Raw genomic sequence first — 54,470 nt, forward strand, 5'->3', positions numbered from 1 at the left:
TTAATAATATCTTCAACTAATGTTTTACTAATATTCCTAGATTCCATTTTTTCAAATGCATGAATTGATGATAAATCCCAATCAACATCTAAATCATCAACATCAACTACATTTCCAAATTTGCCCAAGTCAATTTTATCATCAAAATAAGCAACAGTAGTACATCTACACCTTGGATGCCAAAGTGGAATATTATCCCCCTCCACTGCCTCTGATATCTTCACAATATCACCGTCGTGAGGACTACAATGATGACAAGCCGTAGGCTCTGTCATTACTTCTAGATACTCATATCCACCTTCTTTATAAGCGTCTATTTGTGTTTGAATCCATACCCTGCCGCTTTCTGTATAGGCTAACCTTTCAGTAGCACTTGTGATATTTTTAATATCCTTACTAACTAAATCCCTTAGTTTTCTTGCAAACTCTCTAGGATTTTTACCTTGAATTACAACCGATTCAATATTTCTTTCAATTCGTCTTGATAATTCCCTCGTATCTCGCCAAACCCTATCAGAAAAATGGGCATTGTAATAATCTTGACTAACAATAAGGCTTGTCCTTCTTTCTATTCCTCTTTAGTCTATATAATATATACTTGACTAAGAAAAGAAGAAATCCTACCCTAAAGTACAAGACATAGACTTTTTTTAAAAAACCTTATAGTAAACAAAAATCTATCCAAAGCAAAAAGGTCATAGCAAGTCCTAAAACCAAAAGTTCATATAAAACTATTTCAATAAGCAAATCATTTAAGATAATGACATCTAACACAATTAGAATCAAGAATATTAAATATAAAAGAATACATCTGTATTACTCAATCAGGTGACTTAAAATACTAAACAGTTCAAAAAAAGATTTGAAAGAGTAATCAAAAAATACAAATCAATAAAAATAAAACTCCACTCTTTAAGACACACTAACGTATCTTTGTTATTTGAAGTAGGGATAGTATCAAAAATTTACAATATAAACTAGGTCACAGTACAGCGAGAATATCTATATTCATATAACCAAGGCATAAGAAGAAAAAAGCGCCGAAAAGTTTCAAAAATTCATGCTAACATAAGAACAAAAAATAAGATAGCTTGTAAATACTAAAAATAAGCTATCTTATAAATAATGGCACGCCAGAGAGGAATCGAACCCCCATCTTAAGCTTCGGACACTTTTGTTTTACCATTAAACTACTGACGCTTATTAATAGTAATATTTGAAAATTGTATCCTATTTAAAAACCTTAAATTCATGAGGGTATTTCCTAGCCCTGAATCAATATATATTGTCGTATTTTTATATCTCTTTACTCCCTTATCAAATTTGGGAAAAACTCCTTCTCCAGGAGCAAATAAGGCCCCTATAAAAGGAATTCTAACCTGACCACCATGGGTATGACCTGAAAATACAAAGTCCATACTATCATCTATATTATCTCTTACATTTTTTGAGTAATGGCTCAATATTATATTTAAACTATTATCTTCAGGTTCATATTTACTAAAATCATAATTGTAATAAGTAATACCATATACATATACTAAATTATCTTTAAGTTTTAAAATCTCCCCTTCATTTTTCAGATAATCAATATTTAACATCCCAATTTCACTGATAAACTCATCAAGCATAGGTCCTGCTTCTTCATGATTACCAGTAATATAATACGTTTTTATACCGAGGCTTGATATTTCCTTTAGAAAATCAACTGCCTTATCAAATTTTTCTTTTACTCCATAATCATTTATATCTCCTGTGAGAATAATAATATCTGGATTAAATTTTAATATCTTATTCTTGAAATAATCCATATTTTTTAATACATTGGAATGAAAGTCGCTTACCTGAGTGATTTTTAACTTCTTATCTACTTTATCACTTAATAAATTTACCTTAACTTCTTTAGCCCACCTACATTGATAATATATGTATAGGTAAAGACCAAGAGCTAATAGTAAAATCAAAAATAATATTAATATTAAGTTTCTCATTATATAGTTTCTAAGCTTTCTACAAATATTTTAGAACTCATATCTGATGGTAACATAAATCCAGTCCTAGGAGAAAAAGATATCTTAGTTATAGCTGGTCCATCAACAGATACTGACCTTTTGAATTGACTATTTGTAAGCCTCTTATAAAAGGATATTAACCACTTTTTAATAGTTTCTTTGCTATATTCTTCTTTAAAAGCTACACTTGCTTTTTTATAAATTTCTTTTGCACTAATATTATTTAAAAATTCATATGTGAAAAAGTCTATAAGTTCATAAGGTCCTATTATATCTTCTGTCTTTTGGCTTATGTTTCCATCATCATTGCTTTTAAGTTCTGGTGATATAGGGGTTTTTAGAATATCATCTAATACTTGCCTTAAATCTTCATTTTCTGTAACTTCTACAAGGTATGAAACTATATATCTTAGTTCAGTTTTTGTAAGTGATGAGTTTAGGGTATAAGATGACATATGATCGCCATTGTAGGTTGCAAAACCTTGAGAGATTTCTGACTTATCTCCTGTCCCAATTACCAATGCATTTTTCATATTACCTATATCAAAAAGAATTTGGGTTCTTTCTCGAGCTTGAGAATTTTCATATGCAATATCTTTAGTGATGCCATCATGTCCTATATCTTTTAAATGAAGATTTACAGAATCTTTTATAACTATTTCATTAAGTTTTATGCCCAAAGCTTCGGATAGTTTATAAGCGTTTGATTTTGTTCTCTTGCTTGTACCGAAAGCAGGCATGGTATAAAGATGAATATTTTCAAAAGGTAAATTCACCTTTTTAAAAGCATGGACTATAAATAAAAGTGTCATGGTTGAGTCAAGACCACCACTTAATCCTAAAATTACATTTTCACACCCTATAGCCTTCATTCTTTGTATAAGAGCTGATGAAACTATGTCAAATACATCTTCTACATACATTTTCTTATCACAATCTTTTGGAAGATATGGAAATTTATCATAATATTCTAAATCATTTACTAAATTATTAAAGTGATGCCCATCTAGAAATTCTTTTTTGTTAAGGTCAAATCCCTTTACTATATCCACACTTTCGTTTCTCTTATAGTTTTTGATTTTTCCATCATTTGCTATAATATTTAATCCTTCATATACAAAGTCTGTTGAGCTTTCTCCCAAACCTGAATTTGCTGATAAATAAAGTGTATTTTGGGATAAAAATTCTATTTTATTCTTAACATCATTAAAAGAGCCTGCATATCTAATATATGATGCTGGATTTAGGACTATATCAATTTTATCTTCACTTTTTGAAATAAGAGAATCAGCGATTTCCTTATACTCATTCTCCCCTATAGAAAGTGCTATATTCAGACCATCTATATTTATTGATTTTTGATTGAAAATTACAACAAAATCATCTTCTACGTTAATACAGTCTATTTTTTTAGTAGAAAAGACATTTTTTTCATAATCTTTTAACTTATCTTTAGTAAATGCTCCCAAGATATCTCCAGATTTAATAAGTAATACTGTATTAAAAAGATCATAGCCATCTTTTATTACAAGACCTATACTAAATATTAGGTCATAATCTTTAGAAAATCTCTTTAAGTCTATCAAAGCATCCTTGGATTTTTTTATAATTTCTTCATTTTTATACCCATCATAAAGGCTTGCTCCTATTAAGGATAACTCTGGGAAAAGTAGGATATTTACCCCTTCTTTTTCAGCCGCTATTATAGCTTTTTTTATTATTTCTTTATTATAGGATATATCTCCTATTTTTATTTCAAAGTTACTTGCTCTTAATTTTAAATAATCCATCAATAAAACCTCTCATAAAAAGTCTTTACTTTCTAATTATATCTTTTTAGAAAAAAACTGCCACAGTTTCCTGTGGCAATTTTGTTTTTATTTTTATTTCTTTTGTTCTTTAGCTTTTTGGATTTCTTCTCTTCTTTTCTTCATAGATTCAAATATACCATCAACTAATGCATCCATATCAGCTTCTTTATTAGATTTAAGTGATGAAACTATATTAACTTGTTCTGGAAGAACATCTATTAATTTCATTTCTTCATCTAAGAATTTTTCCATCTTATCAGCTGCTGTTGGTGCCCATGTACCGTTATCCATTAGTGATACTGCCCTATTTTGGATATTTAGTGCTGCCATATCATGGATAAAGTCTTTCATCTTTGGATAGATACCAAGGTTATATGTTACTGAAGCAAGTACTATATTTGAATATTTAAATGCATCAGCTATCAAATATGAAACATCTGTATTTGATACATCTCTTAAGGAAATATTTGTCATTCCTCTATCACATAATTTTGACGCTAGAGCTTGTGCAGCATATTCTGTATTTCCATACATAGATGCATAAGCTATTAGTACACCCTCTTCTTCAGGTTGATAGCTTGACCATTTATCATATTTATCAAGAATGTATCCAAAGTCTTTTCTCCATACTAAACCATGAAGTGGACAAATATATTTAATATCAAGTGTTGCAGCTTTTTTAAGTACTGCTTGAACAAAGGTACCATATTTACCAACTATGTTTGTATAGTATCTTCTACCTTCATCTAACCAATCTCTATCCCAATTAACTTCGTCTGCGAAAAGTCTTCCATCATTTGATTTAAAAGATCCGAAAGCATCTGCTGAAAATAGTACCTTATCTGTTAGGTCATATGTCATTAAAACTTCTGGCCAGTGAACCATTGGTGCTTCTACAAATGTATATTCATGCTTACCAAATGAGATTGAATCCCCTTCTTTAACTTCTATATATCTATCATCTATATGGTATCCAAATTGTCTCATAAATAATACAGCTTTTTCACTAGCAATTATTTTAACATTTGGATAATAGTGAAGAATTAATTCTATAGCAGAACAATGGTCTGGTTCCATATGTTGGATTATCATATAGTCAAGATCACGATCTCCTAAAACTCTAGATATATTTATGATATATTCTCTAGTAACAGCCCAATCTATTGAGTCAATTAATACTGTTTTTTCATCCATTAATAGGTATGAGTTATAAGATACACCATCTATAGGAAAAATATTTTCAAATAGAGCTAGTCTTCTATCGTCTCCACCTACATAATATAAGTCGTCTGTAACTTTTCTAACTGTATACATATATTCCTCCAACTACTTTCTATCTTCTGGTACATCCATTTTAATAAATTGATCTTTGGCTTCACCTGAAACTGGAGATACCCAATTATCTGGTAATTTATCAAATGGTGTTCCTGGTTCTATTCCATTTTCTGGATCTCCTTCTTCAGGATTATATTCGTATCCAGAACCTGTATCTACATAGATTGGGTTTGTAGGTGCCATTTTTCTTGGTTTAGATCTTTTCATTTTCTTCATTGGTGGTGCTGGTTTCTTTTCTTCACCATTGTCAAGTTCTTTAATTAATAGTGGAAGAATTTCCATAGCATCACCTACTATACCATAGTCACAGTTTAAGAAGATTGGTGCATTCTTAGAGTTATTTATTGCAACTATTGTTGAAGCATTTTTAATTCCTTTTAAGTGTTGTCCTGCCCCAGATACACCTACACCTATATATAAGTTTCCTTTAAATGTTTGACCACTCATACCTACATATCTATCAAGATCAACATATTTTAATGTTTCTGCGACTGGTCTAGATGATGAAATAGCTGCTCCTGCTTGATATGCTAAATCTTCTATAAGTTTCATATTCTTTTTATCACCTATACCACGTCCAGCTACTACTATTCTTTCAGCTTCTTGAACAGGTGTATAAGGATCAATGCCTACAGTGAAGTCATATCCGTCCTTTTTAAGTGCTGCCACAAGGTTTTTAACTGCTTCTTTAGGATCTCCTTCATAGATTTCACGTTTTCTAACTCCTGCGATGGGTCCGGACTTCTTGTTTGAACCTGCCGCTTTCATCTTAGGTGCTTTTCCTACTGTGTGAGCTCCGACTACAACTCTCATTATTTCATTTGTACCTTCATAAATTTGTGTAATCTTTGCGTCTCTGTAGAATCTTTCTACATCTATACCCTTGATAAATCCTGAACCACCGTATAATTGTAGAGCTTCTGATGTTATTTTCTCAGCTAAATCTGATGCAAATTGTTTTGCCATAGCTGCATCTGCTGAATATCTTTCGTGATTTTCTTTTAGTTCTGCTGCAGAATAAATCATAAGTCTTGCAGCCTTTAGATATGTTGCCATATCAGCAAGTTTAAAGGTATTTGCTTGAAGATGAGCTATTGGAATACCAAATTGTTCTCTTTCCTTAGCATATCCTAGAGCTGATTCATAAGCTCCTTGACCTATACCTAATGCTTGAGATGCTATACCAATCCTACCACCATCAAGGGTAGCCATAGCAATTTTAAATCCTTGTCCTTCTTTACCTAGTAAGTTTTCTTTAGGAACTTTAACATTCTCAAAATGAAGTTCTGCAGTTGTTGATGATCTTATACCCAACTTATCATAGTGGTCTGAGAAAGTAAATCCTTCGAAATCTTTTTCAACTATGAATGCAGATATACCATGAGTTCCGATACCAGGTGTTGTTACTGCAAATACAACATATGTATCAGCCTTAGGCGCATTTGTTATAAAGATTTTTTTACCATTTAATATATAATTATCGCCATCAAGTTCAGCTGTTGTTTCTGTACCACCAGCATCACTACCAGCATTTTCTTCTGTTAAACCAAATGCTCCAATCTTTTCCCCTTTAGCAAGTGGAATTAAATATTTTTTCTTTTGTTTTTCTGTACCAAAAGCAAAAATTGGCCATGTTCCTAAAGATGTATGTGCTGAACAAATTACACCAACACCTCCGTCTACTCTAGATAATTCTTCTACTGTTATAGCATAGCTTATAACATCAAGACCTTGACCACCATATTCTTTAGGATAAGGAATTCCTAAAAATCCTAATTTACCCATTTCTTTTACAATATCATCTGGGTATTCGTTATTTTGGTCTAAGTCAAAAGCAATTGGCTTTATTTTTTCTTCAGCAAATTCTCTTACTTTTTTACGTAAAGCTTCATGCTCTGCTGTTGTTTTAAAACGCATATATTCCTCCTAAAAAAATATAATATCCATTTTTCTTTACAGTATCATTCTATCTTGAAAATGTTTTTTTGTCAAATATATTTATTTTTTATATGTTTTAAGAATATTAATAAAAAATATTTGATATTTGTCAACTATCAAGTACCCCATTTAATATATATCCTAAATTTAGATTCTTAATCATTTTTATAAGATTCAAAATTTTTTCTCTACAATAGATATTAAAAATTTATTTTTCATATTATGAAAAAGTTTTTTTAATTTTTAAAAATATTTTAATTAGCTAATAAAGATTTTATTAATAATAGTTAAAAGATATTTATTTTTAACCTATTTAAGGTATAATATCTTTAGTAAAAATATTGGAGGTTATATGCAATTTACAAAAAAAGTTTATGAAAATATCTATTGGGTTGGAACCAATGATAGAGGACTTAAAAGATTTGAAAATATGTTCATTCTACCTAATGGTGTATCATACAATTCATATATTATAAAAGATGAAAAAAATGTTCTTATGGATGGAGTAGATTCTTCTGCCTTAAGAACTTTCTTAGAAAATGTTGACTATGTTCTTAACGGTGAAGATTTAGATTACATAATTGTTCAACATATGGAACCTGACCATTGTGGTTCTATTGACTTTATATTAAAAACTTATCCTAATTGTAAATTTGTAGGAAACGCTAAATCTATTAAATTTTTTAAACAGTTTTATCCAAACGATAAGTTTGTTGATGGTAGATTTATTGAGATAAAGGATGGGGATGAATTAAAAATAGGCAAAAGAAATCTCAAATTTATATTTGCACCTATGGTACATTGGCCAGAAGTATTTATGACTTATGAAACTACTGAAGGATTATTCTTCTCAGCTGATGCTTTTGGTTCTTTTAATGTCATAGAAGGACACATTCAAGCTAAATACTATATTAATAATGATTCTTGGCTTGATGAGAATAGAAGATATTATATTAATATTGTCGGCAAGCATGGAAAAATGGTTACAAACTTATTAAAAAAAGTATCAGGTTTCAAAATAAACGCTATTTTCCCACTTCATGGACCTGTTTATGAAGATAAGGATTCTATTTCATTTATCTTGGATAAATATGACAAATGGGCAAACTTTAAACCTGAAACTAAGGGTGTTAATATTATTTTTTCATCTATGTATGGAAATACAGAGCTTGCAAGCGACCTACTTGCATCTAAGCTTGATGAACTCGGAGTTGAAAATATCAGGTTAAGAGATGTATCAGATATTGATTTTTCTTATATAATTGCAGATAGTCACAAATATTCTAATCAGGTTTTTGTTGCTATGAATTATAACGCTGAGCTTTATCACAAAATGGACGCTTTTTTAAGAGAACTTGTAGGTACAGGTTATAAAAACAGACATATTTCATTTATCCACAACTATTCTTGGGGTGGAAAATCATTAGATATAGCTAAGTCCATTCTTGAAAGTGGTAAACATAAATATATAGGAGAAGATTTTATTATAAATTCCTCCATGACTGAAAACCAAGAAAGAGACATTGAAAATTTAGCTAAAGCTATAAAAGAAGACCTAGACAATCAAGAAATTTAATAAGAATTAAAAATGGGATCATTGCACAACAATGAATTTAAAAATTTGCATGAAATCACAAGTAACTTTCTAGGCAATTGAGAACAAGAATACTTGCTAACAATTGCCATAGATAGACTTGTAATAAATTTGCAAAAATTAATTCATTTTGCAACATTCCCATTTTTATTATCAATCTTTTGGTTTATCTTCTTCTGGAATATTTTTATTGTCATATGGTGACTTATAGATTGACTCTTTAGCAAATTGTTTAACAGCCTTTGATGTCTTAAGTTCTGATATCAAGGTACCAGGACCTCCTACACATCCACCTACACACGCCATTCCTTCAAGAAGAAGCCCATCTTTTTTTCCTAATTTTGCCATTTGTGCAAGCTTTACACAATCAGCTAATCCTTCTGCTTTTTCTACTTTCACATCTAGATCTGGGTTAATTTCAGCAATTCTTTTTTTAACAGCTTCTGCTACCCCACCACTTACAGCATAGTTTCTTCCTGTTTCTGATGCATCTTGCCACTGTTCATCAATCTCTATTTCAGCTGGATCTATATCTTTTGCTAGAAACATTCCCATAAGTTCTTCATAGGTTATTACATAGTCTATAGTTTCTGCAACTTCTGGTCTTCTTGCTTCGAGTTTTTTAGATATACAAGGTCCTATAAAAGCAACTTTTGCTTCAGGATCCATTTTCTTTATATGTTTTCCTGAATAAATCATTGGTGTTGAAGACTCTGAAATTTTATCATTTATTTCAGGGAATTTCTTCTTTACCATTAGTTTCCATGAATAACAACAACTTGTTCCCATAAATGGTATTTTATCTGGGACACTTTCTACATATTCATGAGCTTCATTTAATGTTGTAAGGTCAGCACCAAGCCCAACTTCTATAACATCTTTAAATCCAAGTTGTCTAATAGCTTCTTTTATTTGAATAGTAGATGCCATAGGTCCAAATTGTCTAACAAAGGATGGAGCAACTATAGCATAAACATGCTTATTAGTTAAAAGTGACTTAGCCAACTGATAGATCTCTGTTTTATCAGATATAGCACCAAATGGACAAGCAGTTATACACCTACCACACGCTACACACTTATCTTCATCTATTTCAGCCCTACCAAGACTATCACTTTTTATTGCCTTAACCCCACATGACTCAGCACATGGTCTTTTTGTATGAGCTATAGCATTATACGGACAAGCTTGAACACATTTACCACATTTTATACACTTATCTTGGTCTATAATAGAACCATCTGATGTATATGTAATAGCATTTTTTGGGCATACATTTACACATGGATGGGCAATACAAGCCTTACAAGTATTGGTTACCTCTACCTTGTTTTCAGCACATGATTCACAGGCTATCTTTATAACAGAAACTAGTGGTGGTTCATACTTTCTTATATCATAATCTTCATCATCTAGTCCATCTGTAATAGCTCCTGTCTTATCAGCAGTTCTTGCATCAAGACCTACTCCCATCCTTAGTCTTTCACCCATAACAGCTCTTTCCCTAAAGATATTTTCCCTATATGATGCCTCTTCGCCCGGAAGAATATCAAAAACTTCTGTAGCTATATCATATAATGACCTATTTTCAAAGGCAATTTTAGCTATATGCTCAAACGCCATTCTTCTAATATTTAAAATATTTATGTATGTTTCTTTCATCTAATTAATCCAATCTTTCTTACAAATATTAATTAAAATTTGCTTCAAAAGCAGTATCGAGTATGTATTCCATTATTACTTCAGTTTTAGCATTAGTAAATACCTTATCATCTACTAATACAACAGGTGCGTTTTTCTTGTTCTTTTTGCATTCCTCATAACAGGGAATCATGGATATTTCTATTTTTGTATCACTTATTTCTAAATTATCCTTTTCAATTCTTTTATTAAATTCTTCAACAAACTCCGAAAGTCTATTAAAAATTATGTCAGAGCCTAACATAGTACATCTTGCTCCTGCACAAACTTGTATCTTCATAAATTCTCCTTAAACTTAATAATTACTTGACATAATTATATCAAATATATTGAAATAATAAAATCAATTATTAGGAATGGAAATAACAAATCTAGTTCCATATCCATACTTACTCTCTACTTTTATATTATAGTTTAGATAATTACATATGTGTTTTACAATAGATAATCCTAGACCTGTAGACTTTAGTGTTCTTGTTCTTTGCTTATCCGCCACATAAAACCTTTCAAATATTCTTTTAGTATCTTCCTTTTTAATACCTATACCCGTATCTTCTATAATTAAATTAGTATTTCTTTTATCAACTTGATATTTTAAAAATATTTTTCCATTAACCTTATTATACTTGATGGCATTCTCATATATATTTGTTATTAGATCTGTAAAAAGCGATTCATGTGTTCTTATACATATATCATTTATTTCATTTATTACTTCTATATTCTTCTTATCACTAATTCTTTTAAATTTGATAACAACTTTATCAGCAATATCCTTTACATTGATAATTGTTCTGTCCTCTTCTAAATTTTCTTCATCGAGCTTAGATAATTTTAAAATATCATCAATTATATTTAACAACCTATTTCCTTCTTCATTAATTATTTTTCCAAACTTTTTAACATCATCATTTTTGGCAAGGCCTGTTGCTATAAGTTCTGCATATCCATTTATAGAAGTTAATGGTGATTTTAGTTCATGTGTTACATTTGCAGTGAACTCTCTTCTCATAACTTCTGCTTTCTTATTTTTTGAATCATCAATAATTAAAATAATGTATGAATCTATATCTTCATAAACTATAGGATCTATAAATAGCTTTACAGAAATCTCATCAAGGTCTAGGTCTATATCCTTACCTTTTTTTAAAAGCTTAGTTTGTCTTAAAGTAAGCTTGTAATCATCATTATCTATTAAATTATCTATTTTTACATCATCACCCACACCTAAAAGGTTTTTAGCTTGGTCATTTATGATAATTATCTTCCCATTCTTATCAAAATATATAAAACCTTCCTCCATATTAGATGTGATTTTTTCTATATTCATGATTTTTGATAAGAGTGATTCATTTTGAGCTTCTAAGTTTTCTATTTTATTCTTTTCCTTAAGTAAAAACTCTTTAGGATTATTTGAAAATTCATCAAATGTTTCGCTATTTTTAAATAAATCTTTAAATTGAAATAACAAATCCCTATATATTGACTTGCTTAGAATTTTATTTATAAATAAAATAAAAACTATAGCTAATAAATATATGTGAGTTCTTCTAATCAAATAATTTATAAATGATTGACTTTTAAAACCTATAGCCAGTATTTTGTTATTAATTTTCATAGCATAAAGGTTTGTATTATAAGAGAAATAATTTTTCTTAGACTTTTTTACCATATTGTTGTTTTCAAATTCATAATTTTTTATTTTAATCTTATTAATACCAGAGTCATATATTATTTGACCATCTTCATTTTTTAAAAGTATTTCCAAATCATTAAAATTTTCTTTAAATTTTTTAAGCTCATTACTACTAATTTCTCTATAAGAAAGAAAGCCCAAAGAAGACATTATAAATTCTTCTTGGGCCTTTACTTTATCTTTATATGAAAGAAAATTAGTGATAACAAGGCATAGAATTATTAATGATGTGAAAATTATATTAATATTTCTATTTATTATCTTTTTCATATTTCTCCAAGTTTGTATCCTAAGTTTCTTACTGTTTTTATGTGTAAACCAGCATTTTTTAGCTTATTTCTTAGACTTGCTATATGAACATCAACTGTTCTTGTTTCTCCCTCATAATCATATCCCCATATTTTAAGCAAAAAGTCTTCCCTCGTGATAACATTACCTATATTTGATAAAAATAGTAAAAGCATTTCAAATTCTTTGTAGGTAAGCTCAATTTTCTCTCCATCAACTTTTACTGTTCTCTTTTTTATATTAACTTCAATATTATCATAGTTTAAATGTTGCCTATCTTTTTTATCACTTCTTCTTAAAACCGCTTTAACTCTTGATATCAATTCAAGAATTGAGAAAGGCTTGGTTATATAATCATCTGCTCCACTTTCAAGACCTTGGACTTTTTCATATTCATCATTTCTTGCTGTAAGCATTATTATTGGTATATCTGAAAATTCTCTTATTTGTTCAAGAATCTCCATACCATCTTTTCCAGGAAGCATTATATCAAGTATCAACAAATCTACTTTATCATCTTTGACCTGATCAACTACATCAAGACCATTTTCAAAACCTCTTACATCATATCCTTTTTCTGACAAGGCATACATAACTAAATTTCTTATAGCCTTGTCATCTTCTACCACATATATCATAATCTTGTAGTGTAATCTGCAACTTTAGCAAGCCTATCTCCAAGTCTTTCAAAATACTTGTAGAATAAAACTTTTTCAGATAATTCCATTGGAGAGATTTGGTCTTGTTTGGTTAATTTTACTAAATAATGGATACAATCCTCAAATAATTCATTGTTTATTTCATCATCTTCAATTGTCCTTAAGGCTAGCTCATTATCATTGTTTTCAAAACTTTTTATACCATTTTCATTCATTAATTTTTGATTTTTAATAAAGGCATCAACATAGTCTTTTTCTTCATCTCTTAAAGGAAATTCCAACAGTATGGCTGCTGCTTGAGCTATGTGATTAGAAACTCTCTTATAAGTAGAGGCAAGTTTAATTGACATTTGTAAAAATCTTAAGTCTCTTGCAACTGGTTGCTGTAAGGCTAATAGGTCATAACAAAATCTCTCTATATCAGCTGCATATTGTCTTATATCATGATCAAGATCAATTATTTCTTCAAGGTTGTTTTTTTGTCCATTTTCTATATATAATTTAAACCTATCATAAGAAAGTTTAATTAGCTCTGATACATTCTTTTCCATCTTTCTAATGTTAGCTAAGTCTTCTATATACCTTGTTCTCATATCAGCCAAACCTTCCTGTTATATAATCTTCAGTTCTTTTGTCTTTTGGGTCATTAAAAATTTCCTTTGTATCATTCATTTCTATAACCTCACCTGTCAAAAAAAACGCTGTCTGATCAGAAATTCTTGCAGCTTGTTGCATGTTGTGAGTTACAATTACTATAGTATATTTTTCTTTTAAGTCTTCTAATAATTCCTCAATAGAAGCAGTAGATATTGGATCAAGTGCACTTGTTGGTTCATCCATTAAAACTATTTCTGGATTTACTGATAAAGTCCTTGCTATACAAATCCTTTGTTGTTGTCCACCAGAAAAAGAGAGTGCATTTCTATCTAGCTTATCTTTAACCTCATCCCAAACACTTGCTGCCTTAAGAGATTTTTCTACTATGTAATCTAACTCATCTTTATCCTTGATTCCATCTATTTTGGGCCCATAAATTATATTATCATAAACAGATTTTGAAAAAGGGTTAGGTGTTTGAAATACCATACCTACATTTCTTCTTAATCTTACAACATCAACATCCTTTTTATTTATATCCTTCCCATCTATTTCAATTAAACCTTCAATTTTACAATCATCAACTAAATCATTCATTCTATTAAAACATTTTAGTGTTGTTGACTTACCACAACCACTAGGACCTATGAAAGCTGTTATACCTTTTTCTTTAATTTCCATATTTATTTTTTTAAGAGCTTGGAAATCTCCGTAATATAAGTCAAGGTCTTTAACATTTATAGCTGTCTTTCTTTTTGGGGTTTTATGAGTTTCATCTCCAAAAAAAGTTTTAATTCTTTTTTTATCTTTATCTAAGCTATTTAAAGCCTCGTTTTTAATCTTATTTGTTTCCATTAATATCTCCTTATTTTACAATAGCCTTTGAAATCTTTCCTGATATAAAGTTCAAAATTATGACAAATACTAAAAGCAATACTGCAGTTGCATAAGCTTGCTCAACGTGAAAACCTTCTGTTGAAAGAACATACATGTGTACTGCCATTGTCCTTGCTGAATCAAGAAGTGAGATTGGTGTTTTTGCTACTGTACCCATTGTATATATTAGAGCGGCTGACTCACCAACTATTCTACCCGTTGATAAAAATATTCCTCCAAGTATACCATTGATTGCCTCTGGAATGATTATTTTAAATATAGTTTGTATTTTAGTTGCTCCAAGAGCAAGAGAAGCATGTGCTTGAAGTGGATTTACATTTAGTATAGCCTCTTCTGTTGTCCTAATTATTGTTGGAAGTATCATTATTGCTACAGTCAAACATCCCGCTATAAGTGAATAGCCTAGTTTTAGGGTATCTACAAAAAATAAATAACCAAATAAACCATATACTATTGAAGGAATTGATGATAATATTTCTGTAGCAAATCTAACAGCTTTTATTAAATACTTATTTTTTGCATATTGAGATAAGTAAATAGCTGTAAAAATTCCTATTGGTAGTGTAATTACTAAGGTTATTACAATTGTAAAAAATGTTGTAATTAGTGAAGGAACTATTGATACATTTTCAGATGTATATTCAAATTCAAATAGCGAAGGTGAAATGTTAGGTATACCATTTATAAGTATATAGGCTATTATAATCCCACCTGCTGCAAATCCCAACATTGATAGTGTATAAATTAATATCTTAAATGATTTTTTCATTTTTTACTCCTACATCTTAGCTTGGTCTTTATTTCTAATAAAATTGAATATTATGTTTATAATTAAGATAAATATAAATAATACCATACCAGTTGCAATTAGTGACTCTCTATGGAGTCCTGAAGCATATCCCATCTCTAAAACTATATTTGTTGTAAGAGTTCTAACACCATCTAGTAAAGATCCCGGTAGTCTTGGTTGATTACCAATTACTAGATAAACCGCCATGGTTTCACCAATAGATCTTCCTATAGCTAGTATTATTGATGAGTAAATACCACTTTTAGCATATGGAATCATAATCTTTCTTATTGTTTCTTCTTTAGTAGCTCCTAAGGCTAGAGAACCTGTATAAAATGTTTTAGGAACTTGCTCAAGTGAGTTTTGAGAAATATTAATCATAGTTGGCAAGATCATAATTGATAAAAGTAAGCTAGCTGTAAGCATATTCATCCCACCAGTTTTAAATGTTTTTGCTATAAGCGGTACTAGTACCATCATTGCGAAAAAACCATAAATAATTGATGGAATAGCTGCCATTAAATTTATAAGTCCATTTAGAAATCCATAAGATTTTTTAGAATAATAAGCCATAAACACTGAAATAGATAGACCAAAAGGTATAGCTATTAAGGCTGATAGCATTGTTACAATAATTGAACCTATAATCATAGGACCAATACCGAAATAAGGTGGTTTTGCAGTTGGAGCCCATTTACTTCCAGATATAAAATTAATCAAACCATATTGGCTAATAAAACTTATACCAGACCTAAATATAAAAAATGTTATAAGAATTATTAGAAAAATAGCCATAATAGCAGAAAATAAAAATATAATCTCACCTATTCTTTCTTTTGTATTTTTCATTTTTTCAACTCTCCTGTATTAGTTATCTCTCCCTTATAAATATCTCTAAGCTCTTTTATACTTAAATCATTTATAAGGTTATTTTCTTTGTTAACAATTATTGCTATACCGTCTATTGCAAACACTTCAAAGCTTAAACTTTCATCGCTTAGCTTATTTGAAACCATAGCTAAATCTACAACATTATCTTTTACATTTTTAAGTCCTGTAAGGGATTCATTTGATAAAACTTCTATGTCAACATCCTTATTTAAAGATTCATATTTTTCAGAAAGTTTTTCCATAATAGAACTTAAGGATGAAGAGCCAGTTATAGTTAATTTTCCTTCAAGGTTTTTTGATTGATATGATTTTTCTGTTGAAAGTGCTACCAAGCCATTTTTTTCAATAATATACTTAACTTCCTTACTTTTTATAAATTCTAAGAAATCATTAGCTACATCTGATAAATTTTCCTTGTCATAAACTAAGGAAAAAGGTCTTTGAAGTTTATATTCTCCACTTTCAATAGTCTTCTTACTAGGGATTACTCCTTCAATTTTTACAGGCTTTACAGAGTCATCTAAGGCAGTAAGTGAAACATAGGCTATAGCGGTTTTATCAATTGATACTGCTTTTATTGCTCCGTTTGTCGAGTTTACTACCATTGAATTATCTGTGGTCATATCTTCTTCTTCTCCATTTTTCCCTTTTTTAACTAGTCCAATTTGTTCTATAAAACTTTTTCTTGTTCCTGACCCATCTTCCCTACTTGTTACAGTAATATCAAAATTATCACCTTCATCAACGTTGGACTTTGTTGATGAACAAGAGCTAAGAAAAAATATTAAGGTCAAGCCTAATACAATTCTTTTAATCATATATACTCCTAATATTTTTCTATAGATAATATTATTAAATTCTTGTATCAGATAGATGAATCTTTTGTAAAATCTATGTAAAATTTATTAAAATTTTCAAAAAAAACGGGCTGTTGCAAAATGAATTAAATATTCATAATTTTGCAACAATCCCACCTTTACTTTAATTATTTACTTAATTCAGAAGTGTTTTTAATTTCTCCTGCAAATATTTTTTTAAGTTGATCTTTTGTAAGATTATTGATTTTTGTATCATTTTTATTTACTACAACTGCAATACCATCTTTAGCAATAACTTCAACAGTTAATTTTTCTTTTTCATCATCTTTTAGCTCTCTAGATGCCATAGCTATTTGACTTACATCTGATATTGTTGATTCTATCCCTGCAGATGAACCAGTAGATTGAATTTCAATCTTAGCTTTCGGATTAATTTCTTTGTACTTTTCAACAAGTTTTTCCATTAAAGGGGTCACTGATGTAGAACCAGCTATTGTTAAATTTCCCTCAACTTCTTTTGGTTTATAGTCTTTTGTTTCTACTTTAATATATCCTTCTTTACTAGCTATATTTTGAGCATCTTCACTTAATACAAAGTTTAGAAAGTCTTTTCCAAGTTCATCTAATTTATCTTCTTTAAAAGCTAGGTTGAAGGGTCTTTGTAATGTATACTCTCCAGATTCAATGTTTTTTTCTGTAGCTTCAGCTCCATCTACTTTAACTTTTTGAACACTATCATTAACAGAACCTAATGATACATATCCGATAGCTGATGGATCTTGGGATACAGTTTGCATAACGCTATTAGTTGAATTTTGAACTACAGCTTCATCAGTAGTAAGGTCTTTTGTTTCTCCACCTTCTTTAGCCTCTAGTCCTACCAGTTCTATAAATGCACCTCTTGTTCCAGAACCATCTTCTCTTGATACTACAGTAATATCAAAATCTTCTTGGTTAGATTCAGATGTTTTGCCTTTTTCAGAAGTAAGCTTATCTGTGTTTGACGATTCAGTTGTTTCAGTACTTGATGTATCATTAGTTTTATTGCTTTTTTCACTATTTCCACAAGCCACCAAAATCATTGATAAAGAAAGAGCAGCTACTAATACTTTTGCATTTTTAATCTTCATTATTTACTCCTTTAAATATTTGTAACTTCACAATAGATAATAAGGAAAGTTTATTTTGATTAGATAAGGTAATTGTAAAATTTATGTTAATTATTAGTTTTTCTTGTAATTTAGGTTAAAAACAATATAATTTAATAGTAAATAATTTAATATAGGAGAGTATATGTCTAAGTTAAGAATACCAGAAAACTATCAAAGTGATAAAAATTTATATAAGACACAATTATTAATTAAAGAAATAAAGGATTTTTTCCAAATAAATCTATCTAACAATTTGAATTTAAAGAGAGTTTCAGCGCCTTTATTTGTAGAAAATTCAACTGGATTAAATGACAACCTATCTGGTGTTGAAGTTCCTGTAAGCTTTACCCTTCCTGAAGCTGACAATAAGTCATGTGAGATTGTCCACTCACTTGCTAAATGGAAGAGATATGCACTAAAAGAATATAATTTTGCAATGTATGAAGGCTTATACACTGATATGAATGCTATTCGAAGATGTGAAATTCCTGATAATACCCACTCATTTTATGTAGACCAATGGGATTGGGAGAAAATCATTAAAGAAGAAGATAGAAATATCGAATATCTAAAAGCTACAGTATTAACTATATTTAATACTTTAAGGGCTCTAGATGAATATCTATGCAAGCTTATTCCAAAAAGATTAAAACTTTTACCAAATGACATAAAGTTTATTACTTCACAAGAGCTATTAGATGAGTTTCCTGATGCAAAAGATAGTATGGAAAGAGAAAAACTTGCATGTGAAAAATATAAGGCTATATTTTTAATGCAAATAGGTAAAGAGCTTTCTAATAATAAAATACATGATATGAGAGCTCCTGACTATGATGATTGGGAACTTAATGGAGATATAATAGTTTATAACCCAGTTTTAGATGAACAACTTGAATTATCATCTATGGGAATAAGAGTAAATAAAGAAACCCTTAAAAAACAATTAAAAATTTCAAATTGTGAAGATAGGATGAAACTTGACTACCACAAGATGCTAGCAGAAGGTAAATTACCTCAAACTATAGGTGGTGGAATTGGCCAATCAAGGCTATGTATGTTCTTTTTACAAAAAGCTCATATTGGAGAAGTGCAAGTTTCATATTGGCCAAAAGAAATGTTAGATGAATTAAGAAAAAATTCTATTACTTTATTATAATCACTATACAAAATCTTTTAAAAAAATTTAAGGTAAGCTAATAAAGTTAAACCTTATACCAGAGTTAGTTTATTACTATCTCTGGTATTTTTTATTCTAAATATAGTAGTGAGAGTATTTTACTCTTCTTTTTTATTTCTATTGAAATTTAATTTTTAATTTTTCTTTACAAATACTTCATAGTGCTTTTATTTTGAATTTTATTCATCAAGAAGCCTAGCTTTTCGAATTAATGTATACTCTTTTTTGAATAAAACTGATAAATGTGTACATGTATAAGCCTAACTTTTAATATCATTTAATTTAGGAGAATTTTTTAAATTTAACCTATTTTCATTTTGGTATTCGCTTATTTCTTTTATAAATATATCCCCATATTGGATAAGTTTTTTTTCTCCTACTCCTTTTACTCTTAAAAAATCCTCATCATTTTGTGGCTTTATTTTTGCCATATCTATTAAGGATGCATCAGAGAAGATTATAAATGGGGGTATATTTCTTTTTTTGGATAAATTTAATCTGAGTTTTTTAAGCCTATTAAAGAGGGATAAATCATAATTACTATAATTTGTGGAATATTTTATTTTTGACTTATCCTCTTTTATGTTTTTAATAAATATATTTTTCTTGTCAAACAAGACCTCTTTAGACTTTTCAGTAAGTTTTAAAATAGGAAATTCAAGTCCTGATACCCTTATATACCCATCTGCAACTAGAACACCTATTAAATCTTTGATATATTTTTTTGATGAGTCTTTCATAATTGCAAAGGTTGATATCTTGTCTAAGCCTTTTTCTTTAGATATTTGACTTCTAGATCCTTTAAGACAGTCTACTACAGTAGTCATTCCATACCTTTGATCTAGCCTATATATACAAGATAGGATTTTTTGACTGTCTATAGTTACATCTAATTTTTCATAAGTGTCTAAGCAATTTGAACAATTATTACATGAATCTTCAGCATCCTGACCAAAATAATTTAGGATGTACTTCCTTAAACACATATTTGTATTGACATAGGAAATTATACTTTGTAGTTTGTTAAGCTTTACAAACTGATACTCTTTATTTTGTGATTGTGATATAAGATACTTATTAACTATTATATCTTGTCCAGAATAAAGTAGAATTGCATCAGACTTTTCCCCATCTCTTCCAGCCCTACCAGCTTCTTGGTAGTAAGACTCCATATCTTTTGGCATATTCATATGTATAACATATCTTACATCGGACTTATCAATACCCATACCAAAAGCATTTGTTGCTACTATTATATTCTTCCTATCATATAAAAAGTCCTCTTGGTTATTTTTCCTTTCATTTTCACTAAGACCTGCATGATATCTTGTTACCCTATATCCTTTATTTTTAAGTTTCATATAGGTCTTATCAACTCTTTTCCTAGTAGATGCATAAATTATTCCAGATAAATCAGCCTTGTCTTTCAAGTAATGTTCTAAAAATTTTAGTTTATCATTAGGTTTTTTCACTTCAAATAGTATATTTTCCCTATCAAATCCTGTGATTTTTACAAAGGGGTCTTTAAGTTTTAAATTTTCAATTATATCATCCCTTACATTTTTGGTAGCTGTAGCAGTAAATGCTGTAATTTGAAGATTTCCTCCAAGTTGATCATAAATTTTAGGAATGAGCTTATATGATGGTCTAAAATCATGTCCCCACTGTGATATACAATGGGCTTCATCACAAGCTATAAAAGATATATTACATTGTTTAATAAACGAGATAAAAAAGTCATTTTCTAATCTTTCTGGAGAAATATATAAGATTTTTAATTCTCCATTTTTAATTTTCCTTAGGGTATTTCTATAATCCTCTATATCAAGACTTGAATTTATTAATCCTGCCTTTATACCATTTTCAACTAAAGAATCAACTTGATCTTTCATAAGTGAAATCAAGGGGCTTATAACTAAGGCTAGTCCTTCCATCATTAAAGCTGGTAGTTGATAGCATATTGACTTACCACCTCCTGTTGGAAGTACCCCTAGACAATCTTTCCCATTCAAGATATTTCTTATAAGTTCTTCTTGTCCCTTTCTAAAAGAGTCATATCCAAAATACTTTTTTAAATTTTCTAAAATATCCATTTTCCACCTTTTCTTAGGTAAAAAAAATAATTAAGCATAAAACTTAATTATTTTCTTTATTATCATTATTTTCCACATTTTTATCTTTTTCATCTTTATTAATAGGACTATTAATTTCTGATTTATCAACTGGAGTCTCAAAGTTTTCGTCACTATTATTTGACTTAGGGGATGTGAAATATTCTTCATCTTCTATTTTATCTCCCTCACCTTTGTTAAACAATATATCTCCCACCTTAGTTGTTAAATCTATTGTCTTGTCTTTCTTATTATCTAAGACATACCCATCTAATATATTTCTATAAGATACATTCCCGATAACAAAATTTCCTATATTAAGTTTTGCCTTTATATTAAATGATTCAATAGGATCTTTTGTATTTATTATTATATCTCCATTATCAGATGTGAAACTTTCATTGCTTAAAAGCTTAGAATCTTCTAGTCTTATATTTCCAACAGATGTTTTAAATAACGTATCTTTAAGCTCAGACTCTTTCACTAATATAGAACCTACATTATTTGTGACTGAACCTACAAGTTTAGAGTTTTCAAAACTTATATTACCACTTTCAAGTTTGAGATCCATGTCATTTACATTTAAAGATGATATCTTAACATCGCCTGCTCCTACACTGCCACTTAACTTTTCTATAGTACTATCTTTAGGTAGAAATATCCTGACTATTTGGATTTTATTTTTCATATAAAGTTCTTTTCCCTTTATATTTGAAGAAATTATTAATTTTCCATCCTTAAAGTTTACATCTACTTCATAAGACGAATCACCCTTGTATAAATTTGTATATTCAACATAAGGATTTGTTGAAGATTCCTCTATCCTTACATCACAAGTCTTAAGGTCAAATTGGATTTCTTTGATATCATTTAAATCTACTCTCATGATTTTTGATGAATTATAAGAGTTTTCGCTTATCTCATCAGAAGACTTTTCTGAGCCTCGTGAAAAATTTATATTCCTAGTTAAAAAAAATATTAAGGCTAGTATAAGTAAGGCAAATAAGCCCAAGCCAATTTGCTTTTTATCTAATTTAAATTTATTTTTTTCTTTTTTATTCTCTTTACTCATCACTGTCTCCTATCAAAAACTTATAGTCTATATTATCAAGGTACAAGCCTCCTGCCTTCAGAGTAGGATTAGCTCTTTTAGTATTTTCTTCATTAAAATAATTTTTAAAATCTTCTAAGCTTATTTTACCTCGAGAAAGCTCAATTAAACTACCTGCCATAATCCTAACTTGATTATGAAGAAAACTTTCACCTATAAAAAATAAATATAGCTTATTATTTTCTACTCTAAAGTAGCAATCTTTAATAGTTCTAACTGTATTTATTGTATCATTTTTTTCATTAATACAAAATGCTTTAAAATCGTGTTCACCCTTTAATATTAAAAGTCCTTTTTCTAATAAAGAAAAATTAAGTTTATAAGTTATATTTTCCATATAATTTCTATAAATAGGATGAAGAACTTTTTCAAGTGATATCACATATTTATAGGTTTTAGTCTTTACAGAGAATCTTGCATGGAAATTTTTATCTACCTTTCTTGATGATAGGACCAGAATATCATCTGGTAAGAATTTTTTTAAGTGGAAGTGAAACTTATCTGCCTGGATATCTGTGGCAGTTAAAAAATTTACATACATTAAATTTGCATGGACTCCACTATCAGTTCTACCTGCAGCAATTATCCTATTTTTTTCACCTGTTACGTTTCTTACTGCAATTTCTAGGCACTCTTGTATAGTTCTTTTGTTTTCTTGAATTTGAAATCCAGAAAAATTTGTTCCATCATATTGGATGCTTAGTAAAATATTTTGTATAGACATATTATATGAAATATATAGCTATTACAATAGCACAAAATACTATAAAAGAAATAAGAACTACATAATCTATATTTGACATCTTGATTTCATTTAGTCTAGTTCGCCTTCGTCCTATTCTATATAATCTTGCCTCCATAGCAGTTGCAAGATCATCACTTCTTTTGAAAGAATTTATAAATAATGGAACTAAAAGAGGAATCATATTCTTTGCCCTATTTACTATATTTCCACTTTCAAAGTCAGCTCCTCTTGCCATTTGTGCCATTTTTATTCTTTGAGCTTCCTCAAAAAGAGTTGGAATAAATCTTAAAGAAATAGAAACCATCATAGCAAGCTCTCCAGCTGGAAAACCAAATCTTTTTAAAGGTCCAAATAACTTTTCAAGTCCATCAGTTAATTCCATAGGACTTGTAGTAAATGTCAGTACTGATGTGGATACAACAATCATTATAATCCTTATAAACATAAATACTGTTTTATAAAGACCTTCATATGTTGCTGTTAAAGAAAATATTGTAAAAAGCTCTTTTCCTTCTGTTGTAAATAAATTAATAAGTCCAGTTATAAGTAGTATCCAAATCAAAGGTTTAATACTTTTTACAAGAGATTTTACAGGTATTTTTCCAACCCAAATCATTAAAGCTAGAATAATTACAAATGGAATGTATCCAATAAAGTTTTCTACAAAAAATATTGTTATTATAAATAATAATGAACAAACAAGCTTAACTCTTGGATCAAGTCTATGAATAAAGGTATCATATGGTAGGTATTGACCTATTGCTATGTTATTCATTTTTTGCCTCCAAATATCTTTTAAGCTCAATTACTGCATCATCTACAGTATATATATCATCTCTAACATTTGCACCATTTTTTCTAAGAGCTTTCATAAATTTTGATACTTGTGGTATATCAAGGCCTATTGATAATAAATCTGTCTCTGTAAATGTTTCATAGGTTGACTTATCTGAAAATACTTTTCCCTTATTCATTACAATAACCCTATCCACATACTTTGCCACATCCTCCATTGAATGAGAAACTAAAACAATTGTAAGCTCTGGATCATTGTTATAAAGCTTTAAAATCTCTTCGAATATATCATCTCTTCCTTTAGGATCAAGTCCTGCTGTTAGTTCATCTAGGACTAATACTTTAGGATTCATTGATATAATACCACTTACAGCAACTCTTCTTTGCTGACCTCCTGAAAGTTCAAATGGAGATTTCTCACTTATTTTTTCAAAATCAAGACCTACAGCTTCCATAGAGGATTTTACTCTCTTATCTATTTCTTTATCATCTAGTCCCATATTTCTAGGACCAAATCCTATATCCTTTGCTACAGTTTCTTCAAATAATTGATTTTCAGGATATTGAAAAACTAGTCCTACCTTAAATCTAATATCTCTTCTTTTGTTTTTTTCCTTTGTATTTACTCCATCTACAATAACATCACCCTTACTTGGGATTAAAAGTCCATTTAAAAGTTGAACAAGGGTTGATTTTCCTGAACCTGTTTGACCAATAAGACCTATGATTTCATGTTTTTTTATGGTTAAATTTATATTTTTTAAGGCATAAGATGGATTTTTAGTATCTTCATTGTAGATATAGTCAACATTATTTAGTTCTATATTCATATTAACTCCAAAAATTCTTCTATATTTAAAGGTAATTTATCAAATCTATAGCCATCTTTCCTAAGTTTAAAAGCAATTTCTGTAACTTGAGGGACTGTAAGTCCTAAAGCTTTCATTTCATCAACTTTAGAAAACACTTCCCTAGCACTTCCTTCAAGAGCCTTTCTACCTTCATTTAAAACTATTATCCTATCAGCCATAGCTGCCTCTTCCATGTAATGGGTAATATGAACTACAGTTTTATTCATATCCTTATTTAAAGTCTTTATTATATTCATTACATCAGCCCTACCTTGTGGATCAAGCATAGCTGTTGGCTCATCAAATATTATACAATCAGATAACATGGCGATTACACCTGCTATAGAAACTCTTTGCTTTTGACCTCCAGAAAGCTCTGATGGTGATTTTTTAACATAATCTTCCATACCAACAAGCTTTATAGCCTCGTCTACTCTTTCTCTTAGCTTTGGATTTTCAACTTGTAGATTCTCAGGTCCAAAGGCAACTTCTTGTTCTACAGTTGTTGCAACCATTTGATTATCAGGATTTTGAAATACCATAGAGCATTTTTCTCTTATATCCCAAATTTTATCCTCATCCTTTGTATTCATACCTGCTATCCATATATCACCACTTGTAGGAAATATTTGTCCATTTAAAAGTTTTGCAAGGGTTGATTTCCCAGATCCATTGTGACCAAGAATTGCAACAAATTCCCCATCATTAATCTCAAGTGATAAACTCTTCAGAGCATGAGTATATTCAATATTTTCATCAGATTCATTTTTATAAGAAAAATTTAAATTTTCAATCTTTATCAATTTTTCTTCCTTTCACTTATATATTCTTATATAAAGATAAAAAGTGACTATCATTAAGATAGCACTTTTTAAATCCTTAATATGCCATTTGTGGCGAATATGAAGTAGATGATTCATATACTACTACCGGTGTATTTACATCTACTAGTTCAAATAATTTTTGTGCTTGTGATGGTGGCATATTTAAGCAACCATGAGAACCATTATTTTGATAAATATTACCTCCAAAGGCTCCTCTCCATGGGGCATCGTGGAATCCTTCACCATCCCAACCAATAGGCATCCAATATTCAACTGGGGTCTCATATTTTGACCCATCAAAATCTGTACCCTTAAGTGTTGATTTTCTTTCTTTTGATAGAATTGAACCTACACCTACATTAGTTAGAGCATTTTCTGATAACCTTCCTGTAACTATATCAGTTGATAATAATAATTCGCCATCTCTGTAATACCACATATGCTGTCTAGAAAGATCAACTTCTACATAGGTATTTCCTAAATCTGTTCCATCCTCAAGTCTTTTTAATCCATATCTTTCATAAACTGGCTCAATTTCTTGGCTTTTCCTTTGGTTAAAAGCATCATAAAGGGAATTTATAGTTTCATCTATATTAAGTTTGAATCCATAAACTCCAGGATTTACAGTGATTTCTCCTATATCTGTTGCCTTAAACTTTCTATTTCTTCCATAGGTATTAGTTTCTTCGGCCATATTCTCTACATAAGAATATACTTTTTCATAATTAAGGCTTAGCTTTCCATCCTTATCCTCAATCATGCCAGCAAGAGTTTCTCCCTCAATTTTCTTATCAAAACCATTAATATTAAATTTAAAACTCAAAGCCAAAACTTCGTTTGCATCTTTTAATTCTTTTTTAATATTAGAATCATTTGCAAGCCTTTTAGGTCTATTATAAAAAGAATCATCAAGTTTTATGTTTGCATTTCTAGTTTGTAAGGCGTCTACCACTGCACTTTTTAGCTTATTATAATCAATTTCATTTCCTAAAACTTCTTTTTTTAATATGAATTTTTGACCATCATATGCTATTTCTGCATCTTTTGGTTTGGTTATATTGTTCATAAGCTCTGATGATTTAATTATTTCTTCAAGTTTATTATCATTATAATTTATATTATAATCAAATTTATAATTTTCTTTAGTAAAAAAACTTATAGGCCACTTTAAGGGATTTTGATCAAGGCTTGCATCTTTAGGAATATTAGCTTTATAATCTACATCTTGGGATTTAAAGTTTAATTTTCTTTCGTCTTCTCCCTCAATATTAATTTCAAAATCATCAACTGAATCTCCTACTACAGTATCTTTTGAAGCAAAAGATACATTTTTACCGTTAACATAAGTATTTGGTAGGGTAATAAAATTAAATATTACTCCTCCTATAATATATATTCCAAGTACAATAAGAGCAAAAACTAAGATTTTATGTCTTATACTTGTCTTTTTATCTTCATTTGTGATAATAAGCACCTCCAATTATTGCTGTATTTATAGTACCCTTAAATTTACATTTTTCTATTTAAATCTGGGCTTTTTTTCCAAAATATTGATAAAGATCTACTTTTTGACCTCCATTATATAGTTTTCTCTTCTTTGATAGTCTTTTATTTATATTTTTGTCAATATTCTTATCTGATGAAATAATAAACAAAGACCAAGTAGAAAGTTTTTTAAACTTATTATTTATAAGATTATTTACTTCTTTTGTATCAAACCTTGAAAGTCTTTCTCCATAGGGTGGATTTGATATAAAGATTCCATAATTATCCCTCAGATTAATATCTTTAAAGTTATTATTTATAAATGTTATATCTTCTTCAACTCCAGCATTTAAGGCATTAATTTTAGAAAGCTCTATTGCTCTTTTTGAAATATCAGACCCTAAAATATTGAGCTTTTTAGAAAAATCTATTCGCTCATATGCTTCCTTTTTTATTTTTTCAAATTCTTCAGTATTAAAAAATAGGTACTTAGTAAAATCAAAATTCCTATCTATTCCAGGAAGTATTCCTCTTTCTTTCCTTGCAGCCTCTATTAGAATAGTTCCAGATCCACAAAATCCATCCACTAGAAACCTATCATATTTATAAAATGAAAGATCAACTAAGGCCGCTGCAAGATTTTCTCTTAAAGGTGCCTTAACAGAATCTTCTCTATAGCCCCTCTTATGAAGTCCATCTCCAGATGTATCAAAACATACTGATACCACATTTTTTTCAATCATTAGTTCAATTTTTACCCTAGCGTTTGTCTTTTTGAAAGTTCCTATTTTATACTTTCTTCGTAAAGATTCAATCACAGCTTTTTCCCCTATTGATTGAATAGATGGTATTGAATGAAGTTTTGACTTAAATGTTCTTGCATTGACCATAAAATTATCATCTTCTCTTATATAATCAAACCAATCAATAGCCTTCATTTTTTCAAAAAGTTCATCAAAAGTTTTTGCCTCAAAAGATTTTATTTCTAAATAGACTCTATCAGCCTCTCTTAATGATAGGTTAAGATATGCCATATCCTTTAGACTTCCGTTTATAGTTAGCATTCCATTATCTACTTTTATATTTTTGAAATTTTCCTCTTGTAATTGTCTTTTAACCAAACTTTCAAGTCCAAAGCTTGTTGTAATTAAAATTTTTTCCATAACAAGTTTATTATATCAAATAAGAGCTCATTTTAAAAAGAAATTAAAGCTAATGTTAATTTTGATAAAAATAGGGTAATAATAAAAATGTAGATAAAAACTTTAGGAGGAATAAATGTTATTAACACAAACAGTACAATCAGGTGATTGGAAAAACGAAAAACACGTACCAGAATTAGAATACAAAGAACTAGGTGAAGGTAAATATGAAGTTTCTGCTGCTGTAGGAACAGAAATTGAACACCCTAATACACTAGAGCACCATATAGTTTGGATAAAAGTATTTTTCATTCCAGAAGGTAGCAAGTTACCTATAGAAGTAGCAGATTATAATTTCTCAGCTCATGGTGAATCCGAAGTTTACTCAGTACCAAAGGCAGTAGGTGAATTTAAATCCGAGAAAAAAGGTACACTTTTTGCACTAAGCTATTGCAACATTCATGGTTTATGGGAAAACTCATTAGAAATTAAATAAGTGAATTTTACAAAAGACCTGGCGATACCAGGTCTTTATTTATTACTATTAATCAATCCAATGGCAAAAATCCAAAACCAAATAGACCTGGTCCTGTATTTGCCCCAAGACTTGGTGCTATCTTAGATGTTAAAAATAGACTTGATTTTTCTTTAAAACTTTCAAGCTTCTCTTCTAAAATTTCTTGCCCTCTTTTATATCCTGCATTGGATATTATCATATAATATTTATCAAGCTTACCCAAGTATTCATTGGCTAATTTTTCCATTTCTTTTATAACCTTTTTCTCACCTCTACATGTTTTAACTATATGATATTTCCCATCATTTGGGTCACACAAGATTATAGGTTTTATATTTAGTAATTCTCCAACCTTGCCAAAGGCTCTTGGCACCCTACCACCAGCTATTATATATTTAAAGGTATCTAAGGTAAAAAATATTTTTGATTCTTGCTTCTTTTTTTCTATTTTTTCAACAATTTCATCAATATCTAAGCAGTCATCAATTAGCTTTTTACCATATATAGCCAAAAGACCTGTAGTTAAGGCCACTGATTTTGAGTCTATCACCCTAATATCCAGTTTATTATAGTCCATTTGCTTACATAAGTTATAGAAACCAGTGAAGTTTTTAGAAATTGTTATAATAATTAACTTTTCATATCCATCATTTACTATCTGATCAAATTTTTCTTTTAATTCTCCAGGTGATGGAATTGAAGTTTTTGGTAATTTTTCATTTTTTTCCATCCACTTATAGAAATCATCTGGACTTAGCTCAAATTGTTCCTTATAAAATTTTCCATCTAAATTCACATAAAAAGGCATCATATAAATGCCAAATTCTTCGCTTTTTTTTATGTCGATATCAGATCCAGAATCGACCAAAATTGCAATTTTTTCCATTTTTACCTCTTATTCCTTTATATCTACTATTATTTTTTGACCCTTATCTATTATTGGCCTAAAAATAGTAGAATCTAATTTTACTTCTCTTTTAAATCTTTGACTTATTGTTTCATGATCTCCACTATGAAGGGGAAACATCAATTGTGGACTTACACTATTAGCAAAAATCTTTGGTCCTTTGTAATAATTTTCTCCAAGTCTATAATCCACTGGGAAAAAGGCTATATCTATTGAGCATTCTTTTATCTTTTCAACTTCTTCGATAAAAGAATAATACTCCTTCTTATCAGTTTTGTCATCATTATCTTTCCATGCCCAATAATTTAAATCTCCTGCATGAAATATAGATATTCCACTTACATAAAGTAGAATGGATATTCCAACATCGGTTGACCCAAATGTTTTTATCCCAATGCTTTCCTTACCTATCTTAATATCCTTATACCTATCCTTTCCTATCAAAAGAACATTTTTTGATGAATAAAGTGATTTTAATTGGTCTATACCAAGCTTACTATCCTTTATATATATAATATTGTCTTCACTTTCTAAGTAAGCAATGTCTTCTGAAAGAATATAGGTATATTTTTCCATATTAGGTATTTTAAGTATTTCAGATGTATAGTGGTCAGAATGTCCATGACTTGCTACAAAGATAACCTTTTTATCTTCTGGTATATTTAAAACTCCTTTATAATAGTCAAATATAATAAAATAGTCTCCTACCTCTATAGTATAACATGAATGATAGATATATGTTATTATAATTTTTTCAATCATTTATAATCTCCTAGTTTCTTATAATTAATCTATACCCATTTAGAATCATAAAAAATGATTTTTTGGATTATTAGAGTAATATAAAATTATGAGGAGTTAATTATGGCAAATACTAAAACAAATGCGATGAGAATATTAGAAAATAATAATATAGAATATGAAGAGATAGAATACGACTTAGATGGAGAATTTATCTCTGCTGTGGATGCAGGTGAAAAAGCTCATGAAGACCTTGATATTATGTTTAAAACTATAGCCTGTATTTCTAAGGATGGAGATGTAATAATATATCTTGTAAGAAGTTATGACTCAATTGATATGAAAAAGGCTGCTAAAATCGCTGGGGTTAAATCCATATCAATCCTTCCAACCAAGAAGTTAAAGTCAACTGTAGGCTACCAAAGAGGAGAAACAAGTCCTCTTGCTATGAAAAAAGACTTTCCTGTCTTTATTGATGATAGTGCAAAAGAGCTTGATAAAATGATTGTATCAGGTGGAAAAGTTGGTGTTTCCATAGTTCTTAATCCAAAAGATTTGGCAAAAGTAACTAGGGCAAAATTCGAAAATATTAGACAATGAAAGTAATAATATTTAAGGATGGGAAAGCTTTTTTTTATGAAGGTAAGAATTCATTTGAAATAAGGAAAAATTTAAAAAAACTTTCTTATTATAAATTTGGTGAATCAAATGAATCTGATAGAATAAAACTTCTTATAGAAAATGATAAAGATGATGAAATTTTAAGACTTTTAGTAATTCTTTCTCCAATTTTCATAACTATATTTGATAATTCAAATGACCTTTCTTTTTTTAAAGAATATCTTAAGCATTCAAATTTCACCTATGGACTTTATCCTAATTTTTTTGAAGGATTTGATAGGGATAAATATTTTGAATTTTATAAAGGACATGAAAAAAATGAAGATATAGTATTAAATTTTGATAATACTATAGTTTTTACCATAAATTATATAGAAGATAAATATATAGTATCCCTTATAGCATTAATTGAAGTTCTATTTAATAAATACAATAGAAGGGTACTTATAGACTACTTTAAAGAAATTAGAAACGATATAGTTATAAATGGTAGACGATCTATACTTGCAAATGATATATATGCTTTCTACCTATCAAAATATCTTATAAATTGGGCACTCGACTTAATGAAGATTGTAAGATATAAGGATAAAAAAAATTTTGAATTAATAAGACCTATTTATGAGCTTTCAAACAATTTAAAAAGACCAATAATAAAAAAATCTAATAAGAATCAATAAAATAACCCCATAAATTGTATCTAATTATATATGGTCCTTTTACTAGGTCTATCCAATAAAAAGATTACATATCAAAAAACAATTTATGGGGTCAGTTAATTATTCAATAACTTTTTTCTTAGTTTTTCCTTTTATTAATACTAATGAACCTAAAAGTACTAAAATCAGTCCAAAAAATAGTCTTATTGTAAATGATTCACCCAATACTATAACGGATAAGATTGAACCAAAGATTGGTATAAATAATTTAAATACTCCAAACTTATTCGCTGAATGGTTTTGTAGCACTATTGTCCATATAGTAAATGAAGTAGCCGTTATAAAAGCACCATATAATAACATAATAAGAGCCTTAGGAGTAAAATAGAGTTCATTAACTTGTAGAATTTTACCAAATATTAACAAAGGCAAGGAGCCTATAAGTAGAGCGAAGCCATTTAATAGGTATGGACTTTGACCTTTTGAATATTTTCTTATTAAAACTGAACATATAGCATTTATAAGCGTTGATGTAAAAATAAAACCTTCACCTGTCATCTTGAATCCACCACCAAATCCCTTATTCGAATTTACTAAAACTATACCCAATGTTCCTATAATCAAGGCAAAAATTGTATTTATAGATAACTTATCTTCAGGCACAAGTACAAGTGATATCAAGACAATCATAAATGAATTTGATGCTTGGATTATAGATGACTTAACACCTGTAGTATTAGAAAGTCCTATATAATAGAAAAAATATTGAAGGCTTGTTTGAAAAAGTGCAAGTATAATAACAAACTTTAAATTTATTCTCGATAAAGATATTTTTTCTTTTCCTAATATAATTGCGTATAAAAAGGCAAGTATACCCGCCATAAAAAACCTTATTCCAGCTATATATACTTTAGAAAAGGTATCAAAACTTTCTACACCAAGCTCAATATATGTTGATTTTATTAAAGGAATTGCACTTCCCCACAATAACATTGCAATCAAGGAAAAAATTATGGCATTTTTCTTATCTTTTAACATGAATCTCCTATCTTTTTTTAGCAAAATATGAAATTGAATACATACCTGGACCCACATGACTTCCTATAAGAGAACCTATTGGTGCAAGCTTAATTTCTGCATTTGGAAATTCTTGTTCTAAAAGTTCTTTTAACTTTTTGGCATTTTCATCATAGTAGGCATAACCTATTAAAACTTTATTAGATATATCATCTCTCCAATTATCCCTAAAATTACTTATTAGAGTCTTTATAGCTTTTTTGTTTCCTCTTTCAAGCTTTAATATAGCCAACGCACCTTCATCATCAATATGAATAAGTGGTTTTACTCTTAAGAAATCTCCTATTCCCGCTTGTGTTTTACTAATTCTTCCACCCTTATATAGGTATTTTAAACTATCCACACCAAATTGGGATGCAAGAAATTTAGAATTTTCTTTTATAAATTCCAAAAGTTCATCAAGACTTTGACCATCTTTTTGTTTTTTTTCTAAAATTTCCATCATAAGACCTCCGCCAGTTGATGCTTGACGAGGATTACAGATTTCAATTCTTCTATCTTTATACTTATCTTTTAAATTTTCTTTTGCTGTTTGTGCATTTTGAAAAGTTCCAGATAGCTTATCAGATATACCTAAATATAGAACATCTTTCCCATCTTTTAGAATATCCTCAAAACAACTCTCAAAAGCCTTTAAATTGACCTGACTTGTAGAAACACTATTTCCTTCTATCATATGCTCATAAAAACTATTTAAAAGATCAATTTTATCTCCTGTTATTTCATAAATCTTATCCCCCATACTAGATTGCATAGGAATGGTTACAATATTAGAATTTTTGAAAAATTCAACATTCATATCACTTGAATTGTCGGTAATTATCTTATAGGTCATAATACTCCTCTATTTTAAATATTCTGATATTTTATTAATATCGACACTTACTTGCTCACCATTTTCCATATTTTTAATAGAAACTAGTTTCTTTTCATATTCTTCTTGACCAATTATTATTACTTTCTTGACATTTATCTTATCTGCATAATTCATCTTCTTTTTAAACTTGCCATCTTCAAGATAAATATCAATCTTAAACCCTTCATCTTTTAACTTATTTGCTATATCTATTGCATAGAAATTTAGGCTTTCATCCATTGGTATAATAAGAGAATCTGTAAAATTCTCCCTGTATTTTTCAATAAGCCCAAGTTCTTGAAATTGGTAGAATAATCTAGTAAGACCTATTGATAATCCTACTCCAGGAAGGGCTTGTTTTGAAAAGTTTTCAGCTAAATTTTCATATCTTCCACCAGAGCAAACTGAGCCTATTGATTCATATCCATCTAAAAATGTCTCATAAACTGTAGATGTATAATAATCAAGCCCTCTTGTAATAGATAAGTCTATAAGAATTGACTTATCATCAATCCCAAATTTAAGCATATACTTATATACTTCCTTTAGCTCTTTCAAACCCTTTTTATAATTTTCATTCAAATCTAAGTTTTCAAGGTAGGATAAAGTTGCTTCATTGCCTTTATCTGTGTTAATAAGCTTTAAAATCTCTTCACTTTTTTCACTTCCAACAATTTCATCTAAAAGTTCTTTTGTTTTTTCATCACCAATCTTAGCTTTTTTATCAATTGTCCTTAAAACTTCTTCCTTTTCTTCTATATCAAGAGATTCAAAAAATCCATTCAATAATTTTCTATTGTTTATATGAAAAGTTATCCCATCAAAATTAAGTTTTTGAAATATATCATAAATAACCTTAGGTATAAGAGCATCATTGTGGATAGATAAAGAATTATTTCCAATTATATCTATGTCACATTGGTAAAATTCCTTATATCTTCCCTTTTGATTTCTTTCACCCCTATAAACTTTTGCTATTTGATATCTTTTAAATGGAAAATTTAATTCAGAAAAGTGTTCTGCTACGTATCTTGCAAGAGGAACTGTAAGATCAAATCTTAAAGACATATCTTTTTTTGATGAATCTATGGCAAATATTTGTTTTTCAGTTTCTCCACCACCCTTGGCAAATAAAATATCATTTTTTTCTATTGCTGGTGTATCAATTGGCAAAAATTGATAAGATAAAAAAGTTTTTTCTATTGTATTTTTGATTTTATCAAATACTATTTGATCTTCTGGCAAAAGTTCCATAACTCCTGCTATTGTTTGTGGTTTTACTATATTCATATTTCCTTCCTTACTAAATCCAAATTAATGACCCAGTATCTAATAAATTACTGTCTGGATATAATAAATCTAATTTTTCTTTAACTATTATACTTTTAATTATATCATATGAGGACAATCTTTCTATATTTCCATTAAATAAGGCAATTTTTTCATCTACAAGCCCAAAACATCCTCCCAAAAAACCTTTAGAAAATCCATCAAGCTCAATTTCTTCTTCATTTAAAAGATAAATTTTTAGCTTATCTTTAAGTCTTTTATATATACCTAAATCAGATGTAAGTAATGAGTCATTTAAAACAATTGTAGAACATCTAGTGTATCCTTGTTTTACAAACAAGTGGTCTTTATTTTTAAAATATTTTCTTATATTTTTTTCAGTAAAATTATTGTGAATGTAGAATTCTTTAAAGGAAACTACATTATATATAGAGTCATTAGGATATTTATATGACACTTTTTCTCCTTTGATAATTCTAATATGAGGAAGTTTATCCTTATAGTACGAGCTTACACTAGCATCTATAATAATAGTATTTTCATCTACCTTACACAAAGACAGGTCTGGATGATCTGCTATTCTTTCATCAAGATTAGGATTGTCTATAGTTTTTATATATGGGATTTTTTTAAAATCTAAATAATCTGTAAATTCTTTTCTTGACTTATGGCTAATAATTAACATATATATCCTTTCATTTTAGATACAAAAAAAGCCCTCTTCGAGGACTTGTTGTGTGGAGGCGCCACCCAGATTTGAACTGGGGATAAAGGTGTTGCAGACCTCTGCCTTACCACTTGGCTATGGCGCCTTATGGAGCGGAAGACGGGATTCGAACCCGCGACCCTCGCCTTGGCAAGGCGATACTCTACCACTGAGCCACTTCCGCATATACTGGTGCCCAGAGGCGGAATCGAACCACCGACACGGGGATTTTCAGTCCCCTGCTCTACCGACTGAGCTATCTGGGCTAAACATTACTTTAATAGTATAAGCTTTATTTGCAATCTTGTCAAATATTTTTTAAGAGTTTTTATTTTTTTGTAATACTATTATATAAAATTTTGCTTGATATATTTTTAATTATACCACTTCCGTTTGTTTTGGCAAAAGATAAGTATATTAAAGCTAGCCATTAATTTAAGAATTTCTCATTCGTTTTATTTGCTAATTTATACTTTAAAAATTAAATAAAGTATAGCAATACCTATATAAATATTCATTTTAATTAGATAACTTATAATTTCCTTTATATTTGGGTATAGTAATAATACTTAGGAGGTAATATGAAATTTAAAGCTTTACACACATGTATATACACAGATAACGATAAAGAAAGTATAAAATTCTACGAAGATGCGTTAAATATGCATATAACAAGTAGAAAGGATTTTGATGATGATGAATTTTCACTAATTTATATGGCGAGTGAAGATGAGAAATATGAGCTAGAATTAACTTATAATCATGATGGACGTAAGTATAAACATGGTTCATATTATGGACATATGGCCTTTGGAGTAAAAAACTTTAAAAAAGCCTACGAGAAACACAAAAAAATGGGTATTGTAAGCCAAAAAATAGGCAGCTTATCTGATGGATCAGCAAAGTTTTACTTTATTAAAGATCCACAAGGTTTTTCAATTGAAATTATAGAAGAATAAAAATAAGCTATTGTAATATGAATTTTTCATACTACAATAGCTTGTTTAGTTTTATTTGTGATAAGGTTGATTGTTTATTATTTTAAATGCCCTATAAATCTGCTCAATTAAAACAAGTCTCATAAGTTTATGAGGTAAGGTCATTTTTGAAAAAGACAATTTATAATTTGCCCTATCACTTATCTTTTTAGAAAGACCATTAGAACCACCTATCACAAAAATTAGTTCTCGACCTCCACCAAAGTTCATCTCATCTTTTATCATATTAGAAAATTTCTCACTCGAAATACTTTTGCCTTCTATCTCAAGACTTATGACAAAGTCAGTATCATTTATCTTTTTTAATATTCTTTCTCCTTCTTTATCTTTAACGATTTCAATCTCAGCTTCTGATAAATTTTCTGGAGCTTTTTCGTCTGAAACTTCTGTGATTTTAAGCTTAGTAAAGGGACTTAGCCTTTTTTTGTATTCATCTATAGCATCCTTAAAATATTTTTCTTTTATTTTGCCTACGCTTACTATAGTTATATTCATAGATTGAACCTTGCCTTCACATAAAAAATAGGCATGTCTTTATCTCTAAATTTTCTTTCATATTCACTAATATAAATGCTTTTTTCCTCACTTAAATCTCTATCAACTTCTAAAATTGTCATACTAAAATCTTCAAAGTATTTAATTGATGCAAGAAAAAAATCTTCATTATCAGTCTTAAGCTCAATTACAGCCTTGTCTTTCACTATATTTTTATACCTATCTAAAAATCTTTTATGACTTAGTCTTCTTTTGTGATGTCGGGTTTTAGGCCATGGGGTTGAAAAATTAAGGTATATCTTATCTATCTCATTTTTTTCAAAAATTTTTTCAAGGTCTTCTGCATCTGCTATAAGTCCTCTTACATTTCTAAGCTCATTTTCTTTAATCTTTCTACTTGCTACTACAAAGGCATTAGTATTTACTTCAAGGGCTATAAAGTTGGTATTTTTATTATTAAACGCAATTTGACTTATAAAATCACCACGTCCTGCCCCAATTTCTAAATGAATTTCTTCTTTATTATTAAATTCTTCGTGCCACTTTCCCTTTTTATCTTCTCCACCAAAAAATATTTGTGGATTTTCTTTCATTTCTGGAATGGCGTTTTCTTTAAACCTTAGTCTCATTTCATATCCTTTCTAAACTATATCTAGTTTACAGAAAAAGAAATAAAAAAACAAGTAAAGAAAGACCTGCTAGAGGTCTTCTTACTTAAATGTTATTTTCTTTTACTTTTAGATAAGCCAAGTATTGATATTGAAATTAATCCTAAGATTGAAGATAGGGATGTGACACCTGTTTTTACATTAGAAGATTTAATGAAATTTTTATTTTCAAAGTCTGAGTCTTTTTTAAAGTTCTCTACTTTTGTCTTTTGAGCTTTTATTTCTTTTTTTATAGATACTTCCTTATCTTTTTGGCAATATTTATCTTTAGAATCTTTTACATTCTTATCCACTTTTGAGTCTTTATTGTCTGTATTTTTATTATCTTCTCTTAGAAATTCTACACCTGATAATCTTGTGTTAAGAACTTCTATTGCACTATCAACTTCTTCTTGACTTGCATTCTTATCATTTAATACCTTGATTGCATTTTCAATTGCATAGTTATATGCTCTTATATTCTCCTTATCAAGTAAAAGCTTTTTTCCTTGAATTTTTCTTATATATGCTTCAAGCTTGCTAAAGTTAGTTTTTTCTTTATTATTAGGATTTTTAATATGTTCGTCAGTTTTATTTATTGTGTATGAATCTACTATATTACCATCAGTATCCATTGTTAGAAGTCTAAACTGGTTTTTAGAGAAAGTAAGTTTTGAGAATAATTGACTTCTATCATCTAAAGATCTTTGAACAAACCATTGATCTTCTCCAATAGGATTGTAAAATTTTGCTCCTGCTGATGCAGACATTGTTAAAAACAGTGTTCCCCTAGGATCTGTAACTTCATTAGAACCATAATCTAAACTTATTCCATCAACCACTACTTTACCATTATCATAGATATAGTTATTATACGTTTTTGTGAAGTTATCTTTAATACCTGCATTAGGATCATTTTTGTGTGTTCCATAAGCTTTTTCAAAATCTAGGGCCTGTTCACCTGCAAGCATATGACCACTTCTTACATAAATATGATCATGTCCATTCAATACTAGATCTATATTGTTATTATTAAATATTTTTACTAGCTCACTTCTTCTTTGAAGTATGTCATCATCTGAGGTGTGGGTTGCTGTGGAGTATGGAGCATGATGGAAGGATACAACTTTCCACGAGAAGTTTAGACCTCTTTTTTCTTCGGCATTTTTTATTGCTTTTTCAATAAATTTAGAATGGATATTTGAATCTCTTTCATTTGAATTTATATTTAAGAAAAGAGTATCTCCATAGCTATACCAATAATCTCCAGGTATGTATGTTCTTGTTCCATCTTCATTTTCATATGAAATTGATCCAAGTTCTGATTCATTTGGAAGATAAAAATGATCAGAAAATACAGTATTTTGTAAGCTTGTATCATTCTTATCAATGTAAGTTTCATGATTTCCAACTACTGATGAGAATATTTTTTCTCTAAATAGGTCATTATCAAAGAAGTAATCATATTCTCCTTCATATCCTGCAATCTCAACATTATCACCCATTGATAAAAAAAAGTGTGGGTCAAGCTTTCTTGCAATCTCTATTGTCTTAGCAAAGTCGATTTTATCTTGATCTACCTTAGCTTGGGTATTTTTATTAAGTCCTTTAGAATCCCATACACTATCACCAGAACCTATTTGTGGATCTCCAATTAAAACCATGGAGAATTCATTATCATTTCCTAAAGCTTTAGTTTTTAGTGTTTTCTTTTCAGTTTTATAATTATCATTTCTTATATAATATTCATAATTTTCACCTGGTTTTATATCTAAAAGAACTGTATAAGTAGAGTAACCATTAGAGTCACCTGTCTTTCTTGCCCTTTCAGGTTTATATTCTTTTCCATTAAAGTAAAGTCTTGAACTATCCCTTACCTCTGACTTGCCAAACCAAGTTACTGCAACTTTATTTTCATTTTCACCTGGATTTATAACTACGTTTTTAACAGGAGTATCTATGGCTTTAAGCTTATTATTAGCATATTCACCATTCTTTTTACCATATTCTCCCTTAGTTTCATCTAGTTTAGCCTTAACATTTTTATCAATATTTACTACATTCTTATCTTCACCAAAAGTTTCCCTTTCAGTTTCAGTAGCCCTATTGAATTTATTTGTTCCATCGGATTCTCTTGTATCTTTTTCATTTTTTGGATATGTAACTTCATCATCTTTTGGAATATCAGCTATATTTTTTTCTACAACTTCTTTAGTTTCTTGACCTTCTACATCTGTAATATTAGCTGCTTGGACATTTGAAGTTGGTAGAACTATACTACTTGTACTAGCAATAATTAAAGCTAAGATTAACTTATTTTTTTTCATAAATAACCTCCTATTTCTTATCTATCATTACTATAAAACAAGTTTGTAAAGTTTATTATATAATTGTGTAATTATTCTGTTTGAATTATCAAGATATTTTGTTTAAATTAAAGAAAAAAATATAAGAGTCTAAAATAAGACTCCTATAATTATATTCCCAAATATGCACTTCTAACGCTTGGGTCGTTTTTTAAGTTTTCTGCCTTATCTTCTTTTACTATCCTACCAGTTTCAAGTACATAGGCCCTGTCTGATATGTCGAGAGCAAGGTTAGCATTTTGCTCAACTAATAATATTGTAGAGCCTTCTTCTTTTAAAATCTTTATAGTTTCAAATATTTTTTCAACGTATAGGGGTGAAAGACCCATAGAAGGCTCATCTAACAATAAAAGTTTAGGATTTGTCATTATAGCTCTCGCCATGGCAAGCATTTGTTGCTCACCTCCTGATAAGGTACCTGCTTTTTGATTTTTTCTATCCTCCAAAACAGGAAAAAGTTCATATATTCTCTCTATCTTTTCATTTTTTTCTTTATCTGATATTTTTGTTGCAACAGAGCCTAAATTTATATTATCAAGGACAGAAAGATTTGAAAATACCCTTCTTCCTTCAGGAACTTGGGCTATACCAAGTCTTGTAACCTTATAAGCCTTGGCATTTGTTATGTCAGAATTTTCAAAAATTACTTTTCCACTTCTTTTATCTAATAGGGAAGAAATAGCTTGAAGTGTTGTTGTCTTTCCTGCACCATTAGCACCTATAAGTGATACAACCTCTGCATTATTAACCTTTAAAGATACATCTTTTATAGCATGGATATTTCCATAATATACATTTAAATTTTCTACTTTAAGCATTATCTCCTCCATACCCTGAACCAAGATAGGCACTTACTACTTCCTCTTTTTTAACAACTTCCCTAGGATTACCTTCTGCGATTACTATTCCATGATTTAACACCAGTAATCTTTCACATATTCCTAATACAAGTTTCATATCATGTTCGATTAAAACTATAGCAAGTTTATACTTATCTCTTATCATTCTTATAGTATCCATTAAAGCTTCAGTTTCTATAGCATTCATACCTGCAGCTGGTTCATCTAAGAGCAAAAGTTTAGGATTTGTTGCAATAGCCCTTGCTATTTCAAGCTTTCTTTGAGCTCCATATGGGAGATTGCCTGCACTATCGTTGGCATAGGATTGTAAATCTAGGATTTTTAAGATCTCAAGTGCTCTTTTTGTAGCCTCTCTTTCTTCTTGCCAGTAAGATTTAAGTCTTAGCATACCTGATATAACGTTATATCTCATATCTTGGTTCATAGCAAGCTTTACATTATCTATTACTGAAAGATAATCAAACAACCTTATATTTTGAAAGGTTCTAGAAACTCCTTTTTGGGATACCTTATATACACCAAGTCCCCCCACACTTTCACCATCTAAAAATATCGACCCTTCGGTAGGACTATAAACACCACTTAGCATATTAAACACTGTGGTCTTACCTGCACCATTTGGTCCTATTAATCCTATAAGGTCTCCTTCTTTTACATCAAGGTTAAAACCATTTACTGCTTTAAGTCCTCCAAAAGAGATAGATATATTATCACACTTTAATATTGATTTTCTATTTTCCATCATCTTTCTCCTTCTTTAAAGCTTTTTTTCTTTTTATCTTAGCTAATAGCCTTGATATAGAAAACTCTTCTCTTCCCATCAATCCTTGTGGTCTAAATATCATTACTAAAACAAGTATTACTGAGTAAATTATCATTCTCCAATCAGCAAAGGCTCTTAGAATTTCTGGAACTATAGTAAGTACAATAGTTGATATTATAGAGCCTGTAAAAGAACCCATACCACCCAAAACTACCATTACTAAGATATCAAAGCTCTTATTATAATTAAATACACCAGCTGCTATAACTCCAGTAGTTTGGGCATATATAGCTCCGGCAACACCCGCAAAAAGTGCTGATAAAGTAAAGGCAAAAGTCTTATATCTTGTAGTATTAACTCCAGAACTTTCGGCTGCAAGTTCGTTATCTTTTATTGCTAATACTGACCTCCCAAACCTAGATGTCATTATAGAGTACATAAAAACTACAGAAAGTACTGTTACAAAAAATACTAAGGCGAAGCTATCGATTGTAGGAATTCCTGTCATACCTTGGGCACCACCAGTTATAGTTAAATTTTCTGCAAGAACCCTTATTATTTCACCAAAGGCGAGAGTTACTATGGCAAGATAATCACCATTTAATCTTAATACTGGTATACCAATTATAAGCGAGAATAAAAAGGCTACAAGGCCTGCAAGAAGAAGCGATATTATAAAACCACCGACTCCTCCTACTAATTCAGTTTTTAAAAATATACCTGCTGTATAGGCTCCTATTGACATAAATCCTGCATGACCAAGGGTAATTTGTCCAAGATTTCCCACTGTTATATTTAATGATATGGAAAGTATTATATTTATACAAAGGAAAAATAATATAGCTTGCCAATATGAGTCTATAACTCCTCCTATAATTAAAGCTTGTATTATTACAAATGTAAGTAAAATTAAAAGAGTTGTTGCTATATACGAAATTTTCTTATTTTTATCCATATTAAACCTTCTCTTTCTCCATAGATCCTAGTATACCTGTTGGTTTTACTATAAGAACTACAATTAATACCATAAAAACAATAGCATCTGCATAGGAGCTTGATAGATAAGCTCTTGTCATTACTTCTATCATTCCTAATATAAAACCACCTATAACCGCTCCAGGAATTGAACCAATCCCTCCTACTACTGCGGCTGTAAAAGCTTTAATTCCTAGCATTGATCCCATAAAAGGAGTTATTTGTGGATAACTTGCTACATAAAGAAGACTTGCAACACCTGCAAGAGCTGAACCTATTGCAAAGGTCATTGTCATAGTGTTATCTACATTTATACCTACAAGACTTGATGCCTTATAGTCTTCACTTACAGCTAACATACTCTTACCAAGACTTGTTTTTGATACAAATAATTGCAATATAGTAGTTAATATTATTGTAATTATTATAGTAAATACAGTTTGAAATGATAATCTTATACCAAGTAAATTTATACTTTCTTTGCTAAAAAGTGATGCCACAGGTCTTGCATTGGCTGTAAAGAACTTTACAAATAAATTCTCCAAAAATAAAGAAACTCCTATAGCTGTTATTAATATGGATATAGAAGATGAGTTTCTCAAAGGTTTATAAGCTATTCTTTCAATCACAACTCCCAATAATGTACATGCAACAATCGCTGGAATTATTGAAAGATAAAGTGGAAGTCCACTTTGAAATAATTTTGTCTGTACTACAAAAAAAATTGTATAGGCTCCAACCATTATGATATCCCCATGGGCGAAGTTTATAAGCTTTGCAACGCCGTAAACCATAGTGTAACCTAAAGCTATAAGAGCATATATAGATCCTAATTGTAGACCATTAAATAACTGGGTTAAAAAATTCATACTTTCTCCTTAAAATTAAGGGCTGTTGCAAAAAATGCAACAGCCTATCAAAATTTAGTTTTCATCAGGGCTAACTGTTGAGTTAAATTTATAAGTCCCATCCTTTATTTCCATCATAGATGCTGATTTGATTGGGTTATTATTTTCGTCAAATTTGAACTTACCTGTTATACCATCAAATTCAATATTTTTAAGCTTTTCTACAACTTTGTCACTTTCGATAGATTGTGCTTCTTCTATAGCTTGTTTTACTAAGTAAATTGTATCATAAGAAAGTGCTGAGAATGATGATGGATCTTCGTTGTTTTTTTCTTTATATTTACTAACAAATTTTTTTGTTCTTTCATCTTCACTATCTAAGGCAAAGTGGTTTGAAAAACATGAACCTTCAACTAAGTTTAGTTGAGACTTATCCATAACACTTATAACTCCATCCCAACCATCGCCACCTATAAATTTAGCATCAATACCAGCTTCTCTTGCTTGAGGTGCTAAAAGAGCAATCTTTTCATAGTAATCAGGAACCAACAATACTTCAGGTTTTGCACTTGCAATTTTTGTAAGTTGAGCCTTAAAGTCTGTATCATTTTCTCCATAAGACTCATCTGCTACAATTTCAAGATTAAGCTTCTCAGCCTCTTTTTTAAACTCATCTGCTATCCCATTTGAATAATCTGATGATGTATTTCTAAGAATAGCTACCTTTTTAGCTTTTTGATTTTCTGAAGCAAACTTTGCAAGAAGTCTTCCTTGGTAAGGATCTGTAAAACATGTCCTAAAGATGTTTTTCTTATCCTTAGTTATATCTTCTTGTGTACCTGTTGGTGTAATCATTGGTATACCATCTTTTTTAGCAATTTCTGCAACAGCAAGAGCTGGTTTAGATGTTATTGCTCCAACTATTACAGAAACTCCATCACCTTTTAGCTTATTATAAGCCGAAGTCGCATCGGTAATCTCTCCCTTATCATCGTAAGATTTCCATTCTATTTTCTTACCATTGATACCCCCTGCTTCATTTATCTCGTCTATCGCTATTAAAGCTCCCTTTTCTGATGAGTTACCATAATTAGAAACGGGTCCTGTTTGAGGAATAATTGCCCCTATTTTTATAGTATCTGAATCTCCACTAGTACTTTTAGAATCATTTGATCCACTTGAACATCCCGCAAGTGCAAATATCGATGCAAATGCCAATGCCATTAATTTTTTTGATTTTCCCATTTTTTCTTCCTCCATAATATTTATCCTTTTAATAAGTATAAATACAAATAAAAATTTATAATAATAATTATTGCATAATTTTGAATATCTGTCAAATCTTTTTTATATTTTCCTATAAATCATTAATTTTTAGGATTTTATAGCTTATATTATCTTCTTGTTTCAATATTTAAATATATACAGCTTGTATTCAATGAATTTTTATAATATATTCTAGAATATACTTTTGTTTTTTTGATTATTTATACTTAAACTGAATATTTGATTCTAATTTGTTACAAGTATTACAATATCTTTCTATTCTTGCTATTTATCTAACTAAATATTATAATGATACACATGGGGGAAATAATGAATAAAATTAAATATATTGATTCATTCACTTTTCTAAGAGCTATTTTTATTATTGCAATTTCAATTTTCCACACCAGAGTTCATTCACTAAGTGGCGGTTTTATTGCAGTGAATAGCTTTTTTGTATTGAGTGGATTTTTAATAATGCTTAAGTTGGAAAGTTTGAGAGGAAATGAGTTAAAAGATTACATAAGATATATCAAAAAAAGATTAAAATCCTTAATGCCAGCCTTGTACTTTGTTTTGATAGTATCATTATTAGTTTCCTTAATTTTTTCGAAAACTGTTTTTCATGATTCTATAAAATCAAGCATACCGAGTGCTCTTTCATTCCAAAATATATATCAAATACTAGTAGGAGGATCCTATTTTAAGCAAAATGGATACTTTTCAATGTTTACTCACTTTTGGTATATATCTATGCAAATTCAATTTATAGTGATTTTTACCTTGGTAAGCTATTTGATTAGAAAGTTTAGTAAAAACAAAAGATTATGCATACTCTCATTTTTAAGTCTTTGTAGTATGCTTTTAATGATTTATTTTTCTTATGATAAAGGTAATATATCAAGGGTTTATTATGGAACAGACACTAGAATTTATGCGTTTCTCTTAGGTGCTATAGTATACCTTCTTAAAGATAAATTTATAAACTTAAGTCTTTTGTTAAAAGATAAAAAAGAAACCCTCTATTATTTTATAGGTCCAATTCTATTTTTTACCTTTATAGCTTATTTTCTAGTAGATGGAAATTCCATCTATACTTATAGGCTAATAATGCCAGCTTATACAATTTTGCAGGCTATTTTAATTGGAACCTTGTTCTCCTTTGAAACATCAAATATTATTGTAATAAACAAAAGAAAGTTTGGTTTTTTTAGAAGTTTTCTATATTATATAGGACTAAGATCTTATTATATCTATATATGGCAATATGTAATAAATACCTTTATAACATATTTTCTTGCATCCTCAAGAGTCAATGTCATATATTTTTATATTTTGCAAGTAATTATAGTAATAGTATTGTCTGAGCTTACTTATCAGATTTATGAAAAGCTAAAAAATAAAAAATCCTATTTTTTTGTAAGTTTAATAATACTTGCTCTTTTAAATATATCTGCATTTTTTATAGACAATCCTAAAGATAATGATATAAAACAATTAGAGGAGAATATAAGTAAAAACAAAAAAGAAATTAGCAAAAAAAATAAGGACTATAATAAAAACAAGTCTAAGGTAAATTCTAATGATATATCTAATTTAAGTACTGATAATAAACTTAATAATGAAAAAATAAAAAATAAATCATACGATGACTTTAATTTTACTGATTATGAAAAATCTTTCCTAAAAAGTAAGTCTGTAACAGCAGTAGGAGATTCTGTTTTAATAAATATAGATAAATATCTAAGAGAATTTAACCCAAATCTCTACCTTGATGGTGAAGTTGGAAGAGATATGATAGATGGTCCTAAAATTTTGACCAATATAAAAAACAGCACTGGTCTTGGCGATATAGTTTTAATAGCGCTTGGTTCTAATGGTCAACTTGAATATCAAAATTTGGTTGATTTAAAGAAAATATCTGAGCAAAAAAAATTATTTTTTGTAAATACTGTACATAGTCAATCTTGGGAAAGTTCAATTAATAAAGATATTGAAAAATTTTGTAAGGAAAATGATAATGTATATTTGGTTGATTGGTATAAGTATGCTAAACAAAGACCTGAATTGTTTGCAAAAGACTTTGTTCATCCAAATGTAGAAGGTTCTATTGCATACAGAAACTTAATAGAAAGAGCAATTTTAAATGCTTATAGTAAATAAAAAAATACACTTGTTTTTGAAAACAAGTGTATTTTTTATTATCTTTAATCAAGTTCAAGCTTTCCTGTGTATAATTGATAATATGTGCCTTTTTTAGCCATTAAAGAATCATGGTTTCCTCTTTCTATAATTCTACCATTATCCATTACCATTATTACATCAGAGTTTTTTATTGTTGAAAGCCTATGAGCTATAACTATTGATGTAGAACCTGTCATAAGATTATCCATGGCATCTGTTACTATAAGCTCTGTTGCTGAGTCTATTGATGAAGTAGCCTCATCTAAAATTAACATAGATGGCTCATCTACAGCTGCTCTAGATATGGATACTAGTTGATTTTGACCATCCGATAAGGATGACCCATTTCCATGGATTTTTGTATCATAACCATGAGGAAGCCTACAAATAAATGAATCAGCTTTACTCATCCTAGCTGCAGCCTTTATCTCATCATCGTTTGCATCAAGTCTACCATACCTTATATTTTCATAAATAGTATCTGTAAACAAGCTTACATCTTGGAGTACCATCCCAAAAGCTTTTCTTAAGGCGGATTTTTTAATTTGATAAATATCTATATCATCTACCTTTATAGAACCCTTATCTATGTCATAAAATCTTGTTATAACATTGGTTATAGTTGTCTTTCCAGCACCAGTTGAACCAACAAAGGCTATTTTTTCACCTGGATTTGCATAAAAAGTTACATCCTTTAATATCTTATTTTTACCATCATATGAAAAGTCTACATGCTCAAAGTCAATTTTTCCTTCAAGCCTTTTATATTTTATTTCTCCATTAACTATCCTCTTCCAAGCGTAGATTCCTGTAAGGGTATTTTCTTCATGAAAGTTTCCATCTTTATCAATAGTTGCATGAACAAGGTCTATATCTCCATCATCACTTTCAGCTTCCATATCAAGTATTTCAAATATACGATTAGCTCCTGCAATAGCTTGAGCCATAACATTCGCTTGTTGACTTACTGTTGCAATTGGATTTTGTAATTGCCTTACATATGTTAGATATGTAGCAAGTGTGCCTACTGTCATTTGTCCAAGAATTGTTAAAACAGCTCCAACCATACATATTATGGCATAAGATATGTTGATACCATTTTTAAGAAAAGGCATTATCTTCCCCGTTATAGTATTAGCTTGCCAAATAAGCTCTCTTACTCTATCAGCCGTTTTATTGAACCTATCTTTTAAATTTTCTTCAAAGTTAAACACTTTTACAACTTTCTGACCTGAAAGAGTCTCTTCTATAAAACCATTCATCTTTCCAAGTTCAACTTGATTTCTTGAAAATAGTCTTGTTGATTTTGTTATTATCTTTTTTAATATAAAAAGCATAAGACCTATGGTCAAAAGTGTAAGGATTGTAAGCTTAAAGTTTATAACAAACATTATAGCAAAAGTTCCTATAAATAAAAGTAGTGATTGAAGAAGATTTGGGATAGATGATGATAGAGATTGACCTAACATATCTGTATCATTTGTAAACCTTGACATTATTTCCCCATGAGTATTTTGGTCGAAAAATTCTAATTCAAGACTTTGAATTTTCTCAAAAAGTTCATTTCTTATATCTTTTATAGATTTTTCACTTACCCTAACCATTAACCTTGAAAAAATAAGAGATGTTATAGCAGATATTATGAATAGCCCAACCATCATCAAAACATTTTTCTTAAGTCCATCAATATTTGAATTTAAAATCATCTCGTCAATTGTCGGTTGAAGTAAAGACATACCCAAAATTTGAGTTAGGGTAGAAATTATTACAGATATAATTACCACTATCATTTGCCACTTATAGTTGAAAAGATATTTTAATAATCTTACAATACCACCATTGAAAGAATTCTGATTTCTTGAGGAATTTAATTTATTACTCATTTATATCACTTCCCTTCTGTTGCATATCGTAGGTTTTTCTATAAAATTCACTTTCCTTATAAAGTTCGTCGTGGCTACCTATAGCCTCAATTCTACCTTCTCTCATAACCATAATCCTGTCACAGTGTCTAAATGAAGATACTCTTTGAGAGATTATGATTTTTGTAAGTTTATCAGAATAAGAATTTATTCCTTCAACTATTTGACTTTCAGTCTTTGTGTCTACTGCACTTGTAGAGTTATCTAAGATTAAAACTTTTGGCTTTTTTAAAAGTCCACGTGCTATACAAATTCTTTGTTTTTGTCCACCCGAAACACCTGTTCCACCTTGACCTAAAACTGACTGATATCCATCAGCTCTTTCTTTTATAAAGTCATGGGCGCAAGCAATTCTAGCAACCTTTTCTACTTCTTCAAAACTAGCTTCAGTATCGCCCCACCTAATGTTATCTTCAATCGTTCCTGAGAATAGGGTGTTTTTTTGTAAAACTATATTTACATCATTCCTAAGCTTTTTGATATCGTAATTTTTAACATTAACTCCACCAACTTTAACAACCCCTTCACTAACATCATAAAGTCTCGGTATAAGTTGGACAAGACTTGATTTTGCAGAACCAGTTGGTCCTAAAATACCTATGGACTCTCCCTCTTTTATATGGAGATTTATATTTTCTAAGGCATAATTGTCAGAATCTTCTTTATATTTAAATGATACATTAGAAAAATCAATTGAGCCGTTTTCAACTTCAAGTCCATCAATTTTTTCGTGATTTTTCATATATGGCTCATGTTCTATTACCTCTGCTACACGGACAACTCCTGGACTTGATGCCATCATTTGCATTAAAACCATAGAGATTCCTATAAAGGCAGCTAAAAGCATCATAGCATACATAATAAAACTCATTAACTCTCCTACTTGGATTTTGCCACTAATAATTTCATTACCACCAAACCACACAAGAGATGCCATTGTTCCAAACATTATTATATTTGCAATTGGACCAACATAACTCATTGCACCACTTGCCTTGTCTATTAGCTTATACATGGTAAAGTTTTGTTTTGCAAGTTTTTTAATCTCAAAATCATCTCTAACAAATGACTTTACCACTCTTATATTTGCTAAAGATTCTTGAACAATAAGGTTTAGCTTATCAAATTCTTTTCTAAATTGTTTAAATCCAGGTATAGCCTTCGACATAGTGAAAAATATGGCTATTACTAAAAGTGGCATGGTAACTAAGAATAATAATGATAGCTTAGCTGATACATTTACAGATAAAATTACTGCAACGATACCTGTAACTACAGTCTTAATTATAAATCTTGTTCCTAAAAATACTGAAAATATAATTTGTTGTATATCACTTGTAAGCCTTGTTATTAAAGATGAAGTTTGGAACTCTTCTAAATCCTCAAAACCATATTCTTGGATTTTACCAAATGCGAGCTTTCTTAGGTTTGCACCAAACCCTGAAGATGTTGCAGAAGCATGTTTTGTAGCAACCATACCTGCATACATACAAAATAGTGAAACTAAAATCATAACTGCACCTAAGATAAATGTCATCTTTATATCCGACTTACTTACTGCCATATCAATTATAAATGCCATTATGGTAGGTACAATAAGCTCTAGAATTGTCTCTATTGTTGTTGCAACCATAGAGATCTTGGCATTTTTCTTATACTCTCCAACAGCAGGCATCAAATATTTGAAATTGACAAAAAATTCCTTTAAACTATTCAAATTACCTCCCTATTTACTTCCATTAAAATTTCAGCAAGTTCAGAAAAGTCATCTGCCATCTTCTTTATCTTTTCTTCCCCCAACCTATCATAAAGTTTTGCATTAAATTCGATAAGTGGATTAAGATAATTTCTGGCATATTGTTTTCCTTTTTCTGTCAAAACTAAAATTTTAAGTCTCTTGTCACTTTCATCAGTGACTGTTTTTACATATTCTTTTTCACATAATTCCATAATTATATTATTTATAGTTTGTTTGGCAACAGCCATTTTTTCTACAATCATAGATTGGCTTACACCTTTCTCATAAATTAGGGTTAAAAAAATAGCAGTCTTTATGCCATTAGCATTCATATCTTTGAAGCTTTGGCTTTTTAATCCCTGCACTTTCCTAATTAGAGAAAACAACTTAAAAATATAAAGTGATTTTTGATTTTCCATCTATATCCTTTCTATAATCATATATATTACTATAGTCCTAAAATGGACTTTGTCAATAGCCATGTTGAATTTTTGTTGTATAATAGCACTTGAGGTGAAATATGATAAATTATTTAAAAGAATTAAATATAGATGATAAATTAATAGAAAAAATTATGGATTTTAGAGATAGCAATGATATAGAGGATAAAGATCAAGAAAGGATAAGAAAACCTGAATTTAAATATTATGGTAAAAATATATTAAATAAGGCAATAACTGCAATCTTATCTGGTGAAAATATTCTTTTATCAGGTCCAAAAGCAACAGGTAAAAATATCCTTGCCCAAAATCTTTCCTATATTTTTAACAGACCTTCACGGGATATTTCCTTTCATGTAAATACCGATTATAATTCTCTTATTGGTGCTGATACATTTAAAGATGGAAAAGTAGTGTTTAGAAAAGGACCAGTATATGAATGTGCAATGAAAGGCGGCTTTGGAGTCTTAGATGAGATAAATATGGCAAAAAATGAAGCTATATCGGTTCTTCATGCAACACTTGATCACAGGAGAATTATAGATATTCCTGGTTATGATAAGATTCAACTTCATGACAAGACAAGGTTTATTGCAACAATGAACTATGGTTATGTTGGAACACGCGAGATAAATGAAGCTCTTGCTTCAAGATTTATGGTAATAAATATGCCTAATATTACTAGGGAGAATTTAAAATCTCTACTATTAGACAAATTCCCAAAACTTAAAGAAAAATACCTTAATACTTTTATAGATATATTTGAATCTCTACAAGAAAAAAGCGAAAATTCTGAAATTTCTACTAAGTCTGTAGATTTAAGAGGCCTTATTTCAGCAATAGAAACAATGAGAATTGGTCTTAACCCTTATGATGCCATAGAGATGGGGCTTATCAACAAGTCATTTGATGAATTTGAAAGAGAAATTGTAAGAGATACAATTGATAATAAACTACCAAAAAATATATATGAGAGCGTCTTTAATGACTGATACTTTTGAAAAATTAAGGGCTATGAACGTTATTTGGGATTATGCTGGTGATTATTCAATCTTTCCAAAAAATTACTATCCAATGGATGAAAATTATAAAAATATAATAGAAGGTTTCAAATTTAAAAATTTTAGACTTGACCTATTTTCATCCTTTTTCTCTTATCTTAAAAAGGATAATCCATTTTTTGAAGAATTTAAAAATATTAGCCTACTTTTATTAGATGACTTAGCTTTTAGAAAGCTTAAAGAAAGAAATTTAGTGATAGAAGATTTGAGAAAATCTTATGCTAATTTTATCCTCAATAAATATAGATATAAAAAAGAAACTGAAAATGTATTTGAACAGATTGAAAAAGCCTACTATGAAAAAGTATTTGGTAGGACTATAAAAGAGGGAAAAATTGTAAGAGATTTTTATAAAGAGCTTTTTTCAATAAATACTTACAAAAGTCCTGAGATTATAAAAGATTTGGATGTGCTTTTTAAAAAATACTTTTTGTTTGAAAGATTTGAACAATATAATGAACTCTTTGATCAAATGATTGAAGAAGAAAAACCCAAAAATTTTGATAAAGAGGATTTAGATGATTCTGAGATTGAAAAAAATATAAATGACCAATTTGAAATCCAATCTGCAGAATTTAATGGATATATATATTTTGAAGAAAAAAAGAAAGATACTAATAAGGATATCTTTATATTTGAAGGGGATGATAAGAAAAATAAAAGAGAAGATAATTTCATAGAAGATTTTTATGGAAAACTTTCTATAAGTAAGAAAAGACAAGAACTTCTAGAAAGAGAACTTGCTAAAGGAATCCATAAAGGTAAAAAACTATACTTTACAAATGGAGAATACACAGACAGTCCAAATGCTAGATTTAATCAAAAGATTAGAAAAAAACAAAGTGATAAAAATAAAAAATATATAGAAATAAACCTATCTATAAATAATAGAGCTATAAATGAGCTTAAAAGAACTATAGAAAATTCACTTTCTAACTATGAAGAAGATGAGCTTTATAGGAAAAACTATGGACTTCTTGATTCAATAAATGTTTGGAAAGCAGAAATTTTAAATGACTCTAAAATCTTTTTTTCAAATAATAAAGATCCTAAGCCTAAATTTCAAATTGATTTATTAATAGATGGATCAGCTAGCCAAATAAAAAGACAAGAAGTTGTGGCAGATCAAGCTTATATAATTGCAAGTGCTATGGACAAAGTCAACATTCCTATAAGAATCATGTCTTTTTCAACCCTAAGAGACTACACAGTATTTAATCTTTATAGGGACTATAAGGATAAAGGGAAAAATGACAAAATATTTAACTTTTTTGCATCAGGTTCTAATAGAGATGGTTTAGCCTTTAAGACTATTCATAAACTTATTAATGAAAATATGGATGAAAATGTAAGAAAAATTCTTATAATTCTTTCAGACGGTAGACCAAATGATGAAAAACACAATATAAATAATGTAAATGCCAAGATAAAAGATCAATATATAGAAAAAAAGGCTGTAGATGATACTGCAAAAGAAATTAGAAAGCTTAAAAGTGATAGGATAAGTGTCCTTGGTGTTTTTACAGGTGAAGATGAAGATATAGAAAATGCCAAACTAATATATGGAACTGATTTTTGTAGAATTACTAAACTTGAAAATTTTTCAAAAGTTGTATCAATATATATGAAAAATATAATGACAAATTAAAAGACTGAAAAGACGGATTATTTAATCTGAACTGACCCCCAAAAGTTAGACCAAAAAACTAACTAGAGGAGGTCAGTTTTTTAATGGCAAAATACAGTACAGAATTTAAAGTGATGGTCGTAAAAGAGTATCTAAAAAACACAATAGGATACAGTCAATTAGCTAAAAATATAAAATACCACAAGAATGCATAGTAAGGAAATGGGTAAATGCGTACAAATCTCAAGGCTATGAAGGACTAAAATCAAAAAACGAGGAAGACCTTCAAATATGCCTAAAAAAATCAAACTAAGAACGAAGAAAAAAAGATATTAGAAATCAGAAAAAAATCCAAACTATGGATATAGAAGAATAACAGCAATGTTAAAAAGATTAGGATTAATCATAAACAAAAAGAAAGTACAAAGACTAGTACAAAAACTAAAAATACAAGTAAAGAGCTTTTCCAAAAAAACAAGAAAATATT

49 protein-coding genes, 4 tRNA genes and 1 pseudogene are annotated in these 54,470 nt (G+C 29.3%); 10 read left to right on the forward strand and 44 right to left on the reverse strand.

What is annotated here, in order from left to right:
- From SOR60_RS00050 to SOR60_RS00075, 6 genes are all read right to left on the reverse strand, one after another.
- The coding region (locus tag SOR60_RS00050; protein ID WP_320594930.1) for a minor capsid protein at nucleotides 1-572 on the reverse strand (572 nt) is incomplete at its 3' end.
- Between the two features lie 554 nt (nucleotides 573-1,126).
- Nucleotides 1,127-1,200 (reverse strand) — tRNA-Arg (locus tag SOR60_RS00055).
- The gene (locus SOR60_RS00060; RefSeq protein ID WP_154539303.1) at nucleotides 1,191-1,991 is read right to left on the reverse strand and encodes a metallophosphoesterase; all 801 of its coding nucleotides are present in this window, start codon (nucleotides 1,989-1,991) and stop codon (nucleotides 1,191-1,193) included. The genes SOR60_RS00055 and SOR60_RS00060 overlap by 10 nt, the downstream gene beginning before the upstream one ends.
- Entirely contained in the window at nucleotides 1,991-3,802 is a 1,812-nt protein-coding gene (gene nadE / locus SOR60_RS00065) for an NAD(+) synthase (protein ID WP_407654210.1), read from the reverse strand. The genes SOR60_RS00060 and nadE overlap by 1 nt, the downstream gene beginning before the upstream one ends.
- Nucleotides 3,803-3,895: 93 nt before the next feature.
- Entirely contained in the window at nucleotides 3,896-5,137 is a 1,242-nt protein-coding gene (locus SOR60_RS00070; protein WP_154539307.1) for an FprA family A-type flavoprotein, read from the reverse strand.
- Nucleotides 5,138-5,149: 12 nt separating this feature from the next.
- On the reverse strand, nucleotides 5,150-7,075 hold the full coding sequence (locus tag SOR60_RS00075; protein WP_320594909.1) for an acyl-CoA dehydrogenase family protein: 1,926 nt from the start codon (nucleotides 7,073-7,075) through the stop codon (nucleotides 5,150-5,152).
- A gap of 373 nt (nucleotides 7,076-7,448) precedes the next feature.
- Here SOR60_RS00075 and SOR60_RS00080 point away from each other — a divergent pair, with 373 nt between their 5' ends.
- Complete coding sequence (locus tag SOR60_RS00080; protein ID WP_320594910.1) at nucleotides 7,449-8,672, forward strand: FprA family A-type flavoprotein; 1,224 nt, start codon at nucleotides 7,449-7,451, stop codon at nucleotides 8,670-8,672.
- A gap of 171 nt (nucleotides 8,673-8,843) precedes the next feature.
- On the opposite strand, the gene SOR60_RS00085 is transcribed toward SOR60_RS00080, so the two are convergent.
- The 10 genes from SOR60_RS00085 to SOR60_RS00130 form a co-directional block, all read right to left on the reverse strand.
- Entirely contained in the window at nucleotides 8,844-10,352 is a 1,509-nt protein-coding gene (locus SOR60_RS00085; protein ID WP_176269440.1) for a 4Fe-4S dicluster domain-containing protein, read from the reverse strand.
- Nucleotides 10,353-10,380: 28 nt separating this feature from the next.
- Nucleotides 10,381-10,671, reverse strand: a complete 291-nt coding sequence (locus tag SOR60_RS00090) for a (2Fe-2S) ferredoxin domain-containing protein (RefSeq protein WP_176269439.1) — start codon at nucleotides 10,669-10,671, stop codon at nucleotides 10,381-10,383.
- A 63-nt stretch (nucleotides 10,672-10,734) separates the two neighbouring features.
- Nucleotides 10,735-12,357 (reverse strand): sensor histidine kinase, encoded by a 1,623-nt coding sequence (locus SOR60_RS00095; RefSeq protein ID WP_320594911.1) that lies wholly within the window; start codon nucleotides 12,355-12,357, stop codon nucleotides 10,735-10,737.
- Nucleotides 12,354-13,013 carry a response regulator transcription factor gene (locus SOR60_RS00100; RefSeq protein ID WP_176269437.1) on the reverse strand — a complete coding sequence of 220 codons (660 nt, stop codon included), beginning with the start codon at nucleotides 13,011-13,013 and terminating at the stop codon, nucleotides 12,354-12,356. The genes SOR60_RS00095 and SOR60_RS00100 overlap by 4 nt, the downstream gene beginning before the upstream one ends.
- On the reverse strand, nucleotides 13,010-13,627 hold the full coding sequence (locus tag SOR60_RS00105; protein WP_176269436.1) for a phosphate signaling complex PhoU family protein: 618 nt from the start codon (nucleotides 13,625-13,627) through the stop codon (nucleotides 13,010-13,012). Before SOR60_RS00105 ends, SOR60_RS00100 begins: the two co-directional genes overlap by 4 nt.
- Nucleotide 13,628: 1 nt before the next feature.
- Entirely contained in the window at nucleotides 13,629-14,486 is an 858-nt protein-coding gene (pstB, locus tag SOR60_RS00110) for a phosphate ABC transporter ATP-binding protein PstB (RefSeq protein WP_176269435.1), read from the reverse strand.
- A 10-nt stretch (nucleotides 14,487-14,496) separates the two neighbouring features.
- Nucleotides 14,497-15,297: a phosphate ABC transporter permease PstA gene (pstA, locus tag SOR60_RS00115; RefSeq protein ID WP_176269434.1), complete on the reverse strand. Its 801-nt coding sequence runs from the start codon at nucleotides 15,295-15,297 to the stop codon at nucleotides 14,497-14,499.
- Nucleotides 15,298-15,306: 9 nt separating this feature from the next.
- Nucleotides 15,307-16,167, reverse strand: coding sequence for a phosphate ABC transporter permease subunit PstC (gene pstC / locus SOR60_RS00120; protein WP_154539327.1), 861 nt, complete (start codon nucleotides 16,165-16,167; stop codon nucleotides 15,307-15,309).
- The gene (locus tag SOR60_RS00125; RefSeq protein WP_320594912.1) at nucleotides 16,164-17,027 is read right to left on the reverse strand and encodes a substrate-binding domain-containing protein; all 864 of its coding nucleotides are present in this window, start codon (nucleotides 17,025-17,027) and stop codon (nucleotides 16,164-16,166) included. The genes pstC and SOR60_RS00125 overlap by 4 nt, the downstream gene beginning before the upstream one ends.
- 167 nt (nucleotides 17,028-17,194) lie before the next feature.
- A complete protein-coding gene (locus SOR60_RS00130) occupies nucleotides 17,195-18,157 on the reverse strand; it encodes a substrate-binding domain-containing protein (protein ID WP_320594913.1) in 963 nt (320 codons plus the stop codon).
- 163 nt (nucleotides 18,158-18,320) lie between these two features.
- On the opposite strand from SOR60_RS00130, the gene asnA reads away from it, so the two are divergent.
- Complete coding sequence (gene asnA, locus SOR60_RS00135; protein WP_154539333.1) at nucleotides 18,321-19,334, forward strand: aspartate--ammonia ligase; 1,014 nt, start codon at nucleotides 18,321-18,323, stop codon at nucleotides 19,332-19,334.
- Nucleotides 19,335-19,615: 281 nt separating this feature from the next.
- Here asnA and recQ read toward each other — a convergent pair whose 3' ends face one another.
- The 8 genes from recQ to SOR60_RS00175 form a co-directional block, all read right to left on the reverse strand.
- The gene (recQ, locus tag SOR60_RS00140) at nucleotides 19,616-21,448 is read right to left on the reverse strand and encodes a DNA helicase RecQ (RefSeq protein WP_320594914.1); all 1,833 of its coding nucleotides are present in this window, start codon (nucleotides 21,446-21,448) and stop codon (nucleotides 19,616-19,618) included.
- Between the two features lie 43 nt (nucleotides 21,449-21,491).
- Nucleotides 21,492-22,538: a DUF4097 family beta strand repeat-containing protein gene (locus SOR60_RS00145; RefSeq protein ID WP_320594915.1), complete on the reverse strand. Its 1,047-nt coding sequence runs from the start codon at nucleotides 22,536-22,538 to the stop codon at nucleotides 21,492-21,494.
- Nucleotides 22,531-23,301, reverse strand: a complete 771-nt coding sequence (gene truA, locus SOR60_RS00150; protein WP_154539338.1) for a tRNA pseudouridine(38-40) synthase TruA — start codon at nucleotides 23,299-23,301, stop codon at nucleotides 22,531-22,533. The genes SOR60_RS00145 and truA overlap by 8 nt, the downstream gene beginning before the upstream one ends.
- A 1-nt stretch (nucleotide 23,302) precedes the next feature.
- Nucleotides 23,303-24,097 carry an energy-coupling factor transporter transmembrane component T family protein gene (locus SOR60_RS00155; RefSeq protein WP_320594916.1) on the reverse strand — a complete coding sequence of 265 codons (795 nt, stop codon included), beginning with the start codon at nucleotides 24,095-24,097 and terminating at the stop codon, nucleotides 23,303-23,305.
- Nucleotides 24,090-24,947, reverse strand: coding sequence for an energy-coupling factor transporter ATPase (locus SOR60_RS00160; protein WP_154539340.1), 858 nt, complete (start codon nucleotides 24,945-24,947; stop codon nucleotides 24,090-24,092). Before SOR60_RS00160 ends, SOR60_RS00155 begins: the two co-directional genes overlap by 8 nt.
- Nucleotides 24,944-25,771 carry an energy-coupling factor transporter ATPase gene (locus tag SOR60_RS00165; protein WP_154539341.1) on the reverse strand — a complete coding sequence of 276 codons (828 nt, stop codon included), beginning with the start codon at nucleotides 25,769-25,771 and terminating at the stop codon, nucleotides 24,944-24,946. The genes SOR60_RS00160 and SOR60_RS00165 overlap by 4 nt, the downstream gene beginning before the upstream one ends.
- Before the next feature lie 76 nt (nucleotides 25,772-25,847).
- Complete coding sequence (locus tag SOR60_RS00170) at nucleotides 25,848-27,266, reverse strand: L,D-transpeptidase family protein (RefSeq protein WP_320594917.1); 1,419 nt, start codon at nucleotides 27,264-27,266, stop codon at nucleotides 25,848-25,850.
- Between the two features lie 49 nt (nucleotides 27,267-27,315).
- Nucleotides 27,316-28,440, reverse strand: coding sequence for a THUMP domain-containing class I SAM-dependent RNA methyltransferase (locus SOR60_RS00175; protein ID WP_320594918.1), 1,125 nt, complete (start codon nucleotides 28,438-28,440; stop codon nucleotides 27,316-27,318).
- Between the two features lie 115 nt (nucleotides 28,441-28,555).
- On the opposite strand from SOR60_RS00175, the gene SOR60_RS00180 reads away from it, so the two are divergent.
- The gene (locus SOR60_RS00180; protein WP_320594919.1) at nucleotides 28,556-28,915 is read left to right on the forward strand and encodes a desulfoferrodoxin family protein; all 360 of its coding nucleotides are present in this window, start codon (nucleotides 28,556-28,558) and stop codon (nucleotides 28,913-28,915) included.
- A 52-nt stretch (nucleotides 28,916-28,967) separates the two neighbouring features.
- Here SOR60_RS00180 and SOR60_RS00185 read toward each other — a convergent pair whose 3' ends face one another.
- Together SOR60_RS00185 and SOR60_RS00190 are read right to left on the reverse strand one after the other, a co-directional pair.
- Nucleotides 28,968-29,822: a DegV family protein gene (locus SOR60_RS00185; RefSeq protein ID WP_320594920.1), complete on the reverse strand. Its 855-nt coding sequence runs from the start codon at nucleotides 29,820-29,822 to the stop codon at nucleotides 28,968-28,970.
- Nucleotides 29,823-29,831: 9 nt separating this feature from the next.
- The gene (locus SOR60_RS00190) at nucleotides 29,832-30,605 is read right to left on the reverse strand and encodes an MBL fold metallo-hydrolase (RefSeq protein WP_320594921.1); all 774 of its coding nucleotides are present in this window, start codon (nucleotides 30,603-30,605) and stop codon (nucleotides 29,832-29,834) included.
- A 102-nt stretch (nucleotides 30,606-30,707) separates the two neighbouring features.
- Between SOR60_RS00190 and SOR60_RS00195 the strand changes: the two genes are divergently transcribed.
- Nucleotides 30,708-31,184, forward strand: a complete 477-nt coding sequence (locus tag SOR60_RS00195; RefSeq protein ID WP_320594922.1) for an aminoacyl-tRNA deacylase — start codon at nucleotides 30,708-30,710, stop codon at nucleotides 31,182-31,184.
- Nucleotides 31,181-31,885, forward strand: coding sequence for a hypothetical protein (locus SOR60_RS00200; RefSeq protein ID WP_154539352.1), 705 nt, complete (start codon nucleotides 31,181-31,183; stop codon nucleotides 31,883-31,885). The genes SOR60_RS00195 and SOR60_RS00200 overlap by 4 nt, the downstream gene beginning before the upstream one ends.
- Nucleotides 31,886-31,984: 99 nt before the next feature.
- Here SOR60_RS00200 and SOR60_RS00205 read toward each other — a convergent pair whose 3' ends face one another.
- The 7 genes from SOR60_RS00205 to SOR60_RS00235 all read right to left on the reverse strand — a co-directional run bounded on the left by SOR60_RS00205 (nucleotide 31,985) and on the right by SOR60_RS00235 (nucleotide 36,059).
- The gene (locus tag SOR60_RS00205) at nucleotides 31,985-32,902 is read right to left on the reverse strand and encodes a DMT family transporter (protein ID WP_320594923.1); all 918 of its coding nucleotides are present in this window, start codon (nucleotides 32,900-32,902) and stop codon (nucleotides 31,985-31,987) included.
- A 7-nt stretch (nucleotides 32,903-32,909) separates the two neighbouring features.
- Nucleotides 32,910-33,776, reverse strand: coding sequence for a DegV family protein (locus SOR60_RS00210; RefSeq protein ID WP_320594924.1), 867 nt, complete (start codon nucleotides 33,774-33,776; stop codon nucleotides 32,910-32,912).
- A 9-nt stretch (nucleotides 33,777-33,785) separates the two neighbouring features.
- Nucleotides 33,786-35,087 (reverse strand): histidine--tRNA ligase, encoded by a 1,302-nt coding sequence (hisS, locus tag SOR60_RS00215; protein ID WP_154539358.1) that lies wholly within the window; start codon nucleotides 35,085-35,087, stop codon nucleotides 33,786-33,788.
- Nucleotides 35,088-35,100: 13 nt separating this feature from the next.
- Complete coding sequence (locus tag SOR60_RS00220) at nucleotides 35,101-35,772, reverse strand: DUF6873 family GME fold protein (RefSeq protein ID WP_154539360.1); 672 nt, start codon at nucleotides 35,770-35,772, stop codon at nucleotides 35,101-35,103.
- Between the two features lie 53 nt (nucleotides 35,773-35,825).
- Nucleotides 35,826-35,899: transfer RNA gene (locus SOR60_RS00225), tRNA-Cys, on the reverse strand.
- A 3-nt stretch (nucleotides 35,900-35,902) separates the two neighbouring features.
- Nucleotides 35,903-35,977, reverse strand: a tRNA-Gly gene (locus SOR60_RS00230).
- A 6-nt stretch (nucleotides 35,978-35,983) separates the two neighbouring features.
- A tRNA-Phe gene (locus tag SOR60_RS00235) sits at nucleotides 35,984-36,059 on the reverse strand.
- Nucleotides 36,060-36,374: 315 nt separating this feature from the next.
- Here SOR60_RS00235 and SOR60_RS00240 point away from each other — a divergent pair.
- A complete protein-coding gene (locus tag SOR60_RS00240) occupies nucleotides 36,375-36,752 on the forward strand; it encodes a VOC family protein (RefSeq protein ID WP_320594925.1) in 378 nt (125 codons plus the stop codon).
- Between the two features lie 51 nt (nucleotides 36,753-36,803).
- On the opposite strand, the gene rlmH is transcribed toward SOR60_RS00240, so the two are convergent.
- From rlmH to SOR60_RS00280, 8 genes are all read right to left on the reverse strand, one after another.
- The gene (rlmH, locus tag SOR60_RS00245) at nucleotides 36,804-37,286 is read right to left on the reverse strand and encodes a 23S rRNA (pseudouridine(1915)-N(3))-methyltransferase RlmH (RefSeq protein ID WP_154539364.1); all 483 of its coding nucleotides are present in this window, start codon (nucleotides 37,284-37,286) and stop codon (nucleotides 36,804-36,806) included.
- Nucleotides 37,283-37,915 (reverse strand): tRNA (guanosine(46)-N7)-methyltransferase TrmB, encoded by a 633-nt coding sequence (gene trmB, locus SOR60_RS00250; protein ID WP_154539366.1) that lies wholly within the window; start codon nucleotides 37,913-37,915, stop codon nucleotides 37,283-37,285. Before trmB ends, rlmH begins: the two co-directional genes overlap by 4 nt.
- 92 nt (nucleotides 37,916-38,007) lie before the next feature.
- Nucleotides 38,008-40,260 (reverse strand): purple acid phosphatase family protein, encoded by a 2,253-nt coding sequence (locus SOR60_RS00255; protein ID WP_320594926.1) that lies wholly within the window; start codon nucleotides 40,258-40,260, stop codon nucleotides 38,008-38,010.
- Between the two features lie 149 nt (nucleotides 40,261-40,409).
- Complete coding sequence (locus SOR60_RS00260) at nucleotides 40,410-41,117, reverse strand: ABC transporter ATP-binding protein (protein WP_154539370.1); 708 nt, start codon at nucleotides 41,115-41,117, stop codon at nucleotides 40,410-40,412.
- On the reverse strand, nucleotides 41,110-41,901 hold the full coding sequence (locus tag SOR60_RS00265) for an ABC transporter ATP-binding protein (protein ID WP_154539372.1): 792 nt from the start codon (nucleotides 41,899-41,901) through the stop codon (nucleotides 41,110-41,112). The genes SOR60_RS00260 and SOR60_RS00265 overlap by 8 nt, the downstream gene beginning before the upstream one ends.
- On the reverse strand, nucleotides 41,891-42,877 hold the full coding sequence (locus tag SOR60_RS00270; protein WP_154539374.1) for a branched-chain amino acid ABC transporter permease: 987 nt from the start codon (nucleotides 42,875-42,877) through the stop codon (nucleotides 41,891-41,893). Before SOR60_RS00270 ends, SOR60_RS00265 begins: the two co-directional genes overlap by 11 nt.
- A 1-nt stretch (nucleotide 42,878) precedes the next feature.
- Nucleotides 42,879-43,766 carry a branched-chain amino acid ABC transporter permease gene (locus SOR60_RS00275; protein WP_154539376.1) on the reverse strand — a complete coding sequence of 296 codons (888 nt, stop codon included), beginning with the start codon at nucleotides 43,764-43,766 and terminating at the stop codon, nucleotides 42,879-42,881.
- Between the two features lie 54 nt (nucleotides 43,767-43,820).
- Entirely contained in the window at nucleotides 43,821-44,990 is a 1,170-nt protein-coding gene (locus SOR60_RS00280; RefSeq protein WP_407654211.1) for an ABC transporter substrate-binding protein, read from the reverse strand.
- A 351-nt stretch (nucleotides 44,991-45,341) separates the two neighbouring features.
- Here SOR60_RS00280 and SOR60_RS00285 point away from each other — a divergent pair, with 351 nt between their 5' ends.
- Nucleotides 45,342-47,174 carry an acyltransferase family protein gene (locus tag SOR60_RS00285; protein WP_154539380.1) on the forward strand — a complete coding sequence of 611 codons (1,833 nt, stop codon included), beginning with the start codon at nucleotides 45,342-45,344 and terminating at the stop codon, nucleotides 47,172-47,174.
- A gap of 44 nt (nucleotides 47,175-47,218) precedes the next feature.
- Here the strand turns inward: SOR60_RS00285 and SOR60_RS00290 are convergent, their stop codons facing one another.
- The 3 genes from SOR60_RS00290 to SOR60_RS00300 are packed head-to-tail and all read right to left on the reverse strand — an operon-like array spanning nucleotide 47,219 to nucleotide 51,274.
- Complete coding sequence (locus SOR60_RS00290) at nucleotides 47,219-49,078, reverse strand: ABC transporter ATP-binding protein (protein ID WP_320594928.1); 1,860 nt, start codon at nucleotides 49,076-49,078, stop codon at nucleotides 47,219-47,221.
- Nucleotides 49,071-50,834 carry an ABC transporter ATP-binding protein gene (locus SOR60_RS00295; RefSeq protein WP_154539384.1) on the reverse strand — a complete coding sequence of 588 codons (1,764 nt, stop codon included), beginning with the start codon at nucleotides 50,832-50,834 and terminating at the stop codon, nucleotides 49,071-49,073. The genes SOR60_RS00290 and SOR60_RS00295 overlap by 8 nt, the downstream gene beginning before the upstream one ends.
- Entirely contained in the window at nucleotides 50,831-51,274 is a 444-nt protein-coding gene (locus SOR60_RS00300) for a MarR family winged helix-turn-helix transcriptional regulator (RefSeq protein WP_154539386.1), read from the reverse strand. Before SOR60_RS00300 ends, SOR60_RS00295 begins: the two co-directional genes overlap by 4 nt.
- A 101-nt stretch (nucleotides 51,275-51,375) precedes the next feature.
- On the opposite strand from SOR60_RS00300, the gene SOR60_RS00305 reads away from it, so the two are divergent.
- The 3 genes and pseudogenes from SOR60_RS00305 to SOR60_RS00320 form a co-directional block, all read left to right on the forward strand.
- Nucleotides 51,376-52,287 carry an AAA family ATPase gene (locus SOR60_RS00305; protein WP_154539388.1) on the forward strand — a complete coding sequence of 304 codons (912 nt, stop codon included), beginning with the start codon at nucleotides 51,376-51,378 and terminating at the stop codon, nucleotides 52,285-52,287.
- The gene (locus SOR60_RS00310; protein WP_320594929.1) at nucleotides 52,280-54,004 is read left to right on the forward strand and encodes a VWA domain-containing protein; all 1,725 of its coding nucleotides are present in this window, start codon (nucleotides 52,280-52,282) and stop codon (nucleotides 54,002-54,004) included. Before SOR60_RS00305 ends, SOR60_RS00310 begins: the two co-directional genes overlap by 8 nt.
- A gap of 333 nt (nucleotides 54,005-54,337) precedes the next feature.
- Nucleotides 54,338-54,470 (forward strand): annotated as a pseudogene (locus tag SOR60_RS00320) (IS3 family transposase); the annotation flags it as partial.

It is taken from the genome of Anaerococcus porci (assembly GCF_034090325.1).
GTDB lineage: Bacteria > Bacillota > Clostridia > Tissierellales > Peptoniphilaceae > Anaerococcus > Anaerococcus porci.

What these genes read in the sequence shown, in the direction of transcription:
- truA (WP_154539338.1), bottom strand. Translation starts at nt 23,301, where the DNA reads ATGTCTATACAAAATATTTTACTAAGCATCCAATATGATGGAACAAAT.
- rlmH (WP_154539364.1), bottom strand. Translation starts at nt 37,286, where the DNA reads ATGAATATAACTATAGTAAGCGTAGGCAAAATAAAAGAAAAATATTTT.
- pstC (WP_154539327.1), bottom strand. Translation starts at nt 16,167, where the DNA reads ATGAAAAATACAAAAGAAAGAATAGGTGAGATTATATTTTTATTTTCT.
- SOR60_RS00155 (WP_320594916.1), bottom strand. Translation starts at nt 24,097, where the DNA reads ATGAATAACATAGCAATAGGTCAATACCTACCATATGATACCTTTATT.
- SOR60_RS00080 (WP_320594910.1), top strand. Translation starts at nt 7,449, where the DNA reads ATGCAATTTACAAAAAAAGTTTATGAAAATATCTATTGGGTTGGAACC.
- SOR60_RS00220 (WP_154539360.1), bottom strand. Translation starts at nt 35,772, where the DNA reads ATGTTAATTATTAGCCATAAGTCAAGAAAAGAATTTACAGATTATTTA.
- SOR60_RS00070 (WP_154539307.1), bottom strand. Translation starts at nt 5,137, where the DNA reads ATGTATACAGTTAGAAAAGTTACAGACGACTTATATTATGTAGGTGGA.
- SOR60_RS00270 (WP_154539374.1), bottom strand. Translation starts at nt 42,877, where the DNA reads ATGGATAAAAATAAGAAAATTTCGTATATAGCAACAACTCTTTTAATT.
- asnA (WP_154539333.1), top strand. Translation starts at nt 18,321, where the DNA reads ATGTCTAAGTTAAGAATACCAGAAAACTATCAAAGTGATAAAAATTTA.
- SOR60_RS00310 (WP_320594929.1), top strand. Translation starts at nt 52,280, where the DNA reads ATGACTGATACTTTTGAAAAATTAAGGGCTATGAACGTTATTTGGGAT.
- SOR60_RS00125 (WP_320594912.1), bottom strand. Translation starts at nt 17,027, where the DNA reads ATGATTAAAAGAATTGTATTAGGCTTGACCTTAATATTTTTTCTTAGC.
- SOR60_RS00195 (WP_320594922.1), top strand. Translation starts at nt 30,708, where the DNA reads ATGGCAAATACTAAAACAAATGCGATGAGAATATTAGAAAATAATAAT.
- recQ (WP_320594914.1), bottom strand. Translation starts at nt 21,448, where the DNA reads ATGGATATTTTAGAAAATTTAAAAAAGTATTTTGGATATGACTCTTTT.
- SOR60_RS00145 (WP_320594915.1), bottom strand. Translation starts at nt 22,538, where the DNA reads ATGAGTAAAGAGAATAAAAAAGAAAAAAATAAATTTAAATTAGATAAA.
- SOR60_RS00280 (WP_407654211.1), bottom strand. Translation starts at nt 44,990, where the DNA reads ATGGGAAAATCAAAAAAATTAATGGCATTGGCATTTGCATCGATATTT.
- SOR60_RS00240 (WP_320594925.1), top strand. Translation starts at nt 36,375, where the DNA reads ATGAAATTTAAAGCTTTACACACATGTATATACACAGATAACGATAAA.
- pstA (WP_176269434.1), bottom strand. Translation starts at nt 15,297, where the DNA reads ATGAAAAAATCATTTAAGATATTAATTTATACACTATCAATGTTGGGA.
- SOR60_RS00275 (WP_154539376.1), bottom strand. Translation starts at nt 43,766, where the DNA reads ATGAATTTTTTAACCCAGTTATTTAATGGTCTACAATTAGGATCTATA.
- pstB (WP_176269435.1), bottom strand. Translation starts at nt 14,486, where the DNA reads ATGGAAACAAATAAGATTAAAAACGAGGCTTTAAATAGCTTAGATAAA.
- SOR60_RS00285 (WP_154539380.1), top strand. Translation starts at nt 45,342, where the DNA reads ATGAATAAAATTAAATATATTGATTCATTCACTTTTCTAAGAGCTATT.
- SOR60_RS00105 (WP_176269436.1), bottom strand. Translation starts at nt 13,627, where the DNA reads ATGAGAACAAGGTATATAGAAGACTTAGCTAACATTAGAAAGATGGAA.
- SOR60_RS00095 (WP_320594911.1), bottom strand. Translation starts at nt 12,357, where the DNA reads ATGAAAAAGATAATAAATAGAAATATTAATATAATTTTCACATCATTA.
- SOR60_RS00300 (WP_154539386.1), bottom strand. Translation starts at nt 51,274, where the DNA reads ATGGAAAATCAAAAATCACTTTATATTTTTAAGTTGTTTTCTCTAATT.
- nadE (WP_407654210.1), bottom strand. Translation starts at nt 3,802, where the DNA reads ATGGATTATTTAAAATTAAGAGCAAGTAACTTTGAAATAAAAATAGGA.
- SOR60_RS00255 (WP_320594926.1), bottom strand. Translation starts at nt 40,260, where the DNA reads ATGAAAAAAAATAAGTTAATCTTAGCTTTAATTATTGCTAGTACAAGT.
- SOR60_RS00180 (WP_320594919.1), top strand. Translation starts at nt 28,556, where the DNA reads ATGTTATTAACACAAACAGTACAATCAGGTGATTGGAAAAACGAAAAA.
- SOR60_RS00090 (WP_176269439.1), bottom strand. Translation starts at nt 10,671, where the DNA reads ATGAAGATACAAGTTTGTGCAGGAGCAAGATGTACTATGTTAGGCTCT.
- SOR60_RS00190 (WP_320594921.1), bottom strand. Translation starts at nt 30,605, where the DNA reads ATGATTGAAAAAATTATAATAACATATATCTATCATTCATGTTATACT.
- SOR60_RS00160 (WP_154539340.1), bottom strand. Translation starts at nt 24,947, where the DNA reads ATGAATATAGAACTAAATAATGTTGACTATATCTACAATGAAGATACT.
- SOR60_RS00075 (WP_320594909.1), bottom strand. Translation starts at nt 7,075, where the DNA reads ATGCGTTTTAAAACAACAGCAGAGCATGAAGCTTTACGTAAAAAAGTA.
- SOR60_RS00265 (WP_154539372.1), bottom strand. Translation starts at nt 41,901, where the DNA reads ATGGAAAATAGAAAATCAATATTAAAGTGTGATAATATATCTATCTCT.
- SOR60_RS00200 (WP_154539352.1), top strand. Translation starts at nt 31,181, where the DNA reads ATGAAAGTAATAATATTTAAGGATGGGAAAGCTTTTTTTTATGAAGGT.
- SOR60_RS00130 (WP_320594913.1), bottom strand. Translation starts at nt 18,157, where the DNA reads ATGAAGATTAAAAATGCAAAAGTATTAGTAGCTGCTCTTTCTTTATCA.
- trmB (WP_154539366.1), bottom strand. Translation starts at nt 37,915, where the DNA reads ATGAGACTAAGGTTTAAAGAAAACGCCATTCCAGAAATGAAAGAAAAT.
- SOR60_RS00205 (WP_320594923.1), bottom strand. Translation starts at nt 32,902, where the DNA reads ATGTTAAAAGATAAGAAAAATGCCATAATTTTTTCCTTGATTGCAATG.
- SOR60_RS00085 (WP_176269440.1), bottom strand. Translation starts at nt 10,352, where the DNA reads ATGAAAGAAACATACATAAATATTTTAAATATTAGAAGAATGGCGTTT.
- hisS (WP_154539358.1), bottom strand. Translation starts at nt 35,087, where the DNA reads ATGAATATAGTAAAACCACAAACAATAGCAGGAGTTATGGAACTTTTG.
- SOR60_RS00305 (WP_154539388.1), top strand. Translation starts at nt 51,376, where the DNA reads ATGATAAATTATTTAAAAGAATTAAATATAGATGATAAATTAATAGAA.
- SOR60_RS00260 (WP_154539370.1), bottom strand. Translation starts at nt 41,117, where the DNA reads ATGCTTAAAGTAGAAAATTTAAATGTATATTATGGAAATATCCATGCT.
- SOR60_RS00060 (WP_154539303.1), bottom strand. Translation starts at nt 1,991, where the DNA reads ATGAGAAACTTAATATTAATATTATTTTTGATTTTACTATTAGCTCTT.
- SOR60_RS00210 (WP_320594924.1), bottom strand. Translation starts at nt 33,776, where the DNA reads ATGACCTATAAGATAATTACCGACAATTCAAGTGATATGAATGTTGAA.
- SOR60_RS00290 (WP_320594928.1), bottom strand. Translation starts at nt 49,078, where the DNA reads ATGAGTAATAAATTAAATTCCTCAAGAAATCAGAATTCTTTCAATGGT.
- SOR60_RS00100 (WP_176269437.1), bottom strand. Translation starts at nt 13,013, where the DNA reads ATGATATATGTGGTAGAAGATGACAAGGCTATAAGAAATTTAGTTATG.
- SOR60_RS00185 (WP_320594920.1), bottom strand. Translation starts at nt 29,822, where the DNA reads ATGGAAAAAATTGCAATTTTGGTCGATTCTGGATCTGATATCGACATA.
- SOR60_RS00175 (WP_320594918.1), bottom strand. Translation starts at nt 28,440, where the DNA reads ATGGAAAAAATTTTAATTACAACAAGCTTTGGACTTGAAAGTTTGGTT.